The 57,671-nt window shown below is 69.5% G+C and carries 54 protein-coding genes (1 of these 54 running past the window's edge); 42 read left to right on the top strand and 12 right to left on the bottom strand.

Annotated elements, in window-relative coordinates:
- From KPL59_RS12410 to KPL59_RS12400, 3 genes are all read left to right on the top strand, one after another.
- Positions 1 to 267, top strand: partial view of a hypothetical protein gene (locus tag KPL59_RS12410; protein WP_226360784.1) — the 3' portion only. The gene continues 117 nt to the left of window position 1, outside the view; 267 of the gene's 384 nt are visible here — the last part of the coding sequence; its start codon lies beyond the left edge, outside the window; the stop codon is at positions 265 to 267.
- A gap of 73 nt (positions 268 to 340) precedes the next feature.
- Positions 341 to 727: a hypothetical protein gene (locus KPL59_RS12405; RefSeq protein ID WP_226360869.1), complete on the top strand. Its 387-nt coding sequence runs from the start codon at positions 341 to 343 to the stop codon at positions 725 to 727.
- Entirely contained in the window at positions 724 to 882 is a 159-nt protein-coding gene (locus KPL59_RS12400) for a hypothetical protein (RefSeq protein ID WP_226360868.1), read from the top strand. Before KPL59_RS12405 ends, KPL59_RS12400 begins: the two co-directional genes overlap by 4 nt.
- 397 nt (positions 883 to 1,279) lie before the next feature.
- Here the strand turns inward: KPL59_RS12400 and KPL59_RS12395 are convergent, their stop codons facing one another.
- From KPL59_RS12395 to KPL59_RS12375, 5 genes are all read right to left on the bottom strand, one after another.
- Complete coding sequence (locus KPL59_RS12395; RefSeq protein ID WP_226360867.1) at positions 1,280 to 1,744, bottom strand: J domain-containing protein; 465 nt, start codon at positions 1,742 to 1,744, stop codon at positions 1,280 to 1,282.
- A complete protein-coding gene (locus tag KPL59_RS36870; RefSeq protein WP_226360866.1) occupies positions 1,741 to 3,681 on the bottom strand; it encodes a TraM recognition domain-containing protein in 1,941 nt (646 codons plus the stop codon). Before KPL59_RS36870 ends, KPL59_RS12395 begins: the two co-directional genes overlap by 4 nt.
- Positions 3,682 to 3,852: 171 nt before the next feature.
- Positions 3,853 to 4,275: a hypothetical protein gene (locus KPL59_RS12385; RefSeq protein WP_308187873.1), complete on the bottom strand. Its 423-nt coding sequence runs from the start codon at positions 4,273 to 4,275 to the stop codon at positions 3,853 to 3,855.
- A gap of 213 nt (positions 4,276 to 4,488) precedes the next feature.
- On the bottom strand, positions 4,489 to 5,652 hold the full coding sequence (locus KPL59_RS12380; RefSeq protein ID WP_226360864.1) for a DUF6545 domain-containing protein: 1,164 nt from the start codon (positions 5,650 to 5,652) through the stop codon (positions 4,489 to 4,491).
- 201 nt (positions 5,653 to 5,853) lie between these two features.
- Complete coding sequence (locus tag KPL59_RS12375) at positions 5,854 to 6,243, bottom strand: hypothetical protein (protein WP_226353151.1); 390 nt, start codon at positions 6,241 to 6,243, stop codon at positions 5,854 to 5,856.
- 1,820 nt (positions 6,244 to 8,063) lie between these two features.
- On the opposite strand from KPL59_RS12375, the gene KPL59_RS12370 reads away from it, so the two are divergent.
- The 14 genes from KPL59_RS12370 (at position 8,064) to KPL59_RS12305 (ending at position 24,759) form a co-directional block, all read left to right on the top strand.
- Complete coding sequence (locus tag KPL59_RS12370) at positions 8,064 to 8,561, top strand: hypothetical protein (protein ID WP_226360863.1); 498 nt, start codon at positions 8,064 to 8,066, stop codon at positions 8,559 to 8,561.
- Entirely contained in the window at positions 8,561 to 9,862 is a 1,302-nt protein-coding gene (locus KPL59_RS12365) for a MinD/ParA family protein (protein WP_226360862.1), read from the top strand. The genes KPL59_RS12370 and KPL59_RS12365 overlap by 1 nt, the downstream gene beginning before the upstream one ends.
- Entirely contained in the window at positions 9,859 to 10,971 is a 1,113-nt protein-coding gene (locus KPL59_RS12360) for a glycoside hydrolase family 16 protein (protein ID WP_226360861.1), read from the top strand. The genes KPL59_RS12365 and KPL59_RS12360 overlap by 4 nt, the downstream gene beginning before the upstream one ends.
- 183 nt (positions 10,972 to 11,154) lie before the next feature.
- Positions 11,155 to 13,101, top strand: coding sequence for a transglycosylase family protein (locus KPL59_RS36865; RefSeq protein ID WP_308187872.1), 1,947 nt, complete (start codon positions 11,155 to 11,157; stop codon positions 13,099 to 13,101).
- Complete coding sequence (locus tag KPL59_RS12350; RefSeq protein WP_226360893.1) at positions 13,098 to 14,231, top strand: hypothetical protein; 1,134 nt, start codon at positions 13,098 to 13,100, stop codon at positions 14,229 to 14,231. The genes KPL59_RS36865 and KPL59_RS12350 overlap by 4 nt, the downstream gene beginning before the upstream one ends.
- 100 nt (positions 14,232 to 14,331) lie before the next feature.
- Complete coding sequence (locus KPL59_RS12345) at positions 14,332 to 14,718, top strand: hypothetical protein (protein WP_226360858.1); 387 nt, start codon at positions 14,332 to 14,334, stop codon at positions 14,716 to 14,718.
- Positions 14,715 to 15,560, top strand: a complete 846-nt coding sequence (locus KPL59_RS12340) for a hypothetical protein (RefSeq protein ID WP_226360892.1) — start codon at positions 14,715 to 14,717, stop codon at positions 15,558 to 15,560. The genes KPL59_RS12345 and KPL59_RS12340 overlap by 4 nt, the downstream gene beginning before the upstream one ends.
- 8 nt (positions 15,561 to 15,568) lie before the next feature.
- Positions 15,569 to 17,230: a hypothetical protein gene (locus KPL59_RS12335; protein ID WP_226360891.1), complete on the top strand. Its 1,662-nt coding sequence runs from the start codon at positions 15,569 to 15,571 to the stop codon at positions 17,228 to 17,230.
- The gene (locus KPL59_RS12330) at positions 17,227 to 18,759 is read left to right on the top strand and encodes an SCO6880 family protein (RefSeq protein WP_226360890.1); all 1,533 of its coding nucleotides are present in this window, start codon (positions 17,227 to 17,229) and stop codon (positions 18,757 to 18,759) included. Before KPL59_RS12335 ends, KPL59_RS12330 begins: the two co-directional genes overlap by 4 nt.
- Positions 18,760 to 18,815: 56 nt before the next feature.
- Entirely contained in the window at positions 18,816 to 20,474 is a 1,659-nt protein-coding gene (locus tag KPL59_RS12325) for an ATP-binding protein (protein WP_226360889.1), read from the top strand.
- Positions 20,474 to 21,625 carry a C40 family peptidase gene (locus KPL59_RS12320; RefSeq protein ID WP_226360888.1) on the top strand — a complete coding sequence of 384 codons (1,152 nt, stop codon included), beginning with the start codon at positions 20,474 to 20,476 and terminating at the stop codon, positions 21,623 to 21,625. Before KPL59_RS12325 ends, KPL59_RS12320 begins: the two co-directional genes overlap by 1 nt.
- On the top strand, positions 21,622 to 22,308 hold the full coding sequence (locus KPL59_RS12315; RefSeq protein WP_226360887.1) for a hypothetical protein: 687 nt from the start codon (positions 21,622 to 21,624) through the stop codon (positions 22,306 to 22,308). Before KPL59_RS12320 ends, KPL59_RS12315 begins: the two co-directional genes overlap by 4 nt.
- 228 nt (positions 22,309 to 22,536) lie before the next feature.
- The gene (locus tag KPL59_RS12310; protein WP_226360886.1) at positions 22,537 to 24,186 is read left to right on the top strand and encodes a hypothetical protein; all 1,650 of its coding nucleotides are present in this window, start codon (positions 22,537 to 22,539) and stop codon (positions 24,184 to 24,186) included.
- Between the two features lie 255 nt (positions 24,187 to 24,441).
- Positions 24,442 to 24,759 (top strand): hypothetical protein, encoded by a 318-nt coding sequence (locus KPL59_RS12305; protein WP_226360885.1) that lies wholly within the window; start codon positions 24,442 to 24,444, stop codon positions 24,757 to 24,759.
- A 57-nt stretch (positions 24,760 to 24,816) separates the two neighbouring features.
- On the opposite strand, the gene KPL59_RS12300 is transcribed toward KPL59_RS12305, so the two are convergent.
- Together KPL59_RS12300 and KPL59_RS12295 are read right to left on the bottom strand one after the other, a co-directional pair.
- A complete protein-coding gene (locus KPL59_RS12300) occupies positions 24,817 to 25,956 on the bottom strand; it encodes a DUF2637 domain-containing protein (RefSeq protein WP_226360884.1) in 1,140 nt (379 codons plus the stop codon).
- A 1,646-nt stretch (positions 25,957 to 27,602) separates the two neighbouring features.
- Positions 27,603 to 28,499 (bottom strand): Scr1 family TA system antitoxin-like transcriptional regulator, encoded by an 897-nt coding sequence (locus tag KPL59_RS12295; RefSeq protein WP_226360883.1) that lies wholly within the window; start codon positions 28,497 to 28,499, stop codon positions 27,603 to 27,605.
- 214 nt (positions 28,500 to 28,713) lie between these two features.
- Between KPL59_RS12295 and KPL59_RS12290 the strand changes: the two genes are divergently transcribed.
- The 17 genes from KPL59_RS12290 (at position 28,714) to KPL59_RS12210 (ending at position 43,159) form a co-directional block, all read left to right on the top strand.
- Positions 28,714 to 29,025 carry a WhiB family transcriptional regulator gene (locus KPL59_RS12290; protein ID WP_226360882.1) on the top strand — a complete coding sequence of 104 codons (312 nt, stop codon included), beginning with the start codon at positions 28,714 to 28,716 and terminating at the stop codon, positions 29,023 to 29,025.
- Positions 29,022 to 29,417: a hypothetical protein gene (locus KPL59_RS12285; protein ID WP_226360881.1), complete on the top strand. Its 396-nt coding sequence runs from the start codon at positions 29,022 to 29,024 to the stop codon at positions 29,415 to 29,417. The genes KPL59_RS12290 and KPL59_RS12285 overlap by 4 nt, the downstream gene beginning before the upstream one ends.
- Before the next feature lie 117 nt (positions 29,418 to 29,534).
- Entirely contained in the window at positions 29,535 to 29,963 is a 429-nt protein-coding gene (locus KPL59_RS12280) for a hypothetical protein (RefSeq protein ID WP_226360880.1), read from the top strand.
- 27 nt (positions 29,964 to 29,990) lie between these two features.
- A complete protein-coding gene (locus KPL59_RS12275) occupies positions 29,991 to 30,437 on the top strand; it encodes a hypothetical protein (RefSeq protein WP_226360879.1) in 447 nt (148 codons plus the stop codon).
- A gap of 58 nt (positions 30,438 to 30,495) precedes the next feature.
- The gene (locus KPL59_RS12270; RefSeq protein WP_226360878.1) at positions 30,496 to 31,506 is read left to right on the top strand and encodes a hypothetical protein; all 1,011 of its coding nucleotides are present in this window, start codon (positions 30,496 to 30,498) and stop codon (positions 31,504 to 31,506) included.
- Between the two features lie 40 nt (positions 31,507 to 31,546).
- Complete coding sequence (locus KPL59_RS12265; protein ID WP_226360877.1) at positions 31,547 to 31,852, top strand: hypothetical protein; 306 nt, start codon at positions 31,547 to 31,549, stop codon at positions 31,850 to 31,852.
- A gap of 120 nt (positions 31,853 to 31,972) precedes the next feature.
- Positions 31,973 to 34,270 (top strand): hypothetical protein, encoded by a 2,298-nt coding sequence (locus tag KPL59_RS12260; RefSeq protein ID WP_226360876.1) that lies wholly within the window; start codon positions 31,973 to 31,975, stop codon positions 34,268 to 34,270.
- Entirely contained in the window at positions 34,267 to 34,935 is a 669-nt protein-coding gene (locus KPL59_RS12255) for an HNH endonuclease family protein (RefSeq protein ID WP_226360875.1), read from the top strand. Before KPL59_RS12260 ends, KPL59_RS12255 begins: the two co-directional genes overlap by 4 nt.
- A gap of 222 nt (positions 34,936 to 35,157) precedes the next feature.
- The gene (locus KPL59_RS12250) at positions 35,158 to 36,528 is read left to right on the top strand and encodes a hypothetical protein (RefSeq protein ID WP_226360874.1); all 1,371 of its coding nucleotides are present in this window, start codon (positions 35,158 to 35,160) and stop codon (positions 36,526 to 36,528) included.
- Positions 36,529 to 36,587: 59 nt separating this feature from the next.
- Positions 36,588 to 37,991 (top strand): replicative DNA helicase, encoded by a 1,404-nt coding sequence (gene dnaB / locus KPL59_RS12245; RefSeq protein ID WP_374111622.1) that lies wholly within the window; start codon positions 36,588 to 36,590, stop codon positions 37,989 to 37,991.
- Positions 37,988 to 38,257 (top strand): hypothetical protein, encoded by a 270-nt coding sequence (locus tag KPL59_RS12240; protein ID WP_226360873.1) that lies wholly within the window; start codon positions 37,988 to 37,990, stop codon positions 38,255 to 38,257. Before dnaB ends, KPL59_RS12240 begins: the two co-directional genes overlap by 4 nt.
- 249 nt (positions 38,258 to 38,506) lie before the next feature.
- On the top strand, positions 38,507 to 39,991 hold the full coding sequence (locus KPL59_RS12235; protein ID WP_226360872.1) for a hypothetical protein: 1,485 nt from the start codon (positions 38,507 to 38,509) through the stop codon (positions 39,989 to 39,991).
- Positions 39,942 to 40,085 (top strand): 50S ribosomal protein L32, encoded by a 144-nt coding sequence (locus tag KPL59_RS37595; RefSeq protein WP_374111621.1) that lies wholly within the window; start codon positions 39,942 to 39,944, stop codon positions 40,083 to 40,085. The genes KPL59_RS12235 and KPL59_RS37595 overlap by 50 nt, the downstream gene beginning before the upstream one ends.
- Positions 40,086 to 40,087: 2 nt before the next feature.
- On the top strand, positions 40,088 to 40,444 hold the full coding sequence (locus tag KPL59_RS12225) for a hypothetical protein (protein ID WP_226360870.1): 357 nt from the start codon (positions 40,088 to 40,090) through the stop codon (positions 40,442 to 40,444).
- A gap of 1,716 nt (positions 40,445 to 42,160) precedes the next feature.
- Positions 42,161 to 42,544 carry a hypothetical protein gene (locus tag KPL59_RS12220; RefSeq protein WP_226360784.1) on the top strand — a complete coding sequence of 128 codons (384 nt, stop codon included), beginning with the start codon at positions 42,161 to 42,163 and terminating at the stop codon, positions 42,542 to 42,544.
- 73 nt (positions 42,545 to 42,617) lie between these two features.
- Complete coding sequence (locus tag KPL59_RS12215) at positions 42,618 to 43,004, top strand: hypothetical protein (protein WP_226360869.1); 387 nt, start codon at positions 42,618 to 42,620, stop codon at positions 43,002 to 43,004.
- A complete protein-coding gene (locus KPL59_RS12210; protein WP_226360868.1) occupies positions 43,001 to 43,159 on the top strand; it encodes a hypothetical protein in 159 nt (52 codons plus the stop codon). The genes KPL59_RS12215 and KPL59_RS12210 overlap by 4 nt, the downstream gene beginning before the upstream one ends.
- Positions 43,160 to 43,556: 397 nt before the next feature.
- On the opposite strand, the gene KPL59_RS12205 is transcribed toward KPL59_RS12210, so the two are convergent.
- The 5 genes from KPL59_RS12205 to KPL59_RS12185 all read right to left on the bottom strand — a co-directional run bounded on the left by KPL59_RS12205 (position 43,557) and on the right by KPL59_RS12185 (position 48,520).
- Positions 43,557 to 44,021 carry a J domain-containing protein gene (locus tag KPL59_RS12205; RefSeq protein ID WP_226360867.1) on the bottom strand — a complete coding sequence of 155 codons (465 nt, stop codon included), beginning with the start codon at positions 44,019 to 44,021 and terminating at the stop codon, positions 43,557 to 43,559.
- Positions 44,018 to 45,958, bottom strand: coding sequence for a TraM recognition domain-containing protein (locus KPL59_RS36860; RefSeq protein WP_226360866.1), 1,941 nt, complete (start codon positions 45,956 to 45,958; stop codon positions 44,018 to 44,020). The genes KPL59_RS12205 and KPL59_RS36860 overlap by 4 nt, the downstream gene beginning before the upstream one ends.
- Before the next feature lie 171 nt (positions 45,959 to 46,129).
- Positions 46,130 to 46,552 (bottom strand): hypothetical protein, encoded by a 423-nt coding sequence (locus KPL59_RS12195; protein ID WP_308187873.1) that lies wholly within the window; start codon positions 46,550 to 46,552, stop codon positions 46,130 to 46,132.
- A 213-nt stretch (positions 46,553 to 46,765) separates the two neighbouring features.
- Positions 46,766 to 47,929 carry a DUF6545 domain-containing protein gene (locus KPL59_RS12190; protein WP_226360864.1) on the bottom strand — a complete coding sequence of 388 codons (1,164 nt, stop codon included), beginning with the start codon at positions 47,927 to 47,929 and terminating at the stop codon, positions 46,766 to 46,768.
- 201 nt (positions 47,930 to 48,130) lie between these two features.
- Positions 48,131 to 48,520 carry a hypothetical protein gene (locus KPL59_RS12185; RefSeq protein WP_226353151.1) on the bottom strand — a complete coding sequence of 130 codons (390 nt, stop codon included), beginning with the start codon at positions 48,518 to 48,520 and terminating at the stop codon, positions 48,131 to 48,133.
- Between the two features lie 1,820 nt (positions 48,521 to 50,340).
- Here KPL59_RS12185 and KPL59_RS12180 point away from each other — a divergent pair.
- The 8 genes from KPL59_RS12180 to KPL59_RS12145 form a co-directional block, all read left to right on the top strand.
- Positions 50,341 to 50,838, top strand: coding sequence for a hypothetical protein (locus tag KPL59_RS12180; RefSeq protein ID WP_226360863.1), 498 nt, complete (start codon positions 50,341 to 50,343; stop codon positions 50,836 to 50,838).
- Positions 50,838 to 52,139, top strand: coding sequence for a MinD/ParA family protein (locus KPL59_RS12175; RefSeq protein ID WP_226360862.1), 1,302 nt, complete (start codon positions 50,838 to 50,840; stop codon positions 52,137 to 52,139). The genes KPL59_RS12180 and KPL59_RS12175 overlap by 1 nt, the downstream gene beginning before the upstream one ends.
- The gene (locus tag KPL59_RS12170) at positions 52,136 to 53,248 is read left to right on the top strand and encodes a glycoside hydrolase family 16 protein (RefSeq protein ID WP_226360861.1); all 1,113 of its coding nucleotides are present in this window, start codon (positions 52,136 to 52,138) and stop codon (positions 53,246 to 53,248) included. Before KPL59_RS12175 ends, KPL59_RS12170 begins: the two co-directional genes overlap by 4 nt.
- Before the next feature lie 183 nt (positions 53,249 to 53,431).
- Positions 53,432 to 55,378, top strand: coding sequence for a transglycosylase family protein (locus KPL59_RS36855; RefSeq protein ID WP_308187872.1), 1,947 nt, complete (start codon positions 53,432 to 53,434; stop codon positions 55,376 to 55,378).
- Complete coding sequence (locus KPL59_RS12160; RefSeq protein WP_226360860.1) at positions 55,375 to 55,551, top strand: hypothetical protein; 177 nt, start codon at positions 55,375 to 55,377, stop codon at positions 55,549 to 55,551. The genes KPL59_RS36855 and KPL59_RS12160 overlap by 4 nt, the downstream gene beginning before the upstream one ends.
- Positions 55,548 to 56,507, top strand: a complete 960-nt coding sequence (locus KPL59_RS12155; protein WP_226360859.1) for a hypothetical protein — start codon at positions 55,548 to 55,550, stop codon at positions 56,505 to 56,507. The genes KPL59_RS12160 and KPL59_RS12155 overlap by 4 nt, the downstream gene beginning before the upstream one ends.
- 100 nt (positions 56,508 to 56,607) lie before the next feature.
- Positions 56,608 to 56,994, top strand: a complete 387-nt coding sequence (locus KPL59_RS12150; RefSeq protein ID WP_226360858.1) for a hypothetical protein — start codon at positions 56,608 to 56,610, stop codon at positions 56,992 to 56,994.
- On the top strand, positions 56,991 to 57,671 hold a 681-nt coding region (locus tag KPL59_RS12145; protein WP_226360857.1), incomplete at its 3' end, for a hypothetical protein. The genes KPL59_RS12150 and KPL59_RS12145, both read left to right, overlap by 4 nt.

Here is a 57,671-nt window from a genome sequence, read left to right as displayed (position 1 = left end):
CGCGGTGTGTTGTCCCGCGCGGTCGCCGCGGTCATCCTGAACCCGGCTCGTCACGGACACGACCGTGACCTGCTCAGCGTGGAGATCGACGTCGTCGCCCGGAACCACGTCGCCGGGCTCGCGACCGCGCTCAACACCATCCGCGACGGTTTCCGGCTGCTCCCGATCGCGCTACCCGACCGGTTCACCACCGCCGAGATCGAACACCTCGCCAGCAGGATCGTCGGCGCCGACGGTCTCCAGACCAGTACCCGCAAGATCGACTAACGCGGCATGAATCGGACTATCCTGGACCTGGACCTGTGGGGGCGCGCTGGTGGCGAAGAATTTTCATTGCGTGATGCAACTTCTTGAGGTGTCGCCGCAGGTCGGGACAGCGATCGCGGCGCCGTTACGGACCGCGATGCGCCGCCAGCAGGGCGAGCACGGCGGGAAGCTGGTCGGGACGAAAGCCGACCTCGTCCCCGGTCTCGGTGTCGGCCTGGCGACGATCGTGATCGCCCGGTCCCCGCAGACCGCGATCGGTTTCGCCGCCCGGATCGCGAAGACCGCGTTCGTCCGGCTCGCCGCCGACCCGACGGTCTGCTACGACCTGGACATGAGCATCGCCCAGGTTGAGAACCTCTATGCCGCCACCGCGGCCCCGGCGTGGCTGGCCCCGGGGGAGTTCCTCGGCTGGCAGGCTTGTAACGACCAGACCTGCCCCGACCGCGAACAGACCGGATGAACCCGCAGCAGCTACCAGGCCAGGTACGTCAGATCGGCGCCGGTTTCGGGCGGCCCACGACCGTCCGGCTCAGCATCCCCGCCGACCTTCATCAAGCGTTCGCGGCGTGGCGGTCGCAGACCGCGCTCGACCTCGGCCTCGGCGTGGACAGGTAGCGCCGGGCTGGGAGCGGATCACGACCGGCGCCGGGCGCGCGCTTCCGGTGCGCGGAGTGCTCTCGGTGCCGGTCATCGAGGCGAAGCTGCGGTGTGCCCTCCCTCGAAGCGGCCCCAGTGTCGAACGGTGCCCAGAACCCGCCAAGGGCGCCGCGAGCGGCGTCGCTACGCGATCGGCTACGCCGCCCCTTGACTGAACCTGAGCACCGCTCGGGCGGCCTTGTATCGAGGAAGAGCAGCCGTCGAGACGGGCGTGGTGTCGGTCCGTCGTCGGGCATCCGGTGACCTCGTCGGACACACACGACGACCGGTTGAGGCTATCGTCGCTGGTGGCGGGCGCCGGAGTTCCTGTTTCGCGGTCGGAGTAAACGCGGTCTGGACGGCGCCCGCCCCACAGTCAGGGACCGCTTACCGGCGAGCGGGATTCAGCGTGGGCGGCGGCCAGGTAGACATGGTGGGCAGCCGCTACCGCGCCCAGCAACGCGACCATCGCGGCCACGACCGGCGCGGCGACCAGGGCGACACCAGCGGTGAGGACACCGACGGCAGCGAGCAGCCCGAAAGTCCGTAGGAACAGAAGCCCACCGATGGCCGGCGCCGACGCGCGCGGCCCCGCCGGCCCCGCCGGTGTCGTCGTGTGTGGAGTTGCTCGCGGTGGCGCTGGTGGTGTGGTGAGTAGTTCGTAGGCGCTGGTCAGGGCGATGAACCGTTCCGGGTCGCCGCCCCGGTCGGGGTGGTGATGGCGGGCCGCGGCCCGCCACGCGGTCCGCAGCAGCTCAGGTGAGGCGCCGGCGGGGACACCGAGCAGCGCCGCGGCGGCGGCCCGCGCCTGTTCAGGATGGACACTCGGGCTCGGGCTCATCGTGGGTCCTCGTTGCTGGTGTCGTGTGTCCAGTCGTCCCCGGTCCAGTCCGGGGCCTGGCCATCTCCGCCGCCGGTGGCCCGGGCGCCGTTACCGGTCGTGGTGCCGGGGCGGCGGAGCCGCCTGTTCACTGCGGCGGCCTGGCCGGCGGTCAACTGCCGACGCGTCAGCGCCGGCCCGGAAGTCGGGGCGTCGCGGTGCGGTGAACCGGCGATCGCGGCCGAGCGGGTGAGTGGGGCGACGACGCCGTAGATGACCTGGTCGGGGGTGGCGTAGGCGAGGTGGTGGCGGGGGAGTTGGCGGAGTCGGTTCGGGTCGAGTAGGTAGGTGTGCTGGCGGCGCACGGTCCCGACACCGGTCATACGGCCACCGTCGAGTTGGTAGCCGACTTCGTCGACCAGCCGCGTCCCGAACCGCTCGGCCAACGCTTCGGCGTTGCTGGTGCGGCCGAGCAGGGCACCGCCGCCCATCGCGCCCAGCAGACGGCGGCGTTGGTCCTCGGTGTCGGCGAGGCCTTCATAGGACTGGGCGGAGACGATGACCGACCCGCCCAGGGAACGGAGGCGTTCGACGAGGTTGATGACATCGCCCGCGGTGTCACCGGAGACCGCGGAGAACTCGTCGATGACGAACAGCACCTGCCGGCGTTGCCCGTCGTGAGCGACACCGAGTTCGTAGGTCAGGAGTTCGATGAGGACGGCGGTCTTCGTGGCCGCGACGACCTGGTCGGTGGCGCCGGGCACGGAGACGTAGAGGGCGTCGAAGTCCGACAAGGGCTGCCCGGCGTCGAAGTCGCCGCCGATGCTGCGGAACAAATCCGCGAACAGCAACAGGTCGCTGTCGAGCGATGAGGCGCCCGCTCCGCCGCCGGTGGTCTTGGTCAGGGCGGCGATGGCGCGTTCCTCGACCGGATGTCCCGCCCACGCCGCCGTGAGCCAGGCCGGGTCGAGGCGTTGCAGGAACTCCGCCGACGACGCGGGCGGTTTCTCGGTGGGTGCGTCGATGATCAGGTGGAGCAGGCCGCGTTGGAGGACGTCGTAGAAGCGGTGATCGGTTTTCGCGAGTTTGTGCAGGGCGGCGCGCAGCTGGGTGGCGGGCATGCGCCACATGTTCAGCCGGGTCTCGAACGGGAACACCCCGACACGGTCCGGGTGCAGGCCTAGGTCTTCCATGGCGTCGGCCCAGTCCCGGGCATCGTCGGCGGCGTCGGGTCCGCCTTTCGCCGCCAGGAAGATCACCAACGGCCGTGATCCGCCCGCCCCGGCGGTGCTCTGCTGCTGGTTGTAGGCGGCCCAGGCGATGTCCATCCAGCACGCCGAGCAGCGCACCAGCATCGTGGTCTTCCCGGCGCCGGTCTCGGCCAGGCAGACGGCGTGAAGGGCGATCGCGGGCATCGGGACCTGTAACCACGGCGCGGCGCGTCGACGCAGGGTGTCGGTGAGTAGGTCCGGCTGGGCGCGGACGGTGTCATAACGTGGGCCGAGGACGACCGACGGTGTGCCGTCACGGCCGTGGCTGGCCAGTGGGGTGCGCTCGCGGCGGGCGCGGCGGGCCGCCGCACCGGCGCGGATGTGTAGCTGGCGGCGGACGTGGCGTTCCCCGGCGGCCTGGGCGACACCGGACCGCATCCGCTTGGTGTAGAGGTGCCACCACACCCAGGACGTGATCGCCACCAGAGGGGCGGTCGCCGCGGCGGAGTCGATCCCAGCGGGCAGGTAGTGCCCGTCCCATGCCTGACGCACCGCCGAGGCCGTCAGCTCCAGGCCCCACCAGGGCAGCATGCCGACGATCGGCCCGGCCAGCGCCGCAGCGGCCACGACGACCAGGGCGAGGTTGCGCAGCCGGCGCGGTTCCCAGCCGCGGGCCCACGCCCACAACACCAGCACATGCCCGACCACGGTCGCGGGCACCACGACCGCCGCGACCGCCACGAACACCTGACCGACCGTGACACCACCGAACAACGGGATATCCGGAAGGTCCGGGGCCCGCAGGCCGCCTGCTCCGGTGTTAATCACGGTTGCCCTGTCTGTAATCAGATGACATATTTCAGCTCTTCCTATCCAAGGCGACCGCACATCGCACGTCACCCTCTCTTCTTGAAGTTTCTATAGGATTAACAGTGTAAACATTCCACCGGCAAGTAGCCCTGTCAGTGCACCGACGATTACCTGTGCTGTGGTGTGGTCATGAAGATGCACGCGCGACCAGGCAACTGCACCTACTAACAGCGCTGCCGCCCACCATTCCGGGCCGCTTGCAGTGGCCATGATCGCCACCGCGCTCATGCAGACAGCGGCGTGGATCGAGACTTTCCATGCAAGAGTGATCGCGCTGGTGACGAACAGTGTGGCGAGCAGTGTGAGATCGAGGGCGATGAGCGGCCATGGCGCGCGGAGAACGATGAGCAGTCCCAGGCCGATGGTGCTGAACCCGATAGTGGCGAGCAGGGGGACCAGCCGCCCTCGTCGGTTACGGACATGGTGGCCGTCCCACCGGCCGGTGCGGGCCCCCCAGACGATTACCGCCATCGGCAGAATGCTACTCGTGAGAGCGATGAGTAGTCCCCATCCTAGTGTCGGGAGCAGCGCACGCGTAACAACCCAAGCGAGGGCCAGTGGCAGCAGTGCGACTACCACGGATGGGGCTAAAATCTCAGTCAGCACGCGGGCTGTCCGGTTGATGACCGTTTGAGTGTGGCCGGACACTCGATCAGGAGATGCCATAGTCCGTGAAACGCTACCCTAGCTGGTTGTCTGATTTTCTGTCGGGCTCAAGTCCGAGCCCGACAGAGGTGAAGTGAGCATTCGATATAAATCAGGTGCCGCACGAAGAGCATGATAGGCTCGCAACAGCCGTCGCGCCTGAGCTTCGATGTCCATCTCCGGAATGGCATCAACCTCGGGAGTCTCCTTCTCCTTCTCCTTCTCCTTCTCCTTCTCCTTCTCCTTGCCTGGTTCTTGCTCGGCGGCCACTCCCCTCGCGAACACGTAGGCGTCGCTGAGAGCGGACACGCCTAGGTGGCCGCGCCCGGCGACGATTTCACGGGTCACCGCGACGTCCTTCTCAGCTTCGGTCACATGACGGGAAGCGCGGAGTTCAATGTCGCAGATTTCAAAGACTCGCCCGCACAAACGTGTTGTGGGGCTGACAGACGATTGGTGACGCTCGGCGAAGTATAGGTCCTTCAGGTTACCTTGGGCGATGAGCTCCCAGAGTGGCCTGAGTCGGCGGTAGAGGCGCTGATGCCGATAGTCAATTTGTTTGCGGACGATAAGTTTGACGAATTGGGGCGCCCAAAACCGCGAGAGCCAACCGAGAGTGCCGAGGACTAGTGCGACTAGCGGAAGTACCGTGCTGATGACGAGTTCCAGCGAGTCCTTGTGGATTGTCCCCCACCTCGGGAGGAGCCCAACAGAGTAGGCGCCGACGCTCCACAAACGCCCGGCCAGATAGAGCAGTACTACAGCGCATACGGTGCGATGAAGATGCAGACTGACGCGACGCCATGCTTCCGGCTCCAAGCGGAGCTGCTTGGACAAAAGAACAGTAAGACCGATTATCGCCCACCCGAACCCAACACTGTATATCGTGTAATAAGCGATCACCGATGGATGTAGCCGGGGGACCAGGAAAACGGCCTCACTGATATGCGTTGCCGCGAAACATGCTGCCATTCCAGCGGAAGCAACCGACAGGACCGCGGCACGGCGCAGAATGAGCCGCCGCGCTGAAAGCAAGTCCAACTGACTAAACGCCACTACAGCGGTAACGCTCAACCCTGCCGCAAGAACCAGAACATTTCCCAGAAGCTGGGAAATGTTGGGGTAAACAATATCTATAATGTCCCTGCTGGGTGGGGCCATGACGGCCACTGCGAGCCCCAAGCTCGCCATGTACAACAACATTGCCCGTACTTCTGGCGGTGTAGTTCTACCCACCTTCCGTCGGTGAAGTCGCCATCGTATAGTAGCGACACAGAAACAGACCACGGGAAACAGATAGTACACCGTAGTGTTGGCAACTTCGGCAGGAGACATCTCGCCGCTAAACTCTTTCTGCGTTGGATATATGGGTTGTAATGCTCGATGCGGAGCGCCTGAGTGCCGCTACCCACCCCCTTCCTGCGAGTCGCAATCTGTGTTTCCCGAGAAGCTTCGCAAGATGCGCAGGACAACCTCCCGATCCTGCTCCCCGATCTGTGTGCTCCGAAAGAAAATCTCCTTCACGTCCGCGCTTCGTGCCGCTACGAGGATTTCTATCTGCTTTTTAATGTCTTCCGCTTCGGGTCCGTCGAAGAAGTACCCAGCTGGAATTCTAAAGAATTCAGCTAAACCGCCTATGAAGTCCAGGGTGGGGTTTTTGCGTTGCCCGCGGCGGAGTACCCGCACGTACTGACTGGTCGCTTTATATCCGGCTTGTCGCACTCCGGCTGCGACTTCAGAATTTGAATAAGGTCCTCGCCCAGCGGGATAAAGATGGTCGAACAGATAGTTCAAGCGGTCAGCAAATGAATCGCTAGGATTGTGGTTCAGCTGGGATTCCTGGCCTTCTGATGTGCCCAACAGGTCTCCTTCGTCAAGCTTGCAATGCAGTAAAGCTACTCCAGTCGACAGCTCTTCGGCTGCACTCCTCACCCGCCGAAAGTCGTTCTCATGCGAAGAGCTACAGTGTCACTCACTGCACCTTCTGTCTCCGATTTCGGCTCGGGCGAGGCGGCTGCAGCGGACAAGCAGGTAGCGAACGCCTCCGCTTCACGTTCCGCGCAGTCCTCGTAGACGCTCCTCCCGAGATAAACTGTCAGCGCCTCAGGAGTAATGCTGGCCATGCTTCGAAATAGAGGGGAATCTTCCGGCCTCCGCGCCGCGGCATGGTCGAGCACCATGTGTCCGACTTCATGCAGGATGATATGCGTAGCATGCGGAGCGTCCAGTGGGAATCCTATCTCGTCATAGGTTCGCCTCGGGATGTATACTCCACACTCACCTCCTCCGAGTTCCCTAAATAAAAAGGTTCGCATCTTTATGGGCCGCCCCCTGTGGGTTTCTAATCGTTCCAGGTAGTCGCGGATCGACCCGTCAAAGTGGCCGATGGATTCGTTAAGATCGGAAATTACGCTCGCGCAGCGCTCAAGAACTTCCACATCAACTGACGGCTCTGTCACGTCGGCGGGGTTTCTCCGGAGACCTCTGCGTCGGCGAGGTGCGATCTGATCCTGCCCTCGGCGGGCCCATAGACCTCTACAACACCGAGGAGTGGCCCAAAATATTATATCCATGTCGTAGGTCTCCGGTCCCGAAGAAGATGCGGGGAACTTTTCTTCGTCAGCCCCCAAGATGGGGACTCGCCATTTTTCGTCCTGCTCTCGTAGCGCTACGAGTCGCCGGAAGCAGCTTTCGACCGGGAGCCAGGACCCTGGATCGGCCGTCAGGGACCCCGTGGGGATTCCGATCCCCACAGCGACCTGGACGACTTCCTCCGCGGACAGCGCGACCCTCCCGTCCGAAGCCACCTGTCTCAGCACCCGGCGCGCATCAGGTCTCGGCCACGCCGAGTCGCTCCGCAGGCCGCGCGACTCGTGATCCAGCTTCAGCACGGTTGATGACAGAAAGCTGAGTCTTTCGAGTAAGGTTCCATCAACTGATCGTGTCGTCACGCGTACTCCACGTAGGCGCACTGCGGCAGGGGTAGGTCACTTCGCCCGGCGATCGTTCTTCGCGTCATCCGCCTCCACCTATCCGAACTATAGTTTGCTGACCCTAGCAGGGCATGCGGTCCCCGTCGCCACCGAGGCGGCCACGCTGGCCCGTCGCCTTTGCGATTTCCCCAGGTACATTGCCATATATCTAGCAGTATTGCGGACCCGCGGCGCCCAGTCTATAGTTTGGGAGCTCAGATGCGAGGGAGGCGCGATGATCGGTGCAAGCATGGACGGTGCGGCACTCGGCTTCCCGTCTGTCTCCGGCTGCGATCGGCCGGTCTGATGTCGCGACGCAGCAGTGAGTGCGTCTCTCCGTGGCTGGTAGCGCCAGGACTCGGTTCCCGGGACACGGCGTCCGACAGTGCAGAACCTCGGGATGATCTTGGGACCGCATCCGTGCACGTCATTACCTCGCGGCGCCCACGACCGGACCGTCCAGCAGCGCAGCGTGGAGGGCCCGCCGGGCACTACTGCTCTGCTGCGCCCGATCCTGGTGATCATGTTGAGTTACCGTCGCCGCAGGTCAGGTTCGACGAAGCGTTCCCAGCGGCGGCGCCGCGGCGGCGGCCTCTCGACCGCGTGCCGGCGGAGCCGTCGTTCGCCCGTGCGGTGCGTTCGGTGGAGCCGGTGTCGGACGTGGAGGCGTCGGCGTTCGCTGCCCGCTTCGCCTGCGATTTCCAGTCGTTCGACGAGGACGTGCCGTGGCGCCGCGCTGAGGTCCTGCGCGAGGTCCTGGCCGATGCGGCGGCGTGTACGTGGGGCTGGTCCGGCGCGGGCCGTCAGCGTGCGGATTCCCCGTTGCCGGGGCGGTTGTATCGCCGCTCGGACACGGTGGTGTTCGTCGAGGTCGTCGTCCGCGCCACGCCGTATGTCCGCGTCGACACCACCGGCGGTGTGCCTGTCGATGGTCCGGAGGTCGGGGAGGTGGCGGCGGTGCCGGGGATGGTCGGCCGCTCTTGCGCGCCGCCGGAGACGGACGCGGCCTGGGCCGCGGGTGAGGCGTGCTGGGTGCGGATGACGGTGCCCGTCACACGCGCTCCGGAGGACGGCCGTCTGGTCGTCGATCCCGGTCTGCTCACCGGTCCCACCGCTGACGAAACAGGCGGTGGTCGTTGATGTCGTCGAGTAATCACGTGTCGTCGTCGTCGGAGGCGGCGGAGTCGGGCGGGACGCCGTCGTGGTTGACCGGAGATGCTGCGGCGTGGGCGGTTCCCGGTACGCCGCCCGCGGCCGAGACGCCGGCGGCCGGAGCATCTGGTCCCGATGATCCGGGCGGGTCCACGGAACCGGCCGCGGCCCCGCAGACTGTTCGATCTGCTGTCGAGCCGCCGGAACCGGCGGCGCCGGCGGCGGCGTTCTGGAACACCGACACCGCCGCCGCGCTCGGCGGCCAGGACGTTCCGGTCGCCGGTTTCTCTGATGGTGCCGCGTTCGCTGATGTGGTGCGCCCGAAGCTCGCGGCGCCGACACACGGCTGGCGGGCCGCCGTCTATGCCATGACTGCTGGGCGGTGGAATCCGGGCCTGTCCGAGGCCGAGCTGCGGTTGAAAGACCAGGTGCGGCGGGTCACGACACCGCTGTCCGGGCCGTTCTCCGTCGCGGTCGGCAGCATCAAAGGTGGTGTCGGGAAGACGACGTGTACCGGTGTGCTCGGGCTGGCGATGGCCGAGTACCGCGGGGACCGAGTCATCGCCATCGACGCCAACCCGGACGCCGGGACGCTCGGGGACCGCCTCGTCGGCGAGGCCCAAGCCGGGAAGCGGACGGTGCGGGACCTACTACGCGACCTGGACCAGGTCCGTACTTCTACGCAGCTGTCGGGTTACACCCACCTCGCCGGCCGCTTACGCGTGCTCACCTCGGAGCAGGCCCCGGAACTGTCGGAGATGTTCTCCGAGCGCGACTACGAACGTGTCCTGCGGCTGCTCTCGATCTACCACGAGCTGCTCCTCACAGACTGCGGGACCGGCCTGGTGCATTCGGCGATGCAAGGCACGCTGCGCCACGCCGACTCCCTGGTCGTGGTGGGTGCGCCGACGAAAGACGGGGCGTCGCGGGCGGCGCGGACGTTGCAGTGGCTGGCCACCCACCAGGACGACCAGGGCCGGTTTCCGTATCGGGACCTGGTCCGCGACGCCGTCGTCGTCCTGTCGTGTGATCGGCAGTCCCGGTATGTCGATGACACCGTCATCCGGGATTACTTCGCTTCCAGGGTGCGGGCAGTGGTGGAACTGCCCGCCGACCCGCACCTCGCCACGGGCGACATCATCGACCTCGACGCCCTGGCCCCGGCGACGCGGGATGCGGTCCTCGAACTCGCCGCTGTGGTCGCCGACGGTTTCCAGAGCCGCACCCACGGTCTGGCCTCCCACGGCTTCCGCGATGCCCGCGACGGCCATCAGGCCGGTATGCGGTGATCGGCTCCGGGCTGGTCACCGCCGTGGTGGGTGCGGTGACGTCGTTGGCGGTCGCGTTCGCTCCGGCCGCGCCTGTCCCGGCGGCCGCACGAGTCGAGTGCGGCTGGCGGATCACCGCGGTGCATGTCCTGGCCGAACTCGACGGCGACACCAGCGAGCGGGCGCAGATGTGGCGGTCGGCGTTGACCAGCGTCGGCGCCGACCAGCCCGGCTTCATCCCCGCCACCTGCTACCAGGCCGGGAACCACCCGGATGATCATGAAAACGGATCCACCGAGCATCCAGCACAGACCGGACAGACCGGACAGGACGCGCCTGGCCCGGGCGGTTCTTCTGCGCTGCCGTCCGTGCCCGGCCAGGGCGACACCGCAGGTGAGGTGTTCGGCTGGGGCGCCCCGGACGTTGTCGACGACTTCACCGGCACACAGCTGGGGCCCGGCTGGAACGCCTACGACGGCCCCGGGCATGCCGGGAACGGCACCCGCTCCCCGGCCGCGGCGACCGTCGCTGACGGCATTCTGACGATCGACGGGACCGGGGACGGCACGACCGCCGGCCTGGCCTGGACCGCGCACTCCCAGAAATACGGCCGCTGGGAAGTGCGGATGCGCGCCCCGACCGGGTCCCCCTCCTACAACGCCCTCGCCCTGTTGTGGCCGACCGAGGAGAACTTCCCGGTCGGCGGGGAGATCGACTTCGCCGAGATCATGGATCCGTCCCGGGACAAGATCGAGTTGTTCCTGCACTACGGCGCGGACAACTCCCAGGTCCACGGCGAACTCAAGATCGACGCCACCGAGTGGCACAACTACGCGGTCGAGTGGACACCCGGCGGTGTGACCGCGTTCGTCGACGGCCGCGAATGGTGGAAGACCACCGACACTTCGATCTTGCCGCCCGGCCCGATGCACCTCTGTTTGCAGCTTGACTGGTTCCCGCGCGGCGACGGCGAACCGGGGCGGATGCAGGTCGACTGGGTCAAGCAGTGGGGCCTGGCCGCCGGTGAGGGCCCGTCCACGACCTCCGGCGGCAGCGCCGGCTCCACGGATGCGGATTCGTCGACGTCGATCACCGACGAGATCAACAACAACACCGGCAGGTCGTCCTAGCCGCACCTGACCTACCGCACCAGCTCGTGCTCCCCGGCTCCCTGACCTGGAGGTTTCCCCCGCATGTCCCCGCTACCGCGTCCGACCCGGCGACGGTCGTCTCGTGCTGCGCGGCCGTCGTGGGCCGAGCACGTCCCCCGCCGCCGCCTGGCCGATCGGCTGTCTGATCGTCTGCCTGCTCAGGTGCCGACCGTGGGGGTGCGCCGCTCCGCGGTCGCGGTCCTGACCGCGACCGCGCTACTCGGCGGCGGCTACGCCGCCGCGGTCGTCACCGATCCGGAACGGCGGTCGGTGGCGGTGCTCGGACTGACCGCGACCGGCACCTGCGACCAAGCGACGGCGGCACGTCAGCACGCCGCCGCGTCCGCGACCCGTGACCAGGCGCGGGCGCTGCTCACCGACCTCACACTGTCTGACGACCCGGCCGACCACGCTCTGGCCGGACAGATCACCGATCTCGGATTCCGGCCCGCCACCGAGTCGGTCAGGTGGCGCCAGCACGCCGTGGACGTCTCCGACCAGCTCCACCACCTAAACAGCGCCGACCCGCAGCTCAGCGAGGTCGGTGTGCGCCTCGCCGCGGCCGGGCTCGGCCCGACACCGGCCGACCTGATGGCCCCGCCGCCCGCAGCGGACCTCGTCGACGACACCGCCGCCGCCGATGCCGCTCTCAGCGCGCTCGACCAGGCCCGGACCGCGATCACCGCACCAGCCACACCCGCGGCACCGGTGGAGCGGTCGCGGGCTGCGGCGCCGCCGGTCCCGGCAGCCTCACCGCCCACGACAGCACCAGCACCGACGACCAGCGCTGCCCCACGCCCCGACAGCGGCAGCGGCAGCGGTGAGAAGACGGGCGCGCTCACCACCGGTAGCGGCCGGGACGACGACAACCAGGTCACGACCGATCCCGCACCGAGCAGCGCGGCACCGCCCCCAGCGTCCTCGTCGTCGAACCGCGTCGTCACCGACGTGCAGACCAACCAGGGGCGGGCCCCGGCGGCCGAGGACGCTGCGACCGCGCGAGCGGCGATCAGCATGGTCACCGACCTGCTCACCGCGATCCGCGCCGACGGCAGCAGCGACGCCACACAGGTCGGCGTCACCGTCCTCGACGCTCTGGATCGTGATCGTCTCGCCGCGCTGGGCGCCGCACCCGCCGACCTCGACGCCCTCGACCAGCTCCGCACTACTACCGACACCGGCAGCAGCAGCGTCAGCGGCAGCGGCAGCCGAGACGGTGAGAACGAGGTGTCCAGCGCGCAGACCGGCCGGGTCGACGACGGGGCGCCGGGCCCATCCCCGACACCGAACTCGACACCGGACTCGGAGCCGGCGGCAGAGACGTCAGCCGTGTCGGTCGATCCCCGGCCCGGCGCGGCGATCACCCGCACCCAGACCAGCAGAAACGGCACCACCACCAGCACCACCGACGCCGACGGCGGCGCCGGGGACGGGGACGGGGACGGCGTGTCCGGTGGCGCGGCGGTGTCGGCGAGTTCGGGAGCGGTGTCGGCGGGCATCGAGAAGCTGACCGCGCAGGCCCGCGCCGCGGCCGAGGTCGACCCGGTCGCCCAGGACCTCCTCGACGCCCTCGACCGCACCACCACCAGCAACAACACCAGCAGCACCGGCGGCGGCACGAAGGGCAGCACGGACAGCGGTTCGGGCGTCGGCACCGATCCCGACGAGAACGAGCCGGCTGGTGAGCAGGCTGGGAACGAGCCAGCGGCGGCCGCGGTACCGGATGGAGCGGTCGACGAGCGCGGCGCCGCTGCCGGTGAGCAGCCGCGCCGGACTGCACCGAGCACCCCACCGAGCACTGCACCGGGTACCGCGGGACGGGGCGAGCCGCCGCCGAAGGCGACGGACGGAGGTGTGGTAGCCCCGGCGACGGACTCGACCTGGGACAAGCTAGCCGAATGCGAGTCCGGTGGCGACTGGACGACCCGAACCGGTAACGGCTACGCCGGCGGCCTGCAGTTCAGCCCGTCGACCTGGCGGGCGTTCGGCGGCGAAGGCGACGCGCACGAGGCGTCACGGGCCGAGCAGATCGAGGTCGCCCAACGAGTGCAGGCCGTGCAGGGCTGGGCGGCGTGGCCGGCCTGTTCGAAGCGACTCGGGCTCCGATGACCGCCGCCACCAACTCGACCGACGACACCGCCGCGGAAGGTCCCGGCCTGTCCGCGGCCGCGGCCGGTTCGGCGGCGCGGCCGCGGTCGGTCCCGGAACTGTGTCACCTGCTCGGTACCGCCGCCCGCCGCGGCGGCGGCGGTGCGGGCCTGGATGCAACGGATGTGGAGATGATCGTGGACCTGACCGCGGCGGCTGCGGCCCGTACCGCCCGCGCCGGTAGTCCTGCTGACACGCTCGCCCTGGCTGAGCAGATGGGCGCCACGGTCGCCGCAGTGCAGAACCGGGGACGGCAGGTGTGGCCCGACCACGTCGGGGCGGCGGACTGGGCACCGTTCGGCGCGGTCATCCCCGTGCTGGCCGGGTCCCCCGCTGCGGGGGCATCGACGGTCGCCGCAGCGATCACTGACATCGCCCACCAGGACAAACGCTGCTGTCTGCTGGTTGATGCTGATGATCCGGCCCGGTCCGGGCTCGCTCAGGCCGCCGGCGCGGACGGGCCGTGGACCCGCCCGGTCACCGACCAGGTCCAGGTCCGCTACAGCTGGCGCGGGGGCCGCCCCGGCCGCGGTGCGCTGCTCGCCCGACTCGACACCACACTCCCCGGTGTGACACCGGGGATGGTGCCCGCACCGCCGGACTGGCTCCCCGACCCGCCACCGCGACCGCTGCACGTCACCGTCGCCGATCTGGGCAACGGCGGCTGGCGGGCCGCAGCGGCGGTGACCTCCGGCGCCGGAGGCTGGCTGCGCGGCGGGGAGCCGATGCCGCGCCCGGTGCTGGTCGTGCGCGCCACCCGGCCATCGCTACGCGCCGCCGAACAAGTCCTGGCCCGCCACGACACCTGGGTACAAGCCGGTGTCGCGGCACCGGTGGTCGCGCTGGTCGTCAACGGCGCCAAACGCTGGCCGGTCGGGATCGACGGCGCCACCGGGCCACGACTGTCAGCGCTGCTCGACGACGCGGTGTTCATCCCACCGAACGCCGCGGTCGAAGCCGACGGCGTCACCCCCGACCCGCTACCGGACAAAGTCACCGACGCACTCCGACCGCTGCTCGCCTCCTGGGGCGTGATCGACCTACTGGCCGGCTCGGCCGCCGCCCGCGACACCCCAGGACCAGGCCCGTGACCAGCACGCCGCCGTTGACAGCTGGTTCCCGTCGTGTCCGTGTCCGTGTTCGCTGCTCTGAGGAGCGCTCCCCGTGTTGAGAACTATTTCCGATAATGCTGTGTGGTTCAGTGCCGGCCGGTTCAGCGCCGGGTGGTTCGGTGCCGGGCTTCCGGGCCAGCAGCCGCCGCCTGCGCCGCCGCCGGGCGGTCAGGCCGGGCAGGAGCAGGGTTTGCCGCAGTTGCCGACGGTGGTGCCGAAGCCGTTGCCCGGCCGGTTCGGTGACACCACCGAATACCTCGGCGGCGTCATCATGTCCCTGGCGGGCTGGTCGGTGCCGGTCCTGTTCTTCCTGGGTGTGCTCACCATCGGCGCCGGCCGGCTGTGGGGAAACCGGCTCGCGGCGCTGGTCGGCGCCGGGATGCTCGGCACCGCGGTCCTGGCCGGTGTGCTCTGGGCATCCGGCCAAAACCTGATCAAGATGATCGCGACCGGCGAACTCGAATGACCACCACACCACCCGAGCCGTCTTCTTCTCCGCCGCTGGTGCGGGAGCCGAACCGGCGGCGCGGCTACGCGATCGCCGCCGGCGCCGGCGTCCTCGCAACACTGCTGCTCGCCGGCCTGGTCTACACGATCATGGGCTGGGTCGGCGGCCGGGACGAACCCGCGCCAGCGGCAGCACCGGCGGTGGAGGGTCCGGTAGCGCCGGAGTGGGCCTCAGAACAGGAATTGAGCAGCGCTCCGATGCTGCTGTTTCCGAATGCGGTGAGTTTCCCGCATGCATTGACCGCCGAGACGGCGGGGCCGCCGATCACGCTGCCGCCGCCGGGACGCGTGGTCGGGGTGCGGGTGCCGGACAGCTTCCCCGCGACCCCGGAGGGCGCGGTCGCGCAACTGGCAGCGATGACGCAGGCCGGGATGCTCGGCGGCGACCCGGCCGACTACGCCCGCGCGCACGACTCGATGACCGAGGCCACCGACGGGCCACGGGGGGACGGCTCGTTCCTCGCGCACCAGCTGACGAGCTTCCGCAAGAGCGCCGGACTACCGGCCCGCGGGCCGAAGCCCGGGATGTCGATCACCTGGACTCCGGCAGAGGCGCTGGTCAAGGGAACGGTCGGGGACCGGTTCGTCGTGGTCTGTGTGCTGGGGGAGTTCACGTTCGACTTCAAGGGCCAGGTCGTGTCCGGCGGGATGGGCGACTGCCAGGCCATGCGCCGAGTCCAGGCCGCCGACGGCACCGAGCAGTGGCGCATCGCGCGGGCACCACACGCAGCTCAGGCTCCCTCGCCGTGGCCGGGGACCGCTGAGGCCGTCGCCGCTGGATACCGGGCGATCGCTCGATGACCTGGCTGATGCAACCGGGCCCGGACCCTGCGCCGCCTCCGGCACCTGAGCCAGGTTTCTGGGACATCGTCACAAACCCGGGGGACACCTTCGGCCGGGCAGCCACGGAGTACGTCAAGGCCGGTGTCGTCGGTGTCCTGGAGTCGGTGTGGACGGCTGGGTTGGCGATGCTGCGCGACACCCTCGCGCTGATCGATCATCTGACGCGGTTCGATCTGGTTGCGTTGTTCGCTGCGGATCGCGGTCTGGGGCAGGTGTGGCCGGCGTTGTGGTGGCTGGCGATCCTGGTCGCCACGATCGTGTTCTTCTCCCAGATCGTGGCGGTCGTGGTCCGCGGCGGCTGGGGCGCGTCGCGGTTGTTGCTGGGCCCGGTCCATTTCGGGATCGCGTTGGCGTTCGTCTTGTCGTTGTCGGCGGGCCTGGTCGCCGCGGCGGACGGGATCGCCCGCGGCCTGCTCGATCTAGCGTTGGGATCACCGGATTTCGCGCGGGTCCTCGACCCACCCCCGGTCGACCCGGCCGCCCCGGTCGAGGAGCCGGTGACCGGTGTCGGCGCGATCTTCATCGACAACCCGGACCTGGGTGAAGGCCTGACTGAGATGTCGCGGGCGATCATCATGGCGATCGCTGGGGCGCTCGGCGCGGCGGCGTCGGTCGGGTTCGCGTTCGAGATGGTCGTGCGCCAGGCGATCATCGTCATGTTGATCGCGGTGTCCCCGATCGCCGCGGCCGGGTTGTTGTCGGGGGCGACGTCGGCGTGGTGGTGGCGGACCGCGCGGTGGCTGGCTGCGGCGATCCTGCTGGAACCGGCGTTGGCGTTGCTGCTGGTCATCGGTGTCGGGATGCTGGGCAGCGCCTCCGGTGTGTCCGGGTTGTTGGCGGGGGCGGTGACGTTGCTGGCGGCGGTGTTCTGCCCGTGGGCGGCCTACAAACTGCTGGCGTTTGTCGATCCGGCGACCGGTGCGGGGATGGATGTTCGGGCGGTCATGGCGCGGCGCCCGGCCCCGGCGGGGGCGGCCCGCCCCGGTGGTGTCGCAGCCGAGGAAGCGCATACGGCGCGGTTCGCCGAGCACGCCCGCACCCAGGCCGGTGGGCGTGGTGGTGTCGCAGCGGGCGCGGTGCGGGCCGGCCGCGCGGTCGGCGGGGCATTGTCGGCGGGCTATCACGGTGTGGCGGCGGCGGGGGAGTACGCGGCCGGCCGGTTGAACCAGCAGGCCGCTCAGACCGGTGTCGGGCACGGCGGCGGCTTCGTGCTGCGCCACACTCCCAGCGTCCGCCCGTCCCCGGTACCGGCCCGGCCGGCGGCGGCGCCCGATGTCGGCCACGGCGGTGCCCCGCCGCAGGTCACCCCGCCTGCTCCTGCTCCGGCGCCGGAGCTGGGCCGGGCCGCGACACGTGACCAGACCGACCGAATCCCCGCCACCGGCAGCGGCGCTGGTGGCGGCGCTGGTGGCGGCGGTGCGGGTGGCGCTGCGGGTGGTGAGTCTGCGCAGCGGCGGCGTGAGCTGGACCGGCTCGCCCAGCAGCAGGAGCGGGCGCCGCGCCCGGCGCCGGAGACCGACCGGCGCCCACCCAAGCCGCCACCGACCACACCGACACCGCCGTCCACGACACCGCCGACGTCCACGGCACCGCCGCGGCCTCGGCCGGACACCGGGAGCGACCGATGACCACGACCGATCCCGGGCGGATGTATCGGAATCTGCACCACCGCGAAGGCGCCGGATGGCTCGCGGGCCTGTCGACCGGTCAGGCGGTCGTGGTCGGGGCCGCGTGTGTGCCGGTGGTCGTAGCGGTCGGGGCGGGGCGGTGGTCGGCCGCGTTCGGCTGGCTACTGGTCGCGGCCGGTGTGTGGGTGTTGGTGACGGTCCCGATCCGCGGCCGGCCCGCACTGTTCTGGCTGGTTGACCTGTGCATGTTCACAGCAGGAGGAGTTGTCATGGGCTGGGCTGCGTGGCAGTCGAAGGCCGCGGCCGGGCGCGCCGACGACCCGGACGCCCCGGACCTGCCGGGCGTGTTGGCCCGGTTCCGGTTCCACGACGGCCCACCACTGGCCGACCAGCGGCTCTGCCTCATCCAGGACAGCGTCGACGGCCGGTGGGCGATCACCGGGCGGCTCACGCACTCCGGGGTGGCGATGGCGTCGGCGGGCGAGTCCGAGGGCCTGGCCGCGCAGCTCGGGACGATGTTGATCGGCGTCGCGCACCGCGAGGTCATCGACCGAGTGTCGCTGCTGGTGCGCACCGTCCCCGATGACGGCACCGACTATGCGTTGTGGCGCGAACAGCACGAGGTCGACGACGCCCCCGAGCTGACCCGGCAGATCGCCGCGGAGATCGACCGGACCGTCGCCGCCGCGTCCGTGCGGACCGAGCTGTTCGTGACCGTGTGCGGCACCGAGCACTCGCTGCGCCGGGCGGCGAAGGCCGCCGGCGGCGGCGTCCCGGGCCGCGCCTACGCGCTCTACCGCGTGTTGGACGGGGTCGCCGACGCGCTGCGCGGCATCGGGGTCACCGACGTGGCATGGTTGTCCTCCGCCGCGGTCGCTGAAGCCGTACGGACGGGTTTCAACCCAGCCGCGGCGGCGCATCTGCGCCACCAGCACCTCACCCGACCCGACCGGGACACCCGGTTGCCGTGGTCGATGGCGGGGCCGGTCCTCGCCCCCACCCCGGCCGCGCGCTCGTATGCCCACGACGGGTTCGCGACCGTCGCCTACGCCGTGCAGCCACCGGTCGGGGGCACTGACTTCGGCTCCCTCGGGCCCCTGTTGGCAGTGCGCCGTGCTGGGGAGCGGCGGTCGTTGCAGATCCACTACGAGGTCCTCGATCCCTCCCATGCCCGACGGCATGTGTCGCGCACGAGGTTCCGCGACACCCTGGTCGCGGATCTGAAGGCCGCCCGCGGGTTCGGTACGACGGTGGAGGACCAGCAGCGTCACGCCGGTGGGCACGCCCACGAGGCCGCGGTCGCGGCCGGGCACGCCCTGGTCCGTTACACCATCGCCGCCGCGACCACCGTGCCGTCGGACTGGGCGGACTGGGGCATCGAGGACGCCGCAGCCGGGATCGAGAACGACGCCGCCGACCGCTTCGGTCTCCTACGCCTGGAGTTGACCCAGGACGCGGCGTTCGCCGCCGCATGTCTGCCCGTCGGCTACGGACTGCCCGGCCTACCGAACCGCAGGTGGCAACGATGACCATTTCCTCTCGACGGTTCACCCGGCGGTTCGGTAGACGGCGGCGGGGCGTGCCGGTGTCGCGTAGCACCGCCGAGCTGTTGACCGCGTTCACCGACCTCACCGCTGAGCAGCTCACCGTCGCCGCCCCGCCGGAGATCGGCGGCCTGGATGACGGCATCGTCTGGAACCTCGACCCGCGCCGCGGGCACCGCGCCCACGGCCGCGGCTGGGCCCCCGTCGACGCCGCCCGGCGCCTACCGGTGTTCCGGGCCACCACCGACCAGATCGGCGGCCTGTTCCCGCTGTTGGCAGCGCACGGTGTCCCCGCCGTCGGCGCCCGCCTCGGCTACGACGTCTCCACCGGCGGCTCGTTCTACGCCCACCCACCCGAGTGGGTCCTGAGAAAGATCGTCACCAACCCGAACATGATGATCTTCGGTAAGCCCGGGCGGGGGAAGTCGTCCACGGTGTGTGCGTTCTGCCTGCGGATGATGCCGTTCGGCTTCAAAACGCTGATCTCCGGGGACCGCAAAGGCGAGTACACGCCGGTGCTGCGGGCCCTGGGGATCGAGCCGATCGCCCTCGGGCCCGGCTCACCGCGGCGGCTCAACGCCCTGGACCTCGGGCCGCTGCGCACCTACTGGCCGACCTGGCCCCTGGAGCGGCAACGCCGCGAACTCGACGTCATCCTCGGCCGCTGGAACCGCCTGCTGCTGTCCCTGGCTGCGGCGCAGGGCCATCCGCCGTCGGTGACTGATGAGTACGTCCTGCACGCGGTCCTGCGGCGGCTGGTCGGGGCCGACCACAGCAGCGACCAGCTGCGCCCGGTGACGATCCCGCAGGTCACCGGACTGCTCGCCGACCCCGACAACGACCTGTGGGCTCAGACCCGGTTCGCCGACCGCACCGAGTTCACCACCGCCACCCGGGCGCTGACCGACGCGCTGTCGAACCTGGTCACCGGACCGCTGGCCGGGCTGTTCGACGCCGAGACGAACTTCGATTTGGACTGGGACGCCCCCATCCAGTCCATGGACCTCTCACGCCTGGACCCGCTCGGGGACAAAGCCATGAACGTCGCCCTGACGTGTCTCGGGATGTGGTCATCGATGCTCACCTTCCTCCACAACACCACCGACAACACCGCCAACGACGGCGGCGGCGGGGCAGCGGGTGGTGCGCCGCGGATCGTGGTCCGCGACGAGGTCTGGCGCCAAATGGGCCTGGGCCTCCGGGCGGTGCAGGCCATCAACGCCGACCTACGCCTGTCACGGTCCGACCGCACCATCCAACTGTTGATCATGCACCAGCCCTCCGACCTGCACGCCGTCGGCGCCGCCGGATCCCACGAGGCCGCGATCGCCCGGGACTTCCTCGCCCTGTGCTCGACGAAAATCCTCCTCGGCCAATCCGACGCCATCACCGACGACCTCGCCGACCAACTCGGCCTCTCGACCACCGAGCAGGCCGCGATCACCGGATGGGCCATGCAAGCGCAAGGCCGCGCACTGTGGAAACTCGACAACCGACCCGGCATGAAGATCCAGACCGTCCTGTCCGCCACCGAAAAAACGATCTTCGACACCGACGCCGGAATGCGCACAGGGCCTCGCGTCGAGGCCCTGACCAGCACCGATACCACCGGAAGCCCGGACGATGACCTCCCGCGCGCCGACACCGGCGACCCCACCGGGATCGCCGGTGTCAACGACTCGTTGACGGAGGAGTCGTAGTGGGACGGGGCGTGCTGGTCGCGGGCGGGCTCGGGTTGTCGGTGGTGCTGCTGGTGACCGCCGCGATCGGCGGGCTCGCCGTGATCGCTGTGTTGGGGATCGCCGGGGGCCGGTTCGGCTGCGGACCCGACGGTGGGCTCGGCGGCGGGGCGCAGTCCGTGGACGGTGTCGAGTGGACGGGCGAGCAGACCGAGAACGCGGCCACGATCGTCGCCCGCGTCGTGGAACGACAACTACCCAGAAGAGCGGCGGTGATCGCGCTCTCCACCGTCATCGTCGAATCCCGGCTGGTCAACGTCGCCTACGGCGACCGCGACTCCCTCGGCCTCTACCAGCAACGCCCGTCCCAGGGCTGGGGCCCGCCCGCCCGGGTGCTCAACCCGGTCGCGGCCACCGACTCCTTCCTCGACCGCCTCATCGCGCTGCCCGGATGGCACACCATGGCACCGGGGACGGCGGCGCAGGCGGTGCAGCGCTCAGCGTTCCCGGATCGCTACGCGCCTCAGGAGGGCCCGGCCGCAGCGCTGGTCGACCAACTCTGGGTGGGTGCGGACAATCCCGTAGAGCTACCACGCGGCACCGACAGCTCAGTCACCACGAACGCACAACTCGCCGCGAGCGTGTATGCCTGCCCGGACTCCGGCGGCGCCGGAGTGCCGCTGCCGACCGGACCGGTCGACCCGAAGAAACTCCCGGCCGGGTTCACCCCGCCCGCCGACCCGGTCGCGCGGGCGGCGGTCGGCTACGCCCTGGCCCAGCTCGGCAAGCCCTACGTGTGGGGCGGGACCGGCCCGGACGGGTTCGACTGCTCCGGACTCATGCTCGCCTCCTGGGCCGCTGCCGGTGTCGCGCTCCCAGCGGGGACGGTCAGCCAGAAACACGCCGGGACATCGGTCCGCATCCAGGACATCGCGCCCGGCGACCTGGTGTTCATCCCGGGCTCGCTCGGCACAGCCGGGAATCCTCGGCACAACGGCATGTATGTCGGACACGGCCTGGTTGTCAACGCCTACGACACCACCCGCGGCGTCGTCCTACAGCCACTGTCCGACTGGGCGGACAAGGTCACCCACATCCGCCGCGTCCACACACCAGCAATCGCACCGGCGGGCACACCGGCACCGGCTGTTGCGACAGGAGCGGCCTCATGACCCGCCGCCGACGCACCGCCGTCTGCGTGGTCGCGCTCGCCGCCACGCTGGGCCTCAGCACGGGTGAGGCCGCCGCCGCAGCCACGGTAATGAGAACGAAGTCCGCAGCCGCCGCAGCGGCCCCACCCGAGCACCGTAACGCCGACCAGGACGAGGCCCGGAACGAGGGCGGTTCACCGGTCGGGCGGTGGGAGACCCAGCAGCGACCGCAGCTCCTGCAGGCGTTCCGCGAACACGTCTACGGCCGCCCGCTGCCCCACCCGGACGCGGTCACCTACGACGTCACCGACCTCGGCGCTACCGGTGACGGGGCGGCCGGGCAGAAGGTCGTCATCGCCGTGACCGGCCCGGCCGGGACCGCCCGGTTCACCCTGCGCCTGTTCACACCGGCTGGGCGAGAGGTCCGCGGGACGTTCCTGCTCATCGACCACCGCTCCGCGGTAGACGACACCGGCTCCACCAGCGACTACGCCCCGATCTCCCAGATCGTCGGCGCCGGCTACGCCCTGGCCGCCCTCGACGCAGGCGAGGTCGCCCCGGACGACCCCGGCCGGTTCCGTGACGGTGTCATCGGCGCCTTCCACCACCCAGACGCCGAGCTGCCCGACAACGCGGGCCGGACGATCGCGGCGTGGGCGTGGGCCGCGTCCCGAGCGCTGGACTACCTGCTTCCTGTTCATTGATCATTGTTGATCAATGAACAGGAAGCAGCAGGCGCTCTACCTGGGCAGTGGGGCGGCGGCGTAGCTAATGGACCGGAACGATCCCGGAGCAGACGGGGCGGCCGGTGTCGATGAGCGCCGACTCCGCTACGTTCTGCACAGAAGAAAGGACTGCGGCGCCCCATCCTCGCAAAGTTTGTGGGCGCCGCAGTCACAGTGCACTTCTCAATGCAAGGGAGCACTCTAGCCATGTCCTCTCGACCCGTCGAGCAGCACCTCGACCTCGACCTCGACCTCGACCTCGACCAGCGGTACTCGTCGGTAGGTGCTTCGTCTTCTGCTGCTGGCCTGCGTGATCGCGGTGGCGCACGGGCGGCGGTGGCGGCTCGCGCCCTGTCGATGCCCGGGTCTCGGCGCGAGCGGGACGTGGGGGATGAGTACCTGCCAGGTCGGAAGTTCCCGTACACGACGGTCGGGGACTGGGTGGCCCTGTCCGGGGTGTCACCGCGGGCGATCCAGGCCTATGTGCTGCTCCGGTCGTTCGTGAACACCCAGCGCGGTGATGAACGGGCCTGGCCGGGGCAGCGGCTCCTCGCCCGCGGCCTCGGGGTGTCCAAGGCCCACACCGTGGGTGCGGCGATCGCCGAGCTCGTCAAGATCGGCGCGGTCGATGTCGAGACCGTCGCGACCGCGACCGGGCGCCGCAACATCTACACCGTCCACGAGGCCCCACCGCCCGGCTACACCGGTCTGGCCAGCACCCAGGAACTCGCCGCGCTCGTCGCCGCCGAGGACGCCGAAGCCACCGCGAAGGCCCTCGCCGCACGGCCCGCCGGACCCCCGCCCCCGGCGGCCGAGACCGCCCGCTCCTGCCCCGCCACCAACCGCGGCGCGACGCGGGCGCGCCGCACCACCACCACCACCACCGCCGCCGCCGTAAGCCACGGCACGACCCGATCCGGTCAAGAACCCGCAGGTCGCAGGGGGTATGCCGCAAAATCGGCAGATCCCCCAAACGGGGGACACGACGAGTCGTTAGCATTGGGGGGATATGCCGATTTTGCGGCAGATGGGTCTGCCGAAAAACCGGCACAGAACGACCCGAAGTTGAACGACCCGAAGGGGGGAGGGCGCGAGCGTGCACGAACCGCTCGGCCGCCGAGGTCTCCGGGCCCGGCCACGCCCCCCCAGAGCCCTGCACTCGAGCCAGGACCCGCACCCACGGCGGAGACGGCCGTGGCGCAGTCCCCGATCGCGACCCCGGCAGCAGACGGCGCTGAGGCGGCGCTGGTGAGCGAGCTGGGAGCGGTGACCGCGGCACTGGCCCAGGTCGCCGCGCAGCTCTCCACCACCCTGGCCGCGCACCCGACCGCCGCACCGCTCCCGGCCACGGCTCCGCCCGGCGACGCGCTACCCGCGATCGCTGATGCACCTGACCCGGCCCGGCCCGACACCTGGAAGTGCCACCGGCACCTCGCCACCCCGGACCCCCAGGATCGGCCCTGTGGCGGCTGCGGAGCGGTCCGCCGCCACCACGAGGCACTCCGAGACCTCCAGGTCTCCGAAGCCGCTCAGAAGCGCTCTGAGACCGCGCGACACGCACGCCGGCAGATCGCCGACTGCTCCGAATGCGACGAGTACGGCTACGTCCTCGACCCGACCGACCCCGCCGGCGGCTCCTACGACCCACCGCTGCGCTGCCACCACGACCGCCCCGCCACCGACCGCATCACCGAAGACGAACACCGCCGGGCCACCCAGGCCGCCGCCGCGCAGCCCTACCAGCGCTCGGCCGCCACCCGCGCCCTGATCGAGTCCACCCGCGCCCACCTCCTGAACCGCCCCAGCACCCCGGCCACGACCGGCCGGCGGCGACTCAACCCGAAAGCATGGCGATAACCAGACAAACCAGACACAACCGGACAGATTCGACATCCGCCAGCGGGCGGTGCCCGGTGCACCGAAGACGCTGCCGAGCCGAAAACGGTGTCGAAAACGGTGCTGCCGCGTCGCTTCCGGTCCTCACCCGCCGAGGGCGGGCTGCGGTCCGGATCGACTTGCCCACGAACCCAGCCGCCGCCGGCCAGAGCAGCAACGCCGCAGCACCCGGGACCTGCTCACACGACCACGTCACCTGTCGCGCACAGTGCACACATGAACACACCATGCAACGATCCCCGTGGCGATCGGCTGCCCTGGCCGACCTGGATGTCCGGACCCGACCGCGTCGCCGCTGAAGCCGCGGCCACCGCCGACACGGTGGTGTTCAACCGTGCTGCCCTGTATGACGACCTGACCCACGACCACCGTGCCCGGCCTCGTGCCGCAGCTCAGCCGCCCACGAGGACCGCCACGTCATCGGCTGCCACGTCATCCACGGCCCGGCCGGACACCGGGCCGTGGCTCACACTCATGGTCCTCGGCCTGGTCATCGTCGCCGCGATGCTCACCATCACCGTGATCTGGAACTGAAGGTCTCCGCTACGCCGGGCCCGCCACCGGGCTGCTGCCCGCTCCTCGACGGCGCGGTCAGGCCGGGACCATCCGCGCGTCCACCCGACCAGACCGAGCAGCCGCACCGCCGGATGCGCCGGCGCGCGGCGCGGGGAGGCCGTGTTCAGCGGGCGGGAGCATTCCGCGGTCGCGCAGGCTGCGCTTGGCCTTCGCAGCGGTCCGGTTCCCGCCGATCATCCGGTCGACCTCCGACAACGACAGGTCCTCCCCACGCGTCCAGGCCGCAACGAACAACGCCTCGGCCTTGGCCTGCTTCGTCTCACCCGCCGCAATCTCGACACCAACACCAGTCCGCTGGCCCACACCCACACCCACGCCCACGCCCACGCCGTCGCCGCAGCCATCGGTCTCGGCGGAGCCGGCTCGCCGCACCGGGACCGGTGTCACCACAGGCAACGGGGCCGTGTCGCCCTGGCCGCCGGCGCTCGGGTCGTCATCGGCCGGATCCACCGGCTGCACCGGCAGCGCCGCCGCCGCCGAGGCCTGGGAGCCCTCAGCACGCTCCCCGCCCGACGCAGCGACTGCGCCGTCGCCGTCGGGCGAGGCGTGGCCGGCGCGGCCGCTCGGAGCTGTCCACCGAGGCGCGGCAGCAGCGACGGTCCGCGTCGCCGCACGGGCCGCCGCACGGGTGGGCCGCAGCACGATCGCGATCAATTCCAGACTGATCGCGAACGCCACCGGCGGGAACAACGCCACCATCCACGCCGCCACCGACGCCAAATGCGATCCGGTACGCGCCCATTCGCTCTCCGGGACGACAGACGCGGCGTTCGCCAGCAACGTCACGAACATCCCGAACGCGAATGCCGCCCACGGCCCGAACCCAACCCGCTCACCCCGTGTCCGCCGCGACCACACCACCACCAACGCCGCCGCCAGCAGCCCGTCCACCGACAACGGCAGCCAATACGCCAACGCCGACCCCGGATTGAACCGGGCCGCGACCTCCTGCAAATGCCAATACGACGCCACCGCCGCCGGAAGACCCACAGAACCCACCACAAGCACCGCAAGAACACGCGGCCACACCGACGCCCACAAACCCGGGCGAACACGACCCGACTGCGGTGGGCTTTCCTCCGAGATCGGCTGCTGATCCCGCCGCGCCCACCGCTCACCGACAGAGCTCTCGCCACCCTCGCCGATTCCGCTCATGGGCCTGAGTTCATGAACAGTCATGACCGATCCCTCGTCTCTGCCGCGCCAGTGGTGGCACACACGACATTACACGACCCCGCCGCCCATGAATTCACTGGCGGCCGCGAGGCAAAGAACAGAGCAGCCAGAGACAAGTAAACCCAGACCCAAGCTCGGGAAGCTCGATAACCGACGCGAAGAAGAGCGACCGTCCAGTCTGCCGCGCGCCCGGCCCGCGCCGAGGGGGTGCGCCGAGGGGGTGCGCCGAGGGGGTGCGCCGAGGGGGTGCGCCGAGGGGGTGCGCCGAGGGGGTGCGCCGAGGGGGTGCGCCGAGGGGGTGCGCCGAGGGGGTGCGCCGAGGGGGTGCGCCGAGGGGGTGCGCCGAGGGGGTGCGCCGAGGGGGTGCGCCGAGGGGGTGCGCCGAGGGGGTGCGCCGAGGGGGTGCGCCGAGGGGGTGCGCCGAGGGGGTGCGCCGAGGGGGTGCGCCGAGGGGGTGCGCCGAGGGGGTGCGCCGAGGGGGTGCGCCGAGGGGGTGCGCCGAGGGGGTGCGCCGAGGGGGTGCGCCGAGGGGGTGCGCCGAGGGGGTGCGCCGAGGGGGTGCGCCGAGGGGGTGCGCCGAGGGGGTGCGCCGAGGGGGTGCGCCGAGGGGGTGCGCCGAGGGGGTGCGCCGAGGGGGTGCGCCGAGGGGGTGCGCCGAGGGGGTGCGCCGAGGGGGTGCGCCGAGGGGGTGCGCCGAGGGGGTGCGCCGAGGGGGTGCGCCGAGGGGGTGCGCCGAGGGGGTGCGCCGAGGGGGTGCGCCGAGGGGGTGCGCCGAGGGGGTGCGCCGAGGGGGTGCGCCGAGGGGGTGCGCCGAGGGGGTGCGCCGAGGGGGTGCGCCGAGGGGGTGCGCCGAGGGGGTGCGCCGAGGGGGTGCGCCGAGGGGGTGCGCCGAGGGGGTGCGCCGAGGGGGTGCGCCGAGGGGGTGCGCCGAGGGGGTGCGCCGAGGGGGTGCGCCGAGGGGGTGCGCCGAGGGGGTGCGCCGAGGGGGTGCGCCGAGGGGGTGCGCCGAGGGGGTGCGCCGAGGGGGTGCGCCGAGGGGGTGCGCCGAGGGGGTGCGCCGAGGGGGTGCGCCGAGGGGGTGCGCCGAGGGGGTGCGCCGAGGGGGTGCGCCGAGGGGGTGCGCCGAGGGGGTGCGCCGAGGGGGTGCGCCGAGGGGGTGCGCCGAGGGGGTGCGCCGAGGGGGTGCGCCGAGGGGGTGCGCCGAGGGGGTGCGCCGAGGGGGTGCGCCGAGGGGGTGCGCCGAGGGGGTGCGCCGAGGGGGTGCGCCGAGGGGGTGCGCCGAGGGGGTGCGCCGAGGGGGTGCGCCGAGGGGGTGCGCCGAGGGGGTGCGCCGAGGGGGTGCGCCGAGGGGGTGCGCCGAGGGGGTGCGCCGAGGGGGTGCGCCGTCAAGACATGGACTTGCGGACTGGTCATCGCCCAGCCGACGAGCGACCTGGAAGCGCCGGCCCGAGAAGACGCTCCGCTCGCCTGCGTCACGCTCTGTGCTTGTCCAGCAAGTAGACAAACCACTGGACAAAGACTGGACAAGCAGCTGGACTTCGCCGTCCTACGCGCGTGCGTGCACGCACGCGCGTAGGACGCACACTAGCACGCCCGCTCCGTTGTCCAGCCGGACAACTGGACAATCACGCACCGTCACGTTCACCGTCGGCGTCGCTGGCACCGGACCTGCCGCTGCCCATCTCTCGAGCGAGGCCCTCGACGAACTCGATCGCCTGGTCACCACGCCAGCTGTGGCGCTGGTAGACGCGGAACTGATCGATGTGTCGTTGAGCTTCCTCAGGGCCACTCTCGGGTCGCTCTTTGAGCTCCGTATGCACGACTACGTCCTCCATCCCACTCCGAGGAGCAAGGTGGATCGCAACGCTGGGCGCATGGTCAATGGGGATCGGCCCACTGCTCGGATAAACGCCGAGGGTGAGTCGATCTCGCTTGGCGAGAGAGCCGATCCAGCTCAGCTGATCCACAAGAACGTTCTGATTTCCAGAAAGGCTCCTCAGGCCCTGTTCTGTCAATATTACTTCCAGTCGCGATGGCAGCTCGTGAATGACTCGCTGACGGGAAATCTTTGCGAACATGTGGGCCGCAGCGCTCTGTTTGGAGTACTGCGACTCAGTCCGCGTGCCCTGGAGCATGTAGGAGGATGACTGGAGTAGGTCAGGAATCCCAGTGCGGTGCCATACGAGGATCCTTTGAGCCTCAGCTTCTAGGGTGGAGAGGTCTCCTTGGCGGGCGCCCCAGCCGCTAAGTAACGCTCCGCGCCATGATATCTGTAGAGAGTCAGACTTGCGGACTAAATTAGCAATCTCTGCGCACTCCTCAGGAGAGGCGTTAGTTTCCCTTGCCCACCTCTGTGCTTCGCGGTCAGATATTTTTGTTTGACCCGATTCGATTCGACTTATTCGCGATTGATCGCATCCGAAAATTGCAGCGAGAGCCCGTCCTGAAAGATTTGCAGACAGGCGAAGTTTCTGAAGTATTTCGCCGAGGTGGCGCTGAACATCAGCTCGGTCACTAGCCAAAGGGGGTCGCCTCCTCGATTGTCGGGACGAGCAGCTGCGAGTCAGGGACGGGGTCGGTGCTCACCTCTTGACGCCCGACCGCTGCCGACGCATACTCTGATGCGGAACATCAGTATGTGCCGCGATAGATGTGGCGCTGGTGGTCGGGCCTCGACGGGATGTCCCCCCGTCGAGGCCCTTGCGGGCCACCCCGGAGTGCTAGGAGGCGGCCCACGTGGTCGAGCGTAGTCCTGTCTTTGCCGACGATCCGGGACCTGTAATCCCGGTCCCAGTCGAGTTGTCGTCCCATCCGGGTCGGCACTGTCTGGGCGCCGATACCGAGGTGTTCTTTCCTGTCTCTGAGCTGGGTGTGTTGCAGGCCCGGCTGGTGTGCACCGGCTGCCCGGTCCGTGTGGCGTGTCGGGAGTGGGCGACGGCGACGGGCCAGCACGGTGTCTGGGGCGGCACTACTCGCGAGGAGCGCGCCGCTCAGCGCGATGCAGAGGTGTCTGCGGTCGATCCGGTTCGGCCGGTGATCGCGGCATGAACACCGTGGTCGAGAGGCAGCCGTCTGCGGCGGAGGATGTGAAGGCGCGCAGTGCGTACGCAGCTTTACGCAGGATCGCGGCGCAGCGCCGGATCTTCGCGACTGCCTATGGGCGGGCTCGGACTCCGGGGGCTCGGGCGGCTGCCGCGCTCACCGCTGTCCGCGCGGCGATCCCGGCGATGACCAGCATCCGCACGACGCTGTCCCCGGAGGTCGATCGCCGTCTGGACCGGATCGCCGATGACCTCGCCGATCTGTTCGTTGAGCTCCACGATGCCCAGGAAGTCGCCGCTCACAAGGCGGTGCGGGCGAAGGAGCGTCAGGTCGAACGGGCGCAGGCCCGCGCCGCCCAGCGCCAGGCCGCCGCTCCTACGGCTGGCGGTGCCCGGTGATGCAGGTGCGGGCGCGTTGTGTGGTGTGTCGTCGGTCGATCGAGATGCCACGGGATGGTGGTGTGCCGCCGCGGACCTGTAGCCGTTGTCATCGTCGGAAGGTGGGAGGTGGTCGTCGTGCCGCAGCCCGCATCTGACCAGCAACAGGACGAGACCGCTCCGGAACGGCCGGGCCTCTACATCGTCGACCGGGATGCCGAGTCGACCAAGAGCGGCGAGGCCCAGGCCGATGTTCCGGTGGAGCCGGTGCTGGTGCCGTTGGCGCCGTGGGATCAGCGCATCGCCCAGGTCATCAGCGACGTCGTCGAGGCGCGGCCGCGGTGGAACGAGGCACCGCCCTCGTACGCCCAGACCTGGGCGTACTCGCGGTCCGGGGACTGGACCACCAGCACCAATCCCCTGGTGAGAGGCGCGCACTCGGCGCTGACTCTGGCCGCCCTGGTCGTGGTGTTCCCGCTGGATTGGGTGGCGAACGTGATCCGGGACAAGCCGTCCGGCTTCGTGATCACCGTCGTGGTCCTCGTCCTGCTCGCTCTTGCCTGGTGAAGGAGGCGATTCATCGTGTCGTGGTCGATGTTCATTCCAAGCTCGATGCCCGCGCTCGGCGCCCTGGCGCTGGTCCTGGCGATCGTCCTCGTGTACCTGGACGTGCCCGGCAAAGGCGTGGACTGGGAGAAGGTCGCCGCCGTCCTTGCCGTGGTCGGCGGGTTCGGCGTCGGCGGCGCCTCCGCCGGCTGGTTCGGCGGGCTGTTCACCGCCCTGTCCGGTGGCGCGCTGACCGGGGCCGGGCAGGCCACCGCGCAGCTGGTCGGGGTGTCGGCGGTGGGTGCGGTCGCCGCTGGTGCGGGCCTGTGGGCCTACAGCCGCCTGCGCGGGTCGGGGATTACGGCGGCGACGCGGACGAAGTCGTTGCTGGTCGTCGCCGCCCTCGCCCTGGTCGGCACCGTCCTGGCCGGTGTGCCGCGCCTCTACCGCGCGGCGGACACCTTCATCGCCGCCCTCGCCGCATCCCTCACCTGATGACACCGCCAGTTCTAGCCACAAGCCGATACGACGCTAGAGAAGGAGGGAGTGGCTGGTGGAGGCGTTCTTTTTGACGTGTGTGGTGGTGGCGTTCTTCGTGACGAAGGGCCGGACCGATACCGCCGCTTACAGCAACGGCAAGGAACCACCCGGCCTGGCCCGGGCCCGGATGCGCCACGAAGCCGGGGGCGGGGCGCGCACCGCGTCGGGGCGTCCGACCGGGCGCGGCGCGTTCGGTCTGCTCGTGGCGTCGCGGTGGGCGAACGCCTGCCGGGCCGCGCAGCACCGCGGCGAGCACCGCGCGGCGCGGCGGCGGGCGTGGTTTGACGAGACCGCGCCATCTCGGGATGAGCGGTGGCGTGCGGTCCAGCAGCGTCGTATGGAGCGGGCGGATCGGGCGCGGGCCCGCTGGGCGCAGGCCCGCGGCCTGCACCCCACCAGTGCCAGTGGTGTCGCGGGCGGTGCCAGCGGGAGCGGCCCCGGCTGCGGGGCCGGGCCTGCGGGCGCCCCGTCCCCGCAGCCGTGGGGCCGCCGCCACGCACGGCCGACGGCCGACGCGGCGGGAGCCGCCGGCACGACCGCGACCGACGATCCCGGCCTGCCCACCCCGGACAGCGCTGACAGCTCTGACAGCGCCGACGGCGTGGGTGTCGAGGTGCGTGGCGCTGATCCCGAGCTGGGGACCGGCTCGGCGCCGGCTTCTCCGACCGGTACGTCCCCGGCGGCAGACCTGCCGCCGGACACCACCACCCCGAACGCGAGCACGGGCACTTCTTCTTCTTCTTCTGGAGGCGATGGGATGTATGAGGCAGCGGTAGCACGGTTGATCGCGGCAGCGGATGCGTGTGGCGTCTACCAGACGCAGCTGGCGGCGTTCACCGATCGGCTGGCCGGGGACGGCTGGGGCGACCAGGTCACCGGCCCACTGGGCGACTCGCTGTCCGGTTTGAACGCCGCCGAAGGCCTGTACCGCGGGCTGGCCGAGCAGATGCGCGCCCAGGGCGATCGCGGCCGGGACGCCTACGACCAAGCCCCGTACGTGCCCGGCCCGCACGCCGTCCTCTAAATCGGCACCTGACCAGCACACACACAGAAACAGAGTGGAGATGGCGGAGATGGCGGCATTGGATGGGGACGGGAACTACGAGTTCCTCTCAGCGGCGTTGCGGGACGCGGCGTCGGATTTGGAACAGCTGCTCGGCACCCATCGGGGCCTGGTCAATGAGTTTGAAGGTCATGGCTGGACCGGGATGGACGGCCTTGACGGCGCGGGGACGCATGTCGGGGCGGTGGTCGACAACCTGACTCTTGCCGCGGAGCGGATCGGTGTGGGCGGGCAGATCGTGCGGGACGCCCTCACCTCCAATCACATGATCACCCGGGCGTCGAAGGCGTCCCTGGGACACGGCTGAGTAGCTGGTGGGTTCGGAGTCCCGCCCACACCACTCGTGGTGTGGGCGGGAGCTCCGGCCCCATCAGCGACTCCATCAGCACGGTTCTGACCAGCAGAAAAACAGAAAGGGAGGCCGGTCATGACCCGGTCGACGAAGCCCACGCAGACGATCACGCGGAAGACGCGGTTCGCCCATGCTGCTCGGGTCGCCGCGCAGCGGGCTGAGGCGCGTGCGCAGGCCCGGGAGACCGGCCGCGACGGTGGTGTCGAGGACACGACGTCAGCACCGGGTGCGGGTGCGGCGGCTGTGTTCTGGTCCCGGGTGGCGAGCACGGTCGTCCCGGCAGGTGTCGACACGGCCGACGACGCGGCTGGTGGTGACGACCGCGCGGAGAACGCGCGTCGAGTCCTGGTCTGCGACCGCAACCGGCGCAGACGGTGGCCGTGGGTCCCGGCCGCGGTCGGTGGTGCGGCTGGGATGGGCGGGCACTGGCTCGGCTCGGCCGCGGCAGCGGTGGCCGATGTTGGGCCGGCCGTGCTGGCCGGACCGGCGGCGGTGGTGCCGGTTGCCGGTGCGGTGGTGGTCGCGGCTCGTTACCGGTCGGTGTTGAGCCGAGTGGTGCTGGGCCGGTGGTGGCCCGAGCTGGCCGCCGGTGGCGCGGGCGCGTCAGCGCTGGCCTATCAGCTGGCGGTGGCGGGGCCGTCGCCGTTGCTGGGTGCTGCGGCGGTGCTCGGGACGACGGCGGTGGGTGCCCGGTGGTGGCGGGCGCATCCGCTCGGGCCGAGGACGGCGGCGTTGACGGCGCCGGTGCTGCCGCCGCCGGCGCCGCGGGACCCGGACCTGGATTCGTTGTGCCGGGCGTGGGCGGAGACCAACGGCTCCAAGGACGGGAAGGTGGCGGGTTCGCGGTTGACCGGCCGCGCCGACGACGCGCACACGACCACGTTCGATGTGGTGCTGCGGCCGGGCGCGCACACCGTGGATGACCTGGTCACTCATCGGGTGCGGCTGGCTGGTGGGCTCGGGGTCGACGCCGACCGGGTCCTGTTCGCCCCGGGCCGTCGCGGGCAGGGCGCGAACCGGGCGAGGTTGACGATCATCCACACCGACCCGGTCGCCGACACCCGGCTCTTCACCGCGCCCCGTGTCGACGACGGCGTCATCACCGGTGTCGGGCGGTCGATCGACGGCTCCGGTGAGGTGGATGTGCTGATGTGGGATGACGGGGGGACGGTCCCGACCGCGGTCGTCGGGTCGACCGGGGGCGGGAAGTCCGGGGCGACGAACATCCTGACCACCGCGGCGTTGTCGACCGGTGTGCTGAACCTGCTCTATGCCGATCCGAAAGGGAACTCCTCGACTGCTCTCGCGGCGCGGGCGCGGGTCGCGGTGATCGGGAAGCAGAACGTGCTGGCGCTGCCGCGGCTGGTGACTGCGATCCTGGCCGCGCGCGCCCGGATCGCCGCCGAGGCCGGCTCGGACCTGATCTTCCCCAGCCAGCAGGTGCCTGGGTGGATGTTCCTGCACGACGAGTACTCCTTCGTCGCGCACGATCCGAAGGTCGCCGCGTTGTGGACCGAGACGGTCAACACGGTGCGTGCGCTGGGGATCTGGTTGGTCGGGTTGAACCAGTCCCAAGGCCAGGGCGCGTGGGGCGGGGACCACGCCCGCTCGGCGTTCGCCTCGCAGGTGGTCGCGTTCCGGACGAATTCGAAGTCGTCCTCGGATCTGGTGCCCGGGTTGTTGTTCGATCCGGCGGAGTTGCCGCTCAATGATGGGCGGCCGCGGCGGCCGGTGCCGGGGATGGCGGTGCACGCCCATCTCGATGCGCCGGTGCGCTGGGACTGGCTGCCCAGCGATGCCGACGCGGCCCGGATGGTCAGCAAGGGCCTGACGGCGCCGGCGTTGACCGCGTCGGCGGCGTTCGACCGGTTCTTCGCCCAGCCGGAGTTGCATCCGCTCGACGCGGCGGCGGTCACCAGCGTGCTCGGCCCGCCCGTTCACGGCCGGTGGCAGGTCGGTGGCCTGGGCGCCACCCACACTCTCAGCGACGACAACGCCTCCGGCGGAGCCGCCGTCGTCATCCCGGCTGGTCAGGGGGCCCGGCGAGCCCCCTGGGGGAGCCGCGCCGGCGGCGCCGGCGGCGAGGCTGCCGCCCCGGTGGAGCCAGCGGGGGTGGTGTTGTCCCCGGTGCAGGCCGAGGTCCTGGCCCTGATCGCGGCCGGGACGGCGACGACCGGGAACCTCGTCGACGCTGTGACCGCGTCGAAGGCCGCCGTCCATGACGCCCTGGACACGTTGATCGGTTACGGCCGGATCACCCGGGTGGCGCGGGGCCGCTACGAAGCCGTCGGCAACGAACCGCGCTCCCAGAGCGGACATCTCGCCCATCCGGTGTCGAACGTGACAGACGGTACGGAAGGATCGCAGCGGTGACCCGGACCTGGACCGTGCTGTTCACAGTGCTCGCAGCGGCGGTGTTCGTGCTGGTCGAGATCTGGGCCTTCCGCGAGGAGACCGACACCGCAGCCGCCGACACCGGGCCGTCGTCGACGGCATCCACCTCGGTGCCGGAGATGGTGACCGCGGCCGGCCCGGTCGACCTGTCGGCGATCCGGATCGCCCCGGACCGGCACGGCCGCGACTACCGCCGCGAAGCGTTCGGACCCGGATGGGCCCCCGCACTCGGGTCGGGCTGCGATGTCCGCGACGCGGTGCTGGCCCGCGACCTGACCGACACCACGGTGGCCCGAGGCTGTGACGTGACCGCCGGGACGCTGCGGGATCCCTACAGCGGGCAGACGGTCACCGGGCCGAGCCGGGAGGTCGACATCGACCACGTCGTTCCGCTGGCCCTGGCGCATCGCACCGGTGCGCACGCCTGGACCGACCAGCAGCGGGATGCGTTCGCGAACGATCCGGACAACCTGCGCGCTACCACCGCGGCGGTCAACCGAGCAAAGTCCGACCACGGCCCGGAGCGCTGGATGCCGCAGGTCGACGCGTGTGCCTACGCCCACGACTTCGCCCGGATCGTCACCCGCTACCAGCTGACGGTCACCGCGGCGCGGGCGGCGTCGTTGCAGCGGGCCTGCACGTGATCGCCGTCGGTGGTGTCTGCCGATGGTGTCGGTGACCGTCTCGACTACGGTCTGTCCCCACAGACGACAAACGGCCCCCCCTGGCAAGGAAAAGGGCCGCAAGTCGTTCCAACTACAGCCGTGAAGGCTGAGCAAGGGAGAAGTGTAATCATGCACGGCCACCCCGGCCACCCCGGCCACCCCGGCTGCGAGTCGTCTGCGCCTGCTGACCTGGGCGTTGACGTGGATGAGCGGTTCGTTTCGGTTGCCGGGGATTCCCCGGTGGATGCGGCGGTGCCGTTCTGGGTGACCGCGTGTCTGCGCCTGGCGCCGCCGCAGCGCCGCGACGGTCGTGTGATGTCCGCGGCCGCGGACAAGGTGCTGACCGCGGCGCAGGTGTTGTTGGCGGATCGGGTCCGCTCGGCGGATCCGGAGCGGGTCGTGTTGGATCGGGCGAAGCTGGCGCGCTGGTGCGGCTATGAGTCGGCGAACAAGGCCGGCTGGCTGCTCGACTATCTCTCGTCGATCGGGTTCCTGCGGATCGACCGGCACTACGTGTCCGGCCGCCGTGGGCGTTCGGTGGACACCTTCACGGTCTTCTCCCGACCGCCGGTCGGGTATGTCGGGCCGCGGACCTACGCCGAACTCGACCGGGCCCTGTCCGACCCGACGACACCAGCTCGCTTATTCGTCGCATCGCCCCGCCCGCGGCCTTCCGGCCCGGTCGCCCACATGGGCATGAAGACCGGTGTTTCCGCAGGTCAGGGTCTTGATGCCCATGTGGGCACGAAGACCGGCGGTCTAGGTGCCCATGTGGGCATGAAGACCGGTGTTTCCGCAGGTCAGGGTCTTGATGCCCATGTGGGCACGAAGACCGGCGGTCTAGGTGCCCATGTGGGCATGAAGACCGGTGTTTCCGCAGGTCAGGGTCTTGATGCCCATGTGGGCATGTTCTCTAGATCGATCGACTCCTCTCCGAGGAGTCGGAGAGGAGAGGAGTCGATCGAGCCCGTGCCGGGCGGGTCGGCTGCGCCGCCCGCCACGGGCCACGACGACGCGGCGGCCGCTGACGCGGCCCCGGACGAGGTTGCGGCTTTGGTGGCGCGGTTGCCGTGGGTGGAGTGGGCTCGGTCGTCGAAGCGTGCTTCGTCGTCGTGGCGGCCGACGGTTGAGGACCTGGCTCAGGTGCAGTCGGCGATCCGGTCTGGTCTGGACGCGGGGATCTCCCTCGTAGAGGCGGCTGAGATCGCGTGTGCGGCGATGAGAGACGCCACGGGTACTCAGCCGGTCACGTATGTGTCTCAGGCGTTCACGCGGCATCTGAGCCGGTGGTTGCGGGTCATTCAGGTCGCGCCGCTGGACGAGAACCCGTTGCCGTTGCACGGCGCGGGGATCCCGGCTCCGCCCGATCCGGCGCCGCGCCGAGACTCGGCGCGGTCGGTCGCGGTGGAGTGCCCGGGCGGAGAGGCGCCGGTGTCGAGGTCGGCGTGTGCGCGGTGCGGCGCGGGCGAGGGGGACGGTCCTGGTCTGCGGTTCTGGTGTGATGACGACGGCCAGATGAGGGCGTGCGAGTGCCGTCCCGCAGCGGTGGCGGCCGGAGTGGTGTCGTGCTGACCGGCGGGTCGGCGGCGGAGCTGTCGGTGTCGACGGTGCCGACAGCTCCCGGGCGTGGAGTGCCCGGTCGTGGAGAGCCGCGAGCGAGTGAGAGCGTCGCTGCCAGCGCTGCTGGTGCGGAGTTGTTGCCGCCGGAGGACCTCGTGGCGGAGCAGGCGGTGCTCGGGGCGATGTTGCTGTCGGAGACCGCGATCGGGGAGGTCTGCGAGGTGCTGGTCGGAGCCGATTTTTATCGGCCGGCGCATGAGGTGATCTTCCGGGCGGTCGTGGCGCAGTTCGGGGACTCGAAACCGGTGGACCCGGTGACGATCGCCGCGGCGCTGGAGCGGTCGGGTGATCTTGTCCGGGTCGGTGGTGCGGGATATCTGCACACGGTGATCGCTGCGGTCCCGACGGCGTCGAACGCCGGTTTCTACGCTGAGCGGGTGCGGGAGAAAGCGGTAGCGCGGCGTCTGGTGGAGACCGGGACGCGGATCAGTCAGCTCGGCTATCACGGGGGCGGTGACGGTACGCCGATCGATGACGTCGTCGATCGTGCGCAGAGCGCGTTGGACGCGGTGACCGACGGGGCGGGGACCGATGCCGGTCAGGCCCGGGTGGACGAACTGTTCGATGATCAGCTCGCCGTGTTGGCCGAGATACAGGCGGGCCGCACCGAACCGGGGTTGGCGACACCGTATGCGGATTTGACGCGGGTGACCGGCGGCTGGAAGCCCGGGCAGCTGATCGTGGTGGCGGGGCGGCCCGGGCTGGGGAAGTCGACGGTCGCGGTGGACGCGGCCCGCCACGCGGCGTTCTCTGAAGGTCAGAGCGCGGTGGTCTTCTCGTTGGAGATGAGCCGTAGCGAGTTGTGGTCGCGGATCGTGTGCGCCGAAGCCCGGGTGAACTACCGGGCACTGTCCACGCCGCACGGGTTGACCCCGGCCGACTACGAGCGCCTGGACACGGCGCGGCGGGAACGGATCGCCGCCCCCGGCGCGGGCGCGCTGGTGATCGATGACAGCGCGTCGATCACGATGACCCAGATCAGGGCCCGGGCCCGGCGGCTGAAGCAGAAACACGGCCTGGGCCTGGTCGTGGTGGACTATCTGCAACTGATGAGCTCGGGACGTCGTGCGGAGTCGCGACAGCTGGAGATCAGCGAGTTCTCTCGACAGATGAAAGTCCTGGCGAAAGAGCTGGAGGTGCCGGTGATCGCACTGTCCCAGCTCAACCGCGGCCCGGAACAGCGTCTGGACAAGCGACCGTTGTTGTCGGATTTGCGGGAGTCTGGCGCGATCGAGCAGGACGCCGACATGGTGATCCTGTTGCATCGGCCCGATGCCTACGATCCGGACGATCCTCGCGCGGGCGAGGCCGATCTGATTCTGGCGAAGAACCGGGGTGGCCCGACGTCGACGGTGACGGTGTGCAGCCAGCTGCATTACTGCCGATTCGCGAGCATGGCCGCGGGGACCTCATGACCGGTTCCGGGGCCGAGTTCGAAAAGGTGGGTCGGGTCCGCGGGTATCGGATCGAGGCCGATGTGGAGTTGTCCAGCGACTGGCTTCCGGACTCGGCGTTCACGACGGTCTACCCGACGATGGATGGGGCGATCGCGACCGCGATCGAGGGTGTCGAGGACCCGGAGGTCGATGAGGTGCGGATCGTGCACGTGGCCACTGGCTGGGTGGTGTGGCGGTCCACCGATGAGGAATTCGAAGGGCCTTCCGGGAACCCTGCGGAATAGAGCGCTGCCGCACCGCTTCCGGTCCTCGCCGCCCGGAGGGGCGGCTGCGGTCCGGGTCGGCCTGCCCTCGACTCGTGCGGTTCCGGTCGGTGTGGCTGCTCGGCGCGTCCTCGCCCGCGGCTCAGCCTTGTCGCCGTTCGCCGTTCGCCGTTCGCCGGTCTGCGGTCCTGCGTTGTCGTGTCGGTCCCCGTCCGTTGCCCCTCCACGCTCCCACCAGATCAACGGCCACAGGACCTGGTCACCCATCGGGTGCGGCTGGCCGGTGGGCTCGGCCTCGACGCCGACCGGGTCCTGTTCGCCCCGGGGCGTCGCGGGCAGGGGGCGAACCGGGCGAGGTTGACGATCATCCACACCGACCCGGTCGCCGCCACCCGGTTGTTCACCTGCCCGCGGGTAGTTGACGGCGTCATCAAAGGTGTCGGGCGCTCGATCGACGGCTCCGGTGAAGTCGATGTGCTCATGTGGGACGACGGCGGGACGGTGCCGACGGCGGTTGTCGGGTCGACTGGGGGCGGGAAGTCCGGGGCGACGAACATCCTGACCACCGCGGCGTTGTCGACCGGTGTGTTGAACCTGCTGTATGCCGATCCGAAAGGGAATTCCTCGACCGCCCTGGCCAGCCGGGCGCGGGTGGCGGTGATCGGGAAGCAGAACGTGCTGGCGCTGCCGCGGCTGGTGACTGCGATCCTGGCCGCGCGGGCACAGATCGCCGCCGAGGCCGGCTCCGACCTGATCTTCCCCAGCGAGCAGGTGCCTGGGTGGATGTTCCTTCATGACGAGTACTCGTTTGTCGCGCACGATCCGAAGGTCGCCGCGTTGTGGACCGAGACGGTCAACACCGTGCGGGCGCTGGGGATTTGGCTGGTCGGGCTGAACCAGTCCCAAGGCCAGGCCGCGTGGGGCGGTGATCATGCGCGGTCGGCGTTCGCCTCCCAGGTGGTCGCGTTCCGCACGAACTCGAAATCCAGTTCGGATCTGGTGCCCGGCCTGTTGTTCGATCCGGCGGAGCTTCCGCTCAATGATGGGCGGCCGCGGCGCCCGGTGCCCGGGATGGCGGTGCACGCCCATCTGGATGCGCCGGTGCGCTGGGACTGGCTGCCCAGCGATGCGGACGCGGCCCGGATGGTCAGCAAGGGCCTGACGGCGCCGGCGTTGACCGCGTCGGCGGCGTTCGACCGGTTCTTCGCCCAGCCGGAGTTGCATCCACTCGACGCGGCGGCGGTCACCAGTGTGCTCGGCCCGCCCGTGGGCGGGCGGTGGCAGGTCGGTGGCCTGGGCGGCACCCACACTCTCGGCGACGACAGCGTCGTTGGTGGAGCCACCGGTGGGGCCGCCGTCGTCGTCGCGGCCGGTCGGGGGGCCCGGCGAGCACCTTGGGGCAGCCGCGCCAGCCGCGCTAGCCGCGCCAGCGCCGACGGGGAGTCTGCCGCTGCGGTGGAACTGGCGGCGTCGGCGGTGGTGTTGTCCCCGGTGCAGGCTGAGGTCCTGGCCTTGGTCGCGGGCGGGACGGCGACGACCGGGGCGCTGGTCGATGCTGTGACCGCGTCGAAAGCTGCGGTGCATGACGCGCTGGATGCGCTGATCGGCTATGGCCGGATTATTCGTGTGGTGCGGGGTCGTTACCAGATTGTCGACCTTTCTCGGCGCGAGGAGAACCCGGCGTCGGGGGACTGCCGTTTGAACGATGGGGATGTTGACCTGGAGGGCAGTGTCGATGACGCTCGTCGAGTGTGAGGTGTGCGGTGACGACATTTGTCCTGGGCGGGTCTGCCCGCGTTGTGTGCGGGAGGTCGGGGGAGTCCCGAGAATGGCGTTAGTCGCGCCGTAAAGGTGGTTATCAGTACCGCGTTGTCGCGGGGTCGTGATTTGCGGCATGTCGTTGTCGATGTGAGGTCGGGGGAGATTGTCGATGACGCGCAGGGTTACGGCTATAGGTCGGCGCAGAATGCGTATCGCGCGCATGGCTACACGTCGGCACCACCGAAGAAGAAGCAGCGGGCCGCCGCGCAGCGGAAAGTCAAGGACTGGTGTGTCGCGCATCCGGCGTTCATGGCCGATGTCGAGAAGATGGCGTTGTGCGCGTTGAAGGACGGTGAGTCGCTTGCGCGGGCTGATGTGGAGCGGTTACTGGCCGATCATGGTGTGGAGTCGCCGTTCAGTGTCGGGGTTTTGATGCGGTATTGGTGATTTGTTTCTGCGTGCAGTGGTGAGGCGGGTGAAGGGGCTGCGGTCCGGCGCTGGGTGCCGCATTTCCTGTGGGGGTTGATTGTTTGTTTTGTCGGTGATTCGGGTTTCGCGGTGGCGCTCGTTATGAAGTGCTATCGGTCGGGCGGTCGGCGAGTCGATCCGCGCCGCGGCCTGCCCTAAGGTGGGTGAGGACGGGAAGCGGATTGGCGGCGTCTTTTCTCGGTACTGAAACAGTGTTCGTGCTGAAACAGTGTATTTTCTTGACGGTCGGCGTTTGGTTTCGCGCCGGGGCATGGTCGTTTTTCGGCGTTCTTGGTGCCTGCCCTCCGGGAGTGTTGACGGGTTGGCAGGCGGTCCGGCCGTGGCGGCGGTGCGGGTGTGTCGGGTCGCTGATGGGCTTTGATACGGCTTTGAAGCGGCTGGAAGCTCCTGAGAAGCGGCGTTGAGGGTTTTCTGCTGCTGGATGAGGCCGTTTTATGGGTGCGGCCTGCTGGTTTAGAGTGTCGGGCTGGGGGGCCGGGGCCCGACACCACCCCCAGCCTGCTTCGCTGACGGCCGGCGGTGGTGTCGGGCCCCGGCCCCCCAGCCCGACCGGGTCACGGAGTGACCCCAGTGTTCTAGTACGAAGTTCAATGCCTTTAAAAAAGCAAGGTCAAAGGCAAAGTCAACAGACTGTGGGGGAGGTGGTGGTTGGGTTGGGTTGGGCGTATCTGCTCGTAGGTGGGTTGTTCGCCTCGCTGCGCATCGGCGCAGTCAAACCCTCGGTTTATCGGGGTGGTCGGGTTGGGTGGTGATCTTTTGCGGTGGGTGGGGTTGTTCGCCTCGCTGACGCCTCGGTGGTGTGCGATGTTGTTGGCGGAATATTTTGGATGGGTAGCAGGAAAGGGTGGTTGTGGTGTTGGGTGAAGTCGGTGAGCGGGTGCGTGCGCGGCGTCGGGATGCGGGTTCGGTGGTGTTGACGGCGCGGGATACGGGTTTGTTGGAGATTGCTGCGCATCAGTATGGGTTGCCTCTGGATTTGTTGTCGAGTGTGTTGGGGGTGTCGGCGCAGGCGGCGCATGCGGTGGTGGGTCGTTGGAAGCGTGCGGGGTGGGTGTGTACGGGGAAGGTGGATGCGGGGGCGATGTGGGTGTGGCCGTCGCGGACGTTGGTTCGGGAGTTGTTGGGGTGGGATGTTCCGGGGTGGCGTCCGCGGCAGACGGTGTCGGGGCATGTGCGTGCGGTGGCGGCGGTGCGGTTTCATCGGGTGGGTTTGGATGTGGGGCGTTGGGTGTCGGAGCGGACGTTGCAGCATTTAACGGGGTGGCGTCCGCGTGGTGTGCCGGTGCCGCATATGCCGGATGGGGTTGAGGTTTTCCCGGATGGGCGGCGTGCTTTGGTGGAGGTGGAGTTGTCGCGGAAGACGCGGTCGCGTTATTTGGAGTCGCCGCCGAAGAATGGGGAGGCGGATATGGTGGCGGGTTTGTTGTCGGCGGTGGTGGACCGTGCTCGGGAGTTGGAGTGTGTCGGTGTGATGTATTGGTGTGCGCCGAATGTGTTGGGGCAGGTTCAGGATGTTGCGGGGGAGTTTGTGGAGCGGGACCGGGCGCGGCGGGCGCGGGCTCGGAACCCGGAGGCGTTGGCGCCGCAGCTGAAGTGGGCGATCCGGGACATCACCGAGGTTCCGTGTTGGGAGCCGGGGCCGCGGCGGTCGGCGCGGTGAGGACGATGAGGCCGGTGGGCGTGGGCGTGAACGCGGTGTTGGTCGTCTGCCGTCAGGATTTCGATCTGCCCGGGAAGGACCTTCCCGGGGCGGCGGAGGTCCTGGGTGAGCACTTCACGGGGCTGTTGTGGCGCGGTGTGTTGTCCCGCGCGGTCGCCGCGGTCATCCTGAACCCGGCTCGTCACGGACACGACCGTGACCTGCTCAGCGTGGAGATCGACGTCGTCGCCCGGAACCACGTCGCCGGGCTCGCGACCGCGCTCAACACCATCCGCGACGGTTTCCGGCTGCTCCCGATCGCGCTACCCGACCGGTTCACCACCGCCGAGATCGAACACCTCGCCAGCAGGATCGTCGGCGCCGACGGTCTCCAGACCAGTACCCGCAAGATCGACTAACGCGGCATGAATCGGACTATCCTGGACCTGGACCTGTGGGGGCGCGCTGGTGGCGAAGAATTTTCATTGCGTGATGCAACTTCTTGAGGTGTCGCCGCAGGTCGGGACAGCGATCGCGGCGCCGTTACGGACCGCGATGCGCCGCCAGCAGGGCGAGCACGGCGGGAAGCTGGTCGGGACGAAAGCCGACCTCGTCCCCGGTCTCGGTGTCGGCCTGGCGACGATCGTGATCGCCCGGTCCCCGCAGACCGCGATCGGTTTCGCCGCCCGGATCGCGAAGACCGCGTTCGTCCGGCTCGCCGCCGACCCGACGGTCTGCTACGACCTGGACATGAGCATCGCCCAGGTTGAGAACCTCTATGCCGCCACCGCGGCCCCGGCGTGGCTGGCCCCGGGGGAGTTCCTCGGCTGGCAGGCTTGTAACGACCAGACCTGCCCCGACCGCGAACAGACCGGATGAACCCGCAGCAGCTACCAGGCCAGGTACGTCAGATCGGCGCCGGTTTCGGGCGGCCCACGACCGTCCGGCTCAGCATCCCCGCCGACCTTCATCAAGCGTTCGCGGCGTGGCGGTCGCAGACCGCGCTCGACCTCGGCCTCGGCGTGGACAGGTAGCGCCGGGCTGGGAGCGGATCACGACCGGCGCCGGGCGCGCGCTTCCGGTGCGCGGAGTGCTCTCGGTGCCGGTCATCGAGGCGAAGCTGCGGTGTGCCCTCCCTCGAAGCGGCCCCAGTGTCGAACGGTGCCCAGAACCCGCCAAGGGCGCCGCGAGCGGCGTCGCTACGCGATCGGCTACGCCGCCCCTTGACTGAACCTGAGCACCGCTCGGGCGGCCTTGTATCGAGGAAGAGCAGCCGTCGAGACGGGCGTGGTGTCGGTCCGTCGTCGGGCATCCGGTGACCTCGTCGGACACACACGACGACCGGTTGAGGCTATCGTCGCTGGTGGCGGGCGCCGGAGTTCCTGTTTCGCGGTCGGAGTAAACGCGGTCTGGACGGCGCCCGCCCCACAGTCAGGGACCGCTTACCGGCGAGCGGGATTCAGCGTGGGCGGCGGCCAGGTAGACATGGTGGGCAGCCGCTACCGCGCCCAGCAACGCGACCATCGCGGCCACGACCGGCGCGGCGACCAGGGCGACACCAGCGGTGAGGACACCGACGGCAGCGAGCAGCCCGAAAGTCCGTAGGAACAGAAGCCCACCGATGGCCGGCGCCGACGCGCGCGGCCCCGCCGGCCCCGCCGGTGTCGTCGTGTGTGGAGTTGCTCGCGGTGGCGCTGGTGGTGTGGTGAGTAGTTCGTAGGCGCTGGTCAGGGCGATGAACCGTTCCGGGTCGCCGCCCCGGTCGGGGTGGTGATGGCGGGCCGCGGCCCGCCACGCGGTCCGCAGCAGCTCAGGTGAGGCGCCGGCGGGGACACCGAGCAGCGCCGCGGCGGCGGCCCGCGCCTGTTCAGGATGGACACTCGGGCTCGGGCTCATCGTGGGTCCTCGTTGCTGGTGTCGTGTGTCCAGTCGTCCCCGGTCCAGTCCGGGGCCTGGCCATCTCCGCCGCCGGTGGCCCGGGCGCCGTTACCGGTCGTGGTGCCGGGGCGGCGGAGCCGCCTGTTCACTGCGGCGGCCTGGCCGGCGGTCAACTGCCGACGCGTCAGCGCCGGCCCGGAAGTCGGGGCGTCGCGGTGCGGTGAACCGGCGATCGCGGCCGAGCGGGTGAGTGGGGCGACGACGCCGTAGATGACCTGGTCGGGGGTGGCGTAGGCGAGGTGGTGGCGGGGGAGTTGGCGGAGTCGGTTCGGGTCGAGTAGGTAGGTGTGCTGGCGGCGCACGGTCCCGACACCGGTCATACGGCCACCGTCGAGTTGGTAGCCGACTTCGTCGACCAGCCGCGTCCCGAACCGCTCGGCCAACGCTTCGGCGTTGCTGGTGCGGCCGAGCAGGGCACCGCCGCCCATCGCGCCCAGCAGACGGCGGCGTTGGTCCTCGGTGTCGGCGAGGCCTTCATAGGACTGGGCGGAGACGATGACCGACCCGCCCAGGGAACGGAGGCGTTCGACGAGGTTGATGACATCGCCCGCGGTGTCACCGGAGACCGCGGAGAACTCGTCGATGACGAACAGCACCTGCCGGCGTTGCCCGTCGTGAGCGACACCGAGTTCGTAGGTCAGGAGTTCGATGAGGACGGCGGTCTTCGTGGCCGCGACGACCTGGTCGGTGGCGCCGGGCACGGAGACGTAGAGGGCGTCGAAGTCCGACAAGGGCTGCCCGGCGTCGAAGTCGCCGCCGATGCTGCGGAACAAATCCGCGAACAGCAACAGGTCGCTGTCGAGCGATGAGGCGCCCGCTCCGCCGCCGGTGGTCTTGGTCAGGGCGGCGATGGCGCGTTCCTCGACCGGATGTCCCGCCCACGCCGCCGTGAGCCAGGCCGGGTCGAGGCGTTGCAGGAACTCCGCCGACGACGCGGGCGGTTTCTCGGTGGGTGCGTCGATGATCAGGTGGAGCAGGCCGCGTTGGAGGACGTCGTAGAAGCGGTGATCGGTTTTCGCGAGTTTGTGCAGGGCGGCGCGCAGCTGGGTGGCGGGCATGCGCCACATGTTCAGCCGGGTCTCGAACGGGAACACCCCGACACGGTCCGGGTGCAGGCCTAGGTCTTCCATGGCGTCGGCCCAGTCCCGGGCATCGTCGGCGGCGTCGGGTCCGCCTTTCGCCGCCAGGAAGATCACCAACGGCCGTGATCCGCCCGCCCCGGCGGTGCTCTGCTGCTGGTTGTAGGCGGCCCAGGCGATGTCCATCCAGCACGCCGAGCAGCGCACCAGCATCGTGGTCTTCCCGGCGCCGGTCTCGGCCAGGCAGACGGCGTGAAGGGCGATCGCGGGCATCGGGACCTGTAACCACGGCGCGGCGCGTCGACGCAGGGTGTCGGTGAGTAGGTCCGGCTGGGCGCGGACGGTGTCATAACGTGGGCCGAGGACGACCGACGGTGTGCCGTCACGGCCGTGGCTGGCCAGTGGGGTGCGCTCGCGGCGGGCGCGGCGGGCCGCCGCACCGGCGCGGATGTGTAGCTGGCGGCGGACGTGGCGTTCCCCGGCGGCCTGGGCGACACCGGACCGCATCCGCTTGGTGTAGAGGTGCCACCACACCCAGGACGTGATCGCCACCAGAGGGGCGGTCGCCGCGGCGGAGTCGATCCCAGCGGGCAGGTAGTGCCCGTCCCATGCCTGACGCACCGCCGAGGCCGTCAGCTCCAGGCCCCACCAGGGCAGCATGCCGACGATCGGCCCGGCCAGCGCCGCAGCGGCCACGACGACCAGGGCGAGGTTGCGCAGCCGGCGCGGTTCCCAGCCGCGGGCCCACGCCCACAACACCAGCACATGCCCGACCACGGTCGCGGGCACCACGACCGCCGCGACCGCCACGAACACCTGACCGACCGTGACACCACCGAACAACGGGATATCCGGAAGGTCCGGGGCCCGCAGGCCGCCTGCTCCGGTGTTAATCACGGTTGCCCTGTCTGTAATCAGATGACATATTTCAGCTCTTCCTATCCAAGGCGACCGCACATCGCACGTCACCCTCTCTTCTTGAAGTTTCTATAGGATTAACAGTGTAAACATTCCACCGGCAAGTAGCCCTGTCAGTGCACCGACGATTACCTGTGCTGTGGTGTGGTCATGAAGATGCACGCGCGACCAGGCAACTGCACCTACTAACAGCGCTGCCGCCCACCATTCCGGGCCGCTTGCAGTGGCCATGATCGCCACCGCGCTCATGCAGACAGCGGCGTGGATCGAGACTTTCCATGCAAGAGTGATCGCGCTGGTGACGAACAGTGTGGCGAGCAGTGTGAGATCGAGGGCGATGAGCGGCCATGGCGCGCGGAGAACGATGAGCAGTCCCAGGCCGATGGTGCTGAACCCGATAGTGGCGAGCAGGGGGACCAGCCGCCCTCGTCGGTTACGGACATGGTGGCCGTCCCACCGGCCGGTGCGGGCCCCCCAGACGATTACCGCCATCGGCAGAATGCTACTCGTGAGAGCGATGAGTAGTCCCCATCCTAGTGTCGGGAGCAGCGCACGCGTAACAACCCAAGCGAGGGCCAGTGGCAGCAGTGCGACTACCACGGATGGGGCTAAAATCTCAGTCAGCACGCGGGCTGTCCGGTTGATGACCGTTTGAGTGTGGCCGGACACTCGATCAGGAGATGCCATAGTCCGTGAAACGCTACCCTAGCTGGTTGTCTGATTTTCTGTCGGGCTCAAGTCCGAGCCCGACAGAGGTGAAGTGAGCATTCGATATAAATCAGGTGCCGCACGAAGAGCATGATAGGCTCGCAACAGCCGTCGCGCCTGAGCTTCGATGTCCATCTCCGGAATGGCATCAACCTCGGGAGTCTCCTTCTCCTTCTCCTTCTCCTTCTCCTTCTCCTTCTCCTTGCCTGGTTCTTGCTCGGCGGCCACTCCCCTCGCGAACACGTAGGCGTCGCTGAGAGCGGACACGCCTAGGTGGCCGCGCCCGGCGACGATTTCACGGGTCACCGCGACGTCCTTCTCAGCTTCGGTCACATGACGGGAAGCGCGGAGTTCAATGTCGCAGATTTCAAAGACTCGCCCGCACAAACGTGTTGTGGGGCTGACAGACGATTGGTGACGCTCGGCGAAGTATAGGTCCTTCAGGTTACCTTGGGCGATGAGCTCCCAGAGTGGCCTGAGTCGGCGGTAGAGGCGCTGATGCCGATAGTCAATTTGTTTGCGGACGATAAGTTTGACGAATTGGGGCGCCCAAAACCGCGAGAGCCAACCGAGAGTGCCGAGGACTAGTGCGACTAGCGGAAGTACCGTGCTGATGACGAGTTCCAGCGAGTCCTTGTGGATTGTCCCCCACCTCGGGAGGAGCCCAACAGAGTAGGCGCCGACGCTCCACAAACGCCCGGCCAGATAGAGCAGTACTACAGCGCATACGGTGCGATGAAGATGCAGACTGACGCGACGCCATGCTTCCGGCTCCAAGCGGAGCTGCTTGGACAAAAGAACAGTAAGACCGATTATCGCCCACCCGAACCCAACACTGTATATCGTGTAATAAGCGATCACCGATGGATGTAGCCGGGGGACCAGGAAAACGGCCTCACTGATATGCGTTGCCGCGAAACATGCTGCCATTCCAGCGGAAGCAACCGACAGGACCGCGGCACGGCGCAGAATGAGCCGCCGCGCTGAAAGCAAGTCCAACTGACTAAACGCCACTACAGCGGTAACGCTCAACCCTGCCGCAAGAACCAGAACATTTCCCAGAAGCTGGGAAATGTTGGGGTAAACAATATCTATAATGTCCCTGCTGGGTGGGGCCATGACGGCCACTGCGAGCCCCAAGCTCGCCATGTACAACAACATTGCCCGTACTTCTGGCGGTGTAGTTCTACCCACCTTCCGTCGGTGAAGTCGCCATCGTATAGTAGCGACACAGAAACAGACCACGGGAAACAGATAGTACACCGTAGTGTTGGCAACTTCGGCAGGAGACATCTCGCCGCTAAACTCTTTCTGCGTTGGATATATGGGTTGTAATGCTCGATGCGGAGCGCCTGAGTGCCGCTACCCACCCCCTTCCTGCGAGTCGCAATCTGTGTTTCCCGAGAAGCTTCGCAAGATGCGCAGGACAACCTCCCGATCCTGCTCCCCGATCTGTGTGCTCCGAAAGAAAATCTCCTTCACGTCCGCGCTTCGTGCCGCTACGAGGATTTCTATCTGCTTTTTAATGTCTTCCGCTTCGGGTCCGTCGAAGAAGTACCCAGCTGGAATTCTAAAGAATTCAGCTAAACCGCCTATGAAGTCCAGGGTGGGGTTTTTGCGTTGCCCGCGGCGGAGTACCCGCACGTACTGACTGGTCGCTTTATATCCGGCTTGTCGCACTCCGGCTGCGACTTCAGAATTTGAATAAGGTCCTCGCCCAGCGGGATAAAGATGGTCGAACAGATAGTTCAAGCGGTCAGCAAATGAATCGCTAGGATTGTGGTTCAGCTGGGATTCCTGGCCTTCTGATGTGCCCAACAGGTCTCCTTCGTCAAGCTTGCAATGCAGTAAAGCTACTCCAGTCGACAGCTCTTCGGCTGCACTCCTCACCCGCCGAAAGTCGTTCTCATGCGAAGAGCTACAGTGTCACTCACTGCACCTTCTGTCTCCGATTTCGGCTCGGGCGAGGCGGCTGCAGCGGACAAGCAGGTAGCGAACGCCTCCGCTTCACGTTCCGCGCAGTCCTCGTAGACGCTCCTCCCGAGATAAACTGTCAGCGCCTCAGGAGTAATGCTGGCCATGCTTCGAAATAGAGGGGAATCTTCCGGCCTCCGCGCCGCGGCATGGTCGAGCACCATGTGTCCGACTTCATGCAGGATGATATGCGTAGCATGCGGAGCGTCCAGTGGGAATCCTATCTCGTCATAGGTTCGCCTCGGGATGTATACTCCACACTCACCTCCTCCGAGTTCCCTAAATAAAAAGGTTCGCATCTTTATGGGCCGCCCCCTGTGGGTTTCTAATCGTTCCAGGTAGTCGCGGATCGACCCGTCAAAGTGGCCGATGGATTCGTTAAGATCGGAAATTACGCTCGCGCAGCGCTCAAGAACTTCCACATCAACTGACGGCTCTGTCACGTCGGCGGGGTTTCTCCGGAGACCTCTGCGTCGGCGAGGTGCGATCTGATCCTGCCCTCGGCGGGCCCATAGACCTCTACAACACCGAGGAGTGGCCCAAAATATTATATCCATGTCGTAGGTCTCCGGTCCCGAAGAAGATGCGGGGAACTTTTCTTCGTCAGCCCCCAAGATGGGGACTCGCCATTTTTCGTCCTGCTCTCGTAGCGCTACGAGTCGCCGGAAGCAGCTTTCGACCGGGAGCCAGGACCCTGGATCGGCCGTCAGGGACCCCGTGGGGATTCCGATCCCCACAGCGACCTGGACGACTTCCTCCGCGGACAGCGCGACCCTCCCGTCCGAAGCCACCTGTCTCAGCACCCGGCGCGCATCAGGTCTCGGCCACGCCGAGTCGCTCCGCAGGCCGCGCGACTCGTGATCCAGCTTCAGCACGGTTGATGACAGAAAGCTGAGTCTTTCGAGTAAGGTTCCATCAACTGATCGTGTCGTCACGCGTACTCCACGTAGGCGCACTGCGGCAGGGGTAGGTCACTTCGCCCGGCGATCGTTCTTCGCGTCATCCGCCTCCACCTATCCGAACTATAGTTTGCTGACCCTAGCAGGGCATGCGGTCCCCGTCGCCACCGAGGCGGCCACGCTGGCCCGTCGCCTTTGCGATTTCCCCAGGTACATTGCCATATATCTAGCAGTATTGCGGACCCGCGGCGCCCAGTCTATAGTTTGGGAGCTCAGATGCGAGGGAGGCGCGATGATCGGTGCAAGCATGGACGGTGCGGCACTCGGCTTCCCGTCTGTCTCCGGCTGCGATCGGCCGGTCTGATGTCGCGACGCAGCAGTGAGTGCGTCTCTCCGTGGCTGGTAGCGCCAGGACTCGGTTCCCGGGACACGGCGTCCGACAGTGCAGAACCTCGGGATGATCTTGGGACCGCATCCGTGCACGTCATTACCTCGCGGCGCCCACGACCGGACCGTCCAGCAGCGCAGCGTGGAGGGCCCGCCGGGCACTACTGCTCTGCTGCGCCCGATCCTGGTGATCATGTTGAGTTACCGTCGCCGCAGGTCAGGTTCGACGAAGCGTTCCCAGCGGCGGCGCCGCGGCGGCGGCCTCTCGACCGCGTGCCGGCGGAGCCGTCGTTCGCCCGTGCGGTGCGTTCGGTGGAGCCGGTGTCGGACGTGGAGGCGTCGGCGTTCGCTGCCCGCTTCGCCTGCGATTTCCAGTCGTTCGACGAGGACGTGCCGTGGCGCCGCGCTGAGGTCCTGCGCGAGGTCCTGGCCGATGCGGCGGCGTGTACGTGGGGCTGGTCCGGCGCGGGCCGTCAGCGTGCGGATTCCCCGTTGCCGGGGCGGTTGTATCGCCGCTCGGACACGGTGGTGTTCGTCGAGGTCGTCGTCCGCGCCACGCCGTATGTCCGCGTCGACACCACCGGCGGTGTGCCTGTCGATGGTCCGGAGGTCGGGGAGGTGGCGGCGGTGCCGGGGATGGTCGGCCGCTCTTGCGCGCCGCCGGAGACGGACGCGGCCTGGGCCGCGGGTGAGGCGTGCTGGGTGCGGATGACGGTGCCCGTCACACGCGCTCCGGAGGACGGCCGTCTGGTCGTCGATCCCGGTCTGCTCACCGGTCCCACCGCTGACGAAACAGGCGGTGGTCGTTGATGTCGTCGAGTAATCACGTGTCGTCGTCGTCGGAGGCGGCGGAGTCGGGCGGGACGCCGTCGTGGTTGACCGGAGATGCTGCGGCGTGGGCGGTTCCCGGTACGCCGCCCGCGGCCGAGACGCCGGCGGCCGGAGCATCTGGTCCCGATGATCCGGGCGGGTCCACGGAACCGGCCGCGGCCCCGCAGACTGTTCGATCTGCTGTCGAGCCGCCGGAACCGGCGGCGCCGGCGGCGGCGTTCTGGAACACCGACACCGCCGCCGCGCTCGGCGGCCAGGACGTTCCGGTCGCCGGTTTCTCTGATGGTGCCGCGTTCGCTGATGTGGTGCGCCCGAAGCTCGCGGCGCCGACACACGGCTGGCGGGCCGCCGTCTATGCCATGACTGCTGGGCGGTGGAATCCGGGCCTGTCCGAGGCCGAGCTGCGGTTGAAAGACCAGGTGCGGCGGGTCACGACACCGCTGTCCGGGCCGTTCTCCGTCGCGGTCGGCAGCATCAAAGGTGGTGTCGGGAAGACGACGTGTACCGGTGTGCTCGGGCTGGCGATGGCCGAGTACCGCGGGGACCGAGTCATCGCCATCGACGCCAACCCGGACGCCGGGACGCTCGGGGACCGCCTCGTCGGCGAGGCCCAAGCCGGGAAGCGGACGGTGCGGGACCTACTACGCGACCTGGACCAGGTCCGTACTTCTACGCAGCTGTCGGGTTACACCCACCTCGCCGGCCGCTTACGCGTGCTCACCTCGGAGCAGGCCCCGGAACTGTCGGAGATGTTCTCCGAGCGCGACTACGAACGTGTCCTGCGGCTGCTCTCGATCTACCACGAGCTGCTCCTCACAGACTGCGGGACCGGCCTGGTGCATTCGGCGATGCAAGGCACGCTGCGCCACGCCGACTCCCTGGTCGTGGTGGGTGCGCCGACGAAAGACGGGGCGTCGCGGGCGGCGCGGACGTTGCAGTGGCTGGCCACCCACCAGGACGACCAGGGCCGGTTTCCGTATCGGGACCTGGTCCGCGACGCCGTCGTCGTCCTGTCGTGTGATCGGCAGTCCCGGTATGTCGATGACACCGTCATCCGGGATTACTTCGCTTCCAGGGTGCGGGCAGTGGTGGAACTGCCCGCCGACCCGCACCTCGCCACGGGCGACATCATCGACCTCGACGCCCTGGCCCCGGCGACGCGGGATGCGGTCCTCGAACTCGCCGCTGTGGTCGCCGACGGTTTCCAGAGCCGCACCCACGGTCTGGCCTCCCACGGCTTCCGCGATGCCCGCGACGGCCATCAGGCCGGTATGCGGTGATCGGCTCCGGGCTGGTCACCGCCGTGGTGGGTGCGGTGACGTCGTTGGCGGTCGCGTTCGCTCCGGCCGCGCCTGTCCCGGCGGCCGCACGAGTCGAGTGCGGCTGGCGGATCACCGCGGTGCATGTCCTGGCCGAACTCGACGGCGACACCAGCGAGCGGGCGCAGATGTGGCGGTCGGCGTTGACCAGCGTCGGCGCCGACCAGCCCGGCTTCATCCCCGCCACCTGCTACCAGGCCGGGAACCACCCGGATGATCATGAAAACGGATCCACCGAGCATCCAGCACAGACCGGACAGACCGGACAGGACGCGCCTGGCCCGGGCGGTTCTTCTGCGCTGCCGTCCGTGCCCGGCCAGGGCGACACCGCAGGTGAGGTGTTCGGCTGGGGCGCCCCGGACGTTGTCGACGACTTCACCGGCACACAGCTGGGGCCCGGCTGGAACGCCTACGACGGCCCCGGGCATGCCGGGAACGGCACCCGCTCCCCGGCCGCGGCGACCGTCGCTGACGGCATTCTGACGATCGACGGGACCGGGGACGGCACGACCGCCGGCCTGGCCTGGACCGCGCACTCCCAGAAATACGGCCGCTGGGAAGTGCGGATGCGCGCCCCGACCGGGTCCCCCTCCTACAACGCCCTCGCCCTGTTGTGGCCGACCGAGGAGAACTTCCCGGTCGGCGGGGAGATCGACTTCGCCGAGATCATGGATCCGTCCCGGGACAAGATCGAGTTGTTCCTGCACTACGGCGCGGACAACTCCCAGGTCCACGGCGAACTCAAGATCGACGCCACCGAGTGGCACAACTACGCGGTCGAGTGGACACCCGGCGGTGTGACCGCGTTCGTCGACGGCCGCGAATGGTGGAAGACCACCGACACTTCGATCTTGCCGCCCGGCCCGATGCACCTCTGTTTGCAGCTTGACTGGTTCCCGCGCGGCGACGGCGAACCGGGGCGGATGCAGGTCGACTGGGTCAAGCAGTGGGGCCTGGCCGCCGGTGAGGGCCCGTCCACGACCTCCGGCGGCAGCGCCGGCTCCACGGATGCGGATTCGTCGACGTCGATCACCGACGAGATCAACAACAACACCGGCAGGTCGTCCTAGCCGCACCTGACCTACCGCACCAGCTCGTGCTCCCCGGCTCCCTGACCTGGAGGTTTCCCCCGCATGTCCCCGCTACCGCGTCCGACCCGGCGACGGTCGTCTCGTGCTGCGCGGCCGTCGTGGGCCGAGCACGTCCCCCGCCGCCGCCTGGCCGATCGGCTGTCTGATCGTCTGCCTGCTCAGGTGCCGACCGTGGGGGTGCGCCGCTCCGCGGTCGCGGTCCTGACCGCGACCGCGCTACTCGGCGGCGGCTACGCCGCCGCGGTCGTCACCGATCCGGAACGGCGGTCGGTGGCGGTGCTCGGACTGACCGCGACCGGCACCTGCGACCAAGCGACGGCGGCACGTCAGCACGCCGCCGCGTCCGCGACCCGTGACCAGGCGCGGGCGCTGCTCACCGACCTCACACTGTCTGACGACCCGGCCGACCACGCTCTGGCCGGACAGATCACCGATCTCGGATTCCGGCCCGCCACCGAGTCGGTCAGGTGGCGCCAGCACGCCGTGGACGTCTCCGACCAGCTCCACCACCTAAACAGCGCCGACCCGCAGCTCAGCGAGGTCGGTGTGCGCCTCGCCGCGGCCGGGCTCGGCCCGACACCGGCCGACCTGATGGCCCCGCCGCCCGCAGCGGACCTCGTCGACGACACCGCCGCCGCCGATGCCGCTCTCAGCGCGCTCGACCAGGCCCGGACCGCGATCACCGCACCAGCCACACCCGCGGCACCGGTGGAGCGGTCGCGGGCTGCGGCGCCGCCGGTCCCGGCAGCCTCACCGCCCACGACAGCACCAGCACCGACGACCAGCGCTGCCCCACGCCCCGACAGCGGCAGCGGCAGCGGTGAGAAGACGGGCGCGCTCACCACCGGTAGCGGCCGGGACGACGACAACCAGGTCACGACCGATCCCGCACCGAGCAGCGCGGCACCGCCCCCAGCGTCCTCGTCGTCGAACCGCGTCGTCACCGACGTGCAGACCAACCAGGGGCGGGCCCCGGCGGCCGAGGACGCTGCGACCGCGCGAGCGGCGATCAGCATGGTCACCGACCTGCTCACCGCGATCCGCGCCGACGGCAGCAGCGACGCCACACAGGTCGGCGTCACCGTCCTCGACGCTCTGGATCGTGATCGTCTCGCCGCGCTGGGCGCCGCACCCGCCGACCTCGACGCCCTCGACCAGCTCCGCACTACTACCGACACCGGCAGCAGCAGCGTCAGCGGCAGCGGCAGCCGAGACGGTGAGAACGAGGTGTCCAGCGCGCAGACCGGCCGGGTCGACGACGGGGCGCCGGGCCCATCCCCGACACCGAACTCGACACCGGACTCGGAGCCGGCGGCAGAGACGTCAGCCGTGTCGGTCGATCCCCGGCCCGGCGCGGCGATCACCCGCACCCAGACCAGCAGAAACGGCACCACCACCAGCACCACCGACGCCGACGGCGGCGCCGGGGACGGGGACGGGGACGGCGTGTCCGGTGGCGCGGCGGTGTCGGCGAGTTCGGGAGCGGTGTCGGCGGGCATCGAGAAGCTGACCGCGCAGGCCCGCGCCGCGGCCGAGGTCGACCCGGTCGCCCAGGACCTCCTCGACGCCCTCGACCGCACCACCACCAGCAACAACACCAGCAGCACCGGCGGCGGCACGAAGGGCAGCACGGACAGCGGTTCGGGCGTCGGCACCGATCCCGACGAGAACGAGCCGGCTGGTGAGCAGGCTGGGAACGAGCCAGCGGCGGCCGCGGTACCGGATGGAGCGGTCGACGAGCGCGGCGCCGCTGCCGGTGAGCAGCCGCGCCGGACTGCACCGAGCACCCCACCGAGCACTGCACCGGGTACCGCGGGACGGGGCGAGCCGCCGCCGAAGGCGACGGACGGAGGTGTGGTAGCCCCGGCGACGGACTCGACCTGGGACAAGCTAGCCGAATGCGAGTCCGGTGGCGACTGGACGACCCGAACCGGTAACGGCTACGCCGGCGGCCTGCAGTTCAGCCCGTCGACCTGGCGGGCGTTCGGCGGCGAAGGCGACGCGCACGAGGCGTCACGGGCCGAGCAGATCGAGGTCGCCCAACGAGTGCAGGCCGTGCAGGGCTGGGCGGCGTGGCCGGCCTGTTCGAAGCGACTCGGGCTCCGATGACCGCCGCCACCAACTCGACCGACGACACCGCCGCGGAAGGTCCCGGCCTGTCCGCGGCCGCGGCCGGTTCGGCGGCGCGGCCGCGGTCGGTCCCGGAACTGTGTCACCTGCTCGGTACCGCGCCCGCCGCGGCGGCGGCGGTGCGGGCCTGGATGCAACGGATGTGGAGATGATCGTGGACCTGACCGCGGCGGCTGCGGCCCGTACCGCCCGCGCCGGTAGTCCTGCTGACACGCTCGCCCTGGCTGAGCAGATGGGCGCCACGGTCGCCGCAGTGCAGAACCGGGGACGGCAGGTGTGGCCCGACCACGTCGGGGCGGCGGACTGGGCACCGTTCGGCGCGGTCATCCCCGTGCTGGCCGGGTCCCCCGCTGCGGGGGCATCGACGGTCGCCGCAGCGATCACTGACATCGCCCACCAGGACAAACGCTGCTGTCTGCTGGTTGATGCTGATGATCCGGCCCGGTCCGGGCTCGCTCAGGCCGCCGGCGCGGACGGGCCGTGGACCCGCCCGGTCACCGACCAGGTCCAGGTCCGCTACAGCTGGCGCGGGGGCCGCCCCGGCCGCGGTGCGCTGCTCGCCCGACTCGACACCACACTCCCCGGTGTGACACCGGGGATGGTGCCCGCACCGCCGGACTGGCTCCCCGACCCGCCACCGCGACCGCTGCACGTCACCGTCGCCGATCTGGGCAACGGCGGCTGGCGGGCCGCAGCGGCGGTGACCTCCGGCGCCGGAGGCTGGCTGCGCGGCGGGGAGCCGATGCCGCGCCCGGTGCTGGTCGTGCGCGCCACCCGGCCATCGCTACGCGCCGCCGAACAAGTCCTGGCCCGCCACGACACCTGGGTACAAGCCGGTGTCGCGGCACCGGTGGTCGCGCTGGTCGTCAACGGCGCCAAACGCTGGCCGGTCGGGATCGACGGCGCCACCGGGCCACGACTGTCAGCGCTGCTCGACGACGCGGTGTTCATCCCACCGAACGCCGCGGTCGAAGCCGACGGCGTCACCCCCGACCCGCTACCGGACAAAGTCACCGACGCACTCCGACCGCTGCTCGCCTCCTGGGGCGTGATCGACCTACTGGCCGGCTCGGCCGCCGCCCGCGACACCCCAGGACCAGGCCCGTGACCAGCACGCCGCCGTTGACAGCTGGTTCCCGTCGTGTCCGTGTCCGTGTTCGCTGCTCTGAGGAGCGCTCCCCGTGTTGAGAACTATTTCCGATAATGCTGTGTGGTTCAGTGCCGGCCGGTTCAGCGCCGGGTGGTTCGGTGCCGGGCTTCCGGGCCAGCAGCCGCCGCCTGCGCCGCCGCCGGGCGGTCAGGCCGGGCAGGAGCAGGGTTTGCCGCAGTTGCCGACGGTGGTGCCGAAGCCGTTGCCCGGCCGGTTCGGTGACACCACCGAATACCTCGGCGGCGTCATCATGTCCCTGGCGGGCTGGTCGGTGCCGGTCCTGTTCTTCCTGGGTGTGCTCACCATCGGCGCCGGCCGGCTGTGGGGAAACCGGCTCGCGGCGCTGGTCGGCGCCGGGATGCTCGGCACCGCGGTCCTGGCCGGTGTGCTCTGGGCATCCGGCCAAAACCTGATCAAGATGATCGCGACCGGCGAACTCGAATGACCACCACACCACCCGAGCCGTCTTCTTCTCCGCCGCTGGTGCGGGAGCCGAACCGGCGGCGCGGCTACGCGATCGCCGCCGGCGCCGGCGTCCTCGCAACACTGCTGCTCGCCGGCCTGGTCTACACGATCATGGGCTGGGTCGGCGGCCGGGACGAACCCGCGCCAGCGGCAGCACCGGCGGTGGAGGGTCCGGTAGCGCCGGAGTGGGCCTCAGAACAGGAATTGAGCAGCGCTCCGATGCTGCTGTTTCCGAATGCGGTGAGTTTCCCGCATGCATTGACCGCCGAGACGGCGGGGCCGCCGATCACGCTGCCGCCGCCGGGACGCGTGGTCGGGGTGCGGGTGCCGGACAGCTTCCCCGCGACCCCGGAGGGCGCGGTCGCGCAACTGGCAGCGATGACGCAGGCCGGGATGCTCGGCGGCGACCCGGCCGACTACGCCCGCGCGCACGACTCGATGACCGAGGCCACCGACGGGCCACGGGGGGACGGCTCGTTCCTCGCGCACCAGCTGACGAGCTTCCGCAAGAGCGCCGGACTACCGGCCCGCGGGCCGAAGCCCGGGATGTCGATCACCTGGACTCCGGCAGAGGCGCTGGTCAAGGGAACGGTCGGGGACCGGTTCGTCGTGGTCTGTGTGCTGGGGGAGTTCACGTTCGACTTCAAGGGCCAGGTC

Source organism: Pseudonocardia sp. ICBG1142 (genome assembly GCF_020496255.1).
In the GTDB taxonomy this organism is placed as follows: Bacteria; Actinomycetota; Actinomycetes; order Mycobacteriales; family Pseudonocardiaceae; genus Pseudonocardia.
This window is presented reverse-complemented; position numbering and strand designations above follow the sequence as displayed.

What these genes read in the sequence shown, in the direction of transcription:
- KPL59_RS12405 (WP_226360869.1), top strand. Translation starts at nt 341, where the DNA reads ATGCAACTTCTTGAGGTGTCGCCGCAGGTCGGGACAGCGATCGCGGCG.
- KPL59_RS12400 (WP_226360868.1), top strand. Translation starts at nt 724, where the DNA reads ATGAACCCGCAGCAGCTACCAGGCCAGGTACGTCAGATCGGCGCCGGT.
- KPL59_RS12395 (WP_226360867.1), bottom strand. Translation starts at nt 1,744, where the DNA reads ATGAGCCCGAGCCCGAGTGTCCATCCTGAACAGGCGCGGGCCGCCGCC.
- KPL59_RS12385 (WP_308187873.1), bottom strand. Translation starts at nt 4,275, where the DNA reads ATGGCGGTAATCGTCTGGGGGGCCCGCACCGGCCGGTGGGACGGCCAC.
- KPL59_RS12380 (WP_226360864.1), bottom strand. Translation starts at nt 5,652, where the DNA reads ATGTTGTTGTACATGGCGAGCTTGGGGCTCGCAGTGGCCGTCATGGCC.
- KPL59_RS12365 (WP_226360862.1), top strand. Translation starts at nt 8,561, where the DNA reads ATGTCGTCGAGTAATCACGTGTCGTCGTCGTCGGAGGCGGCGGAGTCG.
- KPL59_RS12350 (WP_226360893.1), top strand. Translation starts at nt 13,098, where the DNA reads ATGACCGCCGCCACCAACTCGACCGACGACACCGCCGCGGAAGGTCCC.
- KPL59_RS12340 (WP_226360892.1), top strand. Translation starts at nt 14,715, where the DNA reads ATGACCACCACACCACCCGAGCCGTCTTCTTCTCCGCCGCTGGTGCGG.
- KPL59_RS12335 (WP_226360891.1), top strand. Translation starts at nt 15,569, where the DNA reads ATGCAACCGGGCCCGGACCCTGCGCCGCCTCCGGCACCTGAGCCAGGT.
- KPL59_RS12330 (WP_226360890.1), top strand. Translation starts at nt 17,227, where the DNA reads ATGACCACGACCGATCCCGGGCGGATGTATCGGAATCTGCACCACCGC.
- KPL59_RS12315 (WP_226360887.1), top strand. Translation starts at nt 21,622, where the DNA reads ATGACCCGCCGCCGACGCACCGCCGTCTGCGTGGTCGCGCTCGCCGCC.
- KPL59_RS12310 (WP_226360886.1), top strand. Translation starts at nt 22,537, where the DNA reads ATGTCCTCTCGACCCGTCGAGCAGCACCTCGACCTCGACCTCGACCTC.
- KPL59_RS12305 (WP_226360885.1), top strand. Translation starts at nt 24,442, where the DNA reads ATGAACACACCATGCAACGATCCCCGTGGCGATCGGCTGCCCTGGCCG.
- KPL59_RS12300 (WP_226360884.1), bottom strand. Translation starts at nt 25,956, where the DNA reads ATGAGCGGAATCGGCGAGGGTGGCGAGAGCTCTGTCGGTGAGCGGTGG.
- KPL59_RS12285 (WP_226360881.1), top strand. Translation starts at nt 29,022, where the DNA reads ATGAACACCGTGGTCGAGAGGCAGCCGTCTGCGGCGGAGGATGTGAAG.
- KPL59_RS12275 (WP_226360879.1), top strand. Translation starts at nt 29,991, where the DNA reads ATGTTCATTCCAAGCTCGATGCCCGCGCTCGGCGCCCTGGCGCTGGTC.
- KPL59_RS12265 (WP_226360877.1), top strand. Translation starts at nt 31,547, where the DNA reads ATGGCGGAGATGGCGGCATTGGATGGGGACGGGAACTACGAGTTCCTC.
- KPL59_RS12260 (WP_226360876.1), top strand. Translation starts at nt 31,973, where the DNA reads ATGACCCGGTCGACGAAGCCCACGCAGACGATCACGCGGAAGACGCGG.
- KPL59_RS12240 (WP_226360873.1), top strand. Translation starts at nt 37,988, where the DNA reads ATGACCGGTTCCGGGGCCGAGTTCGAAAAGGTGGGTCGGGTCCGCGGG.
- KPL59_RS37595 (WP_374111621.1), top strand. Translation starts at nt 39,942, where the DNA reads ATGGGGATGTTGACCTGGAGGGCAGTGTCGATGACGCTCGTCGAGTGT.
- KPL59_RS12215 (WP_226360869.1), top strand. Translation starts at nt 42,618, where the DNA reads ATGCAACTTCTTGAGGTGTCGCCGCAGGTCGGGACAGCGATCGCGGCG.
- KPL59_RS12210 (WP_226360868.1), top strand. Translation starts at nt 43,001, where the DNA reads ATGAACCCGCAGCAGCTACCAGGCCAGGTACGTCAGATCGGCGCCGGT.
- KPL59_RS12205 (WP_226360867.1), bottom strand. Translation starts at nt 44,021, where the DNA reads ATGAGCCCGAGCCCGAGTGTCCATCCTGAACAGGCGCGGGCCGCCGCC.
- KPL59_RS12195 (WP_308187873.1), bottom strand. Translation starts at nt 46,552, where the DNA reads ATGGCGGTAATCGTCTGGGGGGCCCGCACCGGCCGGTGGGACGGCCAC.
- KPL59_RS12190 (WP_226360864.1), bottom strand. Translation starts at nt 47,929, where the DNA reads ATGTTGTTGTACATGGCGAGCTTGGGGCTCGCAGTGGCCGTCATGGCC.
- KPL59_RS12175 (WP_226360862.1), top strand. Translation starts at nt 50,838, where the DNA reads ATGTCGTCGAGTAATCACGTGTCGTCGTCGTCGGAGGCGGCGGAGTCG.
- KPL59_RS12160 (WP_226360860.1), top strand. Translation starts at nt 55,375, where the DNA reads ATGACCGCCGCCACCAACTCGACCGACGACACCGCCGCGGAAGGTCCC.
- KPL59_RS12155 (WP_226360859.1), top strand. Translation starts at nt 55,548, where the DNA reads ATGATCGTGGACCTGACCGCGGCGGCTGCGGCCCGTACCGCCCGCGCC.